The 51,848-nt window shown below is 73.9% G+C and carries 50 protein-coding genes; 28 read left to right on the top strand and 22 right to left on the bottom strand.

The window, feature by feature from the left end:
- The first annotated feature begins 156 nt into the window (after positions 1-156).
- Genes ACFQ8Y_RS04580 through ACFQ8Y_RS04605 form a run of 6 tightly spaced genes read left to right on the top strand, consistent with a single transcriptional unit; the run spans position 157 to position 6,716 of the window.
- On the top strand, positions 157-1,089 hold the full coding sequence (locus ACFQ8Y_RS04580; RefSeq protein ID WP_430551635.1) for a carbohydrate ABC transporter permease: 933 nt from the start codon (positions 157-159) through the stop codon (positions 1,087-1,089).
- Positions 1,089-2,018 (top strand): carbohydrate ABC transporter permease, encoded by a 930-nt coding sequence (locus tag ACFQ8Y_RS04585; RefSeq protein WP_430584731.1) that lies wholly within the window; start codon positions 1,089-1,091, stop codon positions 2,016-2,018. The genes ACFQ8Y_RS04580 and ACFQ8Y_RS04585 overlap by 1 nt, the downstream gene beginning before the upstream one ends.
- 7 nt (positions 2,019-2,025) lie before the next feature.
- The gene (locus ACFQ8Y_RS04590; RefSeq protein WP_430584732.1) at positions 2,026-4,011 is read left to right on the top strand and encodes a hypothetical protein; all 1,986 of its coding nucleotides are present in this window, start codon (positions 2,026-2,028) and stop codon (positions 4,009-4,011) included.
- A complete protein-coding gene (locus ACFQ8Y_RS04595) occupies positions 4,008-4,832 on the top strand; it encodes a ribonuclease activity regulator RraA (RefSeq protein WP_430584733.1) in 825 nt (274 codons plus the stop codon). The genes ACFQ8Y_RS04590 and ACFQ8Y_RS04595 overlap by 4 nt, the downstream gene beginning before the upstream one ends.
- Positions 4,802-5,845 carry an aldo/keto reductase gene (locus ACFQ8Y_RS04600; RefSeq protein WP_430562756.1) on the top strand — a complete coding sequence of 348 codons (1,044 nt, stop codon included), beginning with the start codon at positions 4,802-4,804 and terminating at the stop codon, positions 5,843-5,845. The genes ACFQ8Y_RS04595 and ACFQ8Y_RS04600 overlap by 31 nt, the downstream gene beginning before the upstream one ends.
- Positions 5,832-6,716: an amidohydrolase family protein gene (locus ACFQ8Y_RS04605; protein ID WP_430584734.1), complete on the top strand. Its 885-nt coding sequence runs from the start codon at positions 5,832-5,834 to the stop codon at positions 6,714-6,716. Before ACFQ8Y_RS04600 ends, ACFQ8Y_RS04605 begins: the two co-directional genes overlap by 14 nt.
- A gap of 7 nt (positions 6,717-6,723) precedes the next feature.
- Here ACFQ8Y_RS04605 and ACFQ8Y_RS04610 read toward each other — a convergent pair whose 3' ends face one another.
- Together ACFQ8Y_RS04610 and ACFQ8Y_RS04615 are read right to left on the bottom strand one after the other, a co-directional pair.
- Positions 6,724-7,140, bottom strand: coding sequence for a VOC family protein (locus tag ACFQ8Y_RS04610; RefSeq protein ID WP_430562754.1), 417 nt, complete (start codon positions 7,138-7,140; stop codon positions 6,724-6,726).
- Positions 7,141-7,262: 122 nt separating this feature from the next.
- Positions 7,263-7,964: a helix-turn-helix transcriptional regulator gene (locus ACFQ8Y_RS04615; RefSeq protein ID WP_430584735.1), complete on the bottom strand. Its 702-nt coding sequence runs from the start codon at positions 7,962-7,964 to the stop codon at positions 7,263-7,265.
- Positions 7,965-8,070: 106 nt separating this feature from the next.
- On the opposite strand from ACFQ8Y_RS04615, the gene ACFQ8Y_RS04620 reads away from it, so the two are divergent.
- Positions 8,071-8,622: a GNAT family N-acetyltransferase gene (locus ACFQ8Y_RS04620; RefSeq protein WP_430562752.1), complete on the top strand. Its 552-nt coding sequence runs from the start codon at positions 8,071-8,073 to the stop codon at positions 8,620-8,622.
- On the top strand, positions 8,619-9,182 hold the full coding sequence (locus ACFQ8Y_RS04625; RefSeq protein ID WP_430584736.1) for a GrpB family protein: 564 nt from the start codon (positions 8,619-8,621) through the stop codon (positions 9,180-9,182). The genes ACFQ8Y_RS04620 and ACFQ8Y_RS04625 overlap by 4 nt, the downstream gene beginning before the upstream one ends.
- On the opposite strand, the gene ACFQ8Y_RS04630 is transcribed toward ACFQ8Y_RS04625, so the two are convergent.
- Entirely contained in the window at positions 9,179-9,883 is a 705-nt protein-coding gene (locus tag ACFQ8Y_RS04630; RefSeq protein ID WP_430584737.1) for a GntR family transcriptional regulator, read from the bottom strand. The two genes, ACFQ8Y_RS04625 and ACFQ8Y_RS04630, sit on opposite strands and share 4 nt — an antisense overlap.
- Complete coding sequence (locus ACFQ8Y_RS04635; RefSeq protein ID WP_430584738.1) at positions 9,880-10,536, bottom strand: SGNH/GDSL hydrolase family protein; 657 nt, start codon at positions 10,534-10,536, stop codon at positions 9,880-9,882. The genes ACFQ8Y_RS04630 and ACFQ8Y_RS04635 overlap by 4 nt, the downstream gene beginning before the upstream one ends.
- Before the next feature lie 172 nt (positions 10,537-10,708).
- Between ACFQ8Y_RS04635 and ACFQ8Y_RS04640 the strand changes: the two genes are divergently transcribed.
- Positions 10,709-14,524, top strand: a complete 3,816-nt coding sequence (locus ACFQ8Y_RS04640) for an Ig-like domain-containing protein (RefSeq protein WP_430584739.1) — start codon at positions 10,709-10,711, stop codon at positions 14,522-14,524.
- Between the two features lie 74 nt (positions 14,525-14,598).
- On the opposite strand, the gene ACFQ8Y_RS04645 is transcribed toward ACFQ8Y_RS04640, so the two are convergent.
- Both ACFQ8Y_RS04645 and ACFQ8Y_RS04650 read right to left on the bottom strand, forming a co-directional pair.
- On the bottom strand, positions 14,599-15,714 hold the full coding sequence (locus ACFQ8Y_RS04645; RefSeq protein ID WP_430584740.1) for a Gfo/Idh/MocA family protein: 1,116 nt from the start codon (positions 15,712-15,714) through the stop codon (positions 14,599-14,601).
- Positions 15,699-16,400, bottom strand: a complete 702-nt coding sequence (locus tag ACFQ8Y_RS04650; RefSeq protein ID WP_430584741.1) for a ThuA domain-containing protein — start codon at positions 16,398-16,400, stop codon at positions 15,699-15,701. The genes ACFQ8Y_RS04645 and ACFQ8Y_RS04650 overlap by 16 nt, the downstream gene beginning before the upstream one ends.
- A gap of 170 nt (positions 16,401-16,570) precedes the next feature.
- Here ACFQ8Y_RS04650 and ACFQ8Y_RS04655 point away from each other — a divergent pair, with 170 nt between their 5' ends.
- The gene (locus ACFQ8Y_RS04655) at positions 16,571-17,893 is read left to right on the top strand and encodes an enolase C-terminal domain-like protein (protein WP_430584742.1); all 1,323 of its coding nucleotides are present in this window, start codon (positions 16,571-16,573) and stop codon (positions 17,891-17,893) included.
- Positions 17,894-17,995: 102 nt separating this feature from the next.
- Positions 17,996-18,622 carry a superoxide dismutase gene (locus tag ACFQ8Y_RS04660; RefSeq protein WP_430562800.1) on the top strand — a complete coding sequence of 209 codons (627 nt, stop codon included), beginning with the start codon at positions 17,996-17,998 and terminating at the stop codon, positions 18,620-18,622.
- 69 nt (positions 18,623-18,691) lie between these two features.
- Here ACFQ8Y_RS04660 and ACFQ8Y_RS04665 read toward each other — a convergent pair whose 3' ends face one another.
- Positions 18,692-19,057 (bottom strand): DUF4440 domain-containing protein, encoded by a 366-nt coding sequence (locus ACFQ8Y_RS04665; RefSeq protein ID WP_430584743.1) that lies wholly within the window; start codon positions 19,055-19,057, stop codon positions 18,692-18,694.
- Positions 19,058-19,160: 103 nt separating this feature from the next.
- Here ACFQ8Y_RS04665 and ACFQ8Y_RS04670 point away from each other — a divergent pair, with 103 nt between their 5' ends.
- Together ACFQ8Y_RS04670 and ACFQ8Y_RS04675 are read left to right on the top strand one after the other, a co-directional pair.
- Positions 19,161-19,859 (top strand): FadR/GntR family transcriptional regulator, encoded by a 699-nt coding sequence (locus ACFQ8Y_RS04670; RefSeq protein ID WP_430562739.1) that lies wholly within the window; start codon positions 19,161-19,163, stop codon positions 19,857-19,859.
- Positions 19,860-19,959: 100 nt separating this feature from the next.
- Positions 19,960-20,307 carry an STAS domain-containing protein gene (locus ACFQ8Y_RS04675; RefSeq protein WP_430551606.1) on the top strand — a complete coding sequence of 116 codons (348 nt, stop codon included), beginning with the start codon at positions 19,960-19,962 and terminating at the stop codon, positions 20,305-20,307.
- Here ACFQ8Y_RS04675 and ACFQ8Y_RS04680 read toward each other — a convergent pair.
- The 5 genes from ACFQ8Y_RS04680 to ACFQ8Y_RS04700 form a co-directional block, all read right to left on the bottom strand.
- A complete protein-coding gene (locus ACFQ8Y_RS04680; RefSeq protein ID WP_430551605.1) occupies positions 20,276-20,725 on the bottom strand; it encodes an RbsD/FucU domain-containing protein in 450 nt (149 codons plus the stop codon). The genes ACFQ8Y_RS04675 and ACFQ8Y_RS04680 overlap by 32 nt on opposite strands.
- Positions 20,726-20,729: 4 nt before the next feature.
- A complete protein-coding gene (locus tag ACFQ8Y_RS04685) occupies positions 20,730-21,596 on the bottom strand; it encodes a fumarylacetoacetate hydrolase family protein (RefSeq protein ID WP_430551604.1) in 867 nt (288 codons plus the stop codon).
- Positions 21,597-21,696: 100 nt separating this feature from the next.
- The gene (locus ACFQ8Y_RS04690) at positions 21,697-22,701 is read right to left on the bottom strand and encodes an aldo/keto reductase (RefSeq protein WP_430562737.1); all 1,005 of its coding nucleotides are present in this window, start codon (positions 22,699-22,701) and stop codon (positions 21,697-21,699) included.
- On the bottom strand, positions 22,698-23,480 hold the full coding sequence (locus ACFQ8Y_RS04695) for an SDR family NAD(P)-dependent oxidoreductase (protein WP_430562736.1): 783 nt from the start codon (positions 23,478-23,480) through the stop codon (positions 22,698-22,700). The genes ACFQ8Y_RS04690 and ACFQ8Y_RS04695 overlap by 4 nt, the downstream gene beginning before the upstream one ends.
- Positions 23,477-24,388, bottom strand: a complete 912-nt coding sequence (locus ACFQ8Y_RS04700) for an amidohydrolase family protein (RefSeq protein WP_430584744.1) — start codon at positions 24,386-24,388, stop codon at positions 23,477-23,479. Before ACFQ8Y_RS04700 ends, ACFQ8Y_RS04695 begins: the two co-directional genes overlap by 4 nt.
- Before the next feature lie 175 nt (positions 24,389-24,563).
- Between ACFQ8Y_RS04700 and ACFQ8Y_RS04705 the strand changes: the two genes are divergently transcribed.
- On the top strand, positions 24,564-25,880 hold the full coding sequence (locus ACFQ8Y_RS04705) for an alpha-L-fucosidase (RefSeq protein WP_430584745.1): 1,317 nt from the start codon (positions 24,564-24,566) through the stop codon (positions 25,878-25,880).
- 3 nt (positions 25,881-25,883) lie between these two features.
- On the opposite strand, the gene ACFQ8Y_RS04710 is transcribed toward ACFQ8Y_RS04705, so the two are convergent.
- Both ACFQ8Y_RS04710 and ACFQ8Y_RS04715 read right to left on the bottom strand, forming a co-directional pair.
- Positions 25,884-26,387 (bottom strand): SRPBCC domain-containing protein, encoded by a 504-nt coding sequence (locus tag ACFQ8Y_RS04710; protein WP_430584746.1) that lies wholly within the window; start codon positions 26,385-26,387, stop codon positions 25,884-25,886.
- A complete protein-coding gene (locus ACFQ8Y_RS04715) occupies positions 26,365-26,691 on the bottom strand; it encodes an ArsR/SmtB family transcription factor (RefSeq protein ID WP_430584747.1) in 327 nt (108 codons plus the stop codon). Before ACFQ8Y_RS04715 ends, ACFQ8Y_RS04710 begins: the two co-directional genes overlap by 23 nt.
- A gap of 242 nt (positions 26,692-26,933) precedes the next feature.
- Here ACFQ8Y_RS04715 and ACFQ8Y_RS04720 point away from each other — a divergent pair, with 242 nt between their 5' ends.
- On the top strand, positions 26,934-28,598 hold the full coding sequence (locus ACFQ8Y_RS04720) for a thiamine pyrophosphate-binding protein (protein ID WP_430584748.1): 1,665 nt from the start codon (positions 26,934-26,936) through the stop codon (positions 28,596-28,598).
- A 28-nt stretch (positions 28,599-28,626) separates the two neighbouring features.
- Here the strand turns inward: ACFQ8Y_RS04720 and ACFQ8Y_RS04725 are convergent, their stop codons facing one another.
- The 3 genes from ACFQ8Y_RS04725 to ACFQ8Y_RS04735 all read right to left on the bottom strand — a co-directional run bounded on the left by ACFQ8Y_RS04725 (position 28,627) and on the right by ACFQ8Y_RS04735 (position 31,885).
- The gene (locus tag ACFQ8Y_RS04725; protein WP_430551596.1) at positions 28,627-29,193 is read right to left on the bottom strand and encodes a dihydrofolate reductase family protein; all 567 of its coding nucleotides are present in this window, start codon (positions 29,191-29,193) and stop codon (positions 28,627-28,629) included.
- 163 nt (positions 29,194-29,356) lie between these two features.
- Positions 29,357-29,953, bottom strand: coding sequence for a gamma carbonic anhydrase family protein (locus tag ACFQ8Y_RS04730; RefSeq protein ID WP_430562729.1), 597 nt, complete (start codon positions 29,951-29,953; stop codon positions 29,357-29,359).
- A gap of 39 nt (positions 29,954-29,992) precedes the next feature.
- Positions 29,993-31,885: an FAD-dependent monooxygenase gene (locus ACFQ8Y_RS04735; protein ID WP_430584749.1), complete on the bottom strand. Its 1,893-nt coding sequence runs from the start codon at positions 31,883-31,885 to the stop codon at positions 29,993-29,995.
- 130 nt (positions 31,886-32,015) lie between these two features.
- Here ACFQ8Y_RS04735 and ACFQ8Y_RS04740 point away from each other — a divergent pair, with 130 nt between their 5' ends.
- Together ACFQ8Y_RS04740 and ACFQ8Y_RS04745 are read left to right on the top strand one after the other, a co-directional pair.
- Entirely contained in the window at positions 32,016-32,720 is a 705-nt protein-coding gene (locus tag ACFQ8Y_RS04740) for an IclR family transcriptional regulator (RefSeq protein ID WP_430584750.1), read from the top strand.
- Between the two features lie 103 nt (positions 32,721-32,823).
- Positions 32,824-33,693, top strand: a complete 870-nt coding sequence (locus ACFQ8Y_RS04745; RefSeq protein ID WP_430584751.1) for a peptidoglycan-binding protein — start codon at positions 32,824-32,826, stop codon at positions 33,691-33,693.
- A gap of 19 nt (positions 33,694-33,712) precedes the next feature.
- On the opposite strand, the gene ACFQ8Y_RS04750 is transcribed toward ACFQ8Y_RS04745, so the two are convergent.
- On the bottom strand, positions 33,713-35,095 hold the full coding sequence (locus ACFQ8Y_RS04750; protein WP_430584752.1) for an MFS transporter: 1,383 nt from the start codon (positions 35,093-35,095) through the stop codon (positions 33,713-33,715).
- A gap of 73 nt (positions 35,096-35,168) precedes the next feature.
- On the opposite strand from ACFQ8Y_RS04750, the gene ACFQ8Y_RS04755 reads away from it, so the two are divergent.
- From ACFQ8Y_RS04755 to ACFQ8Y_RS04785, 7 genes are read left to right on the top strand one after another with little or no spacing between them, the layout of a single operon-like run.
- The gene (locus ACFQ8Y_RS04755) at positions 35,169-36,668 is read left to right on the top strand and encodes a fumarylacetoacetate hydrolase family protein (protein ID WP_430584753.1); all 1,500 of its coding nucleotides are present in this window, start codon (positions 35,169-35,171) and stop codon (positions 36,666-36,668) included.
- Positions 36,665-37,378: a GntR family transcriptional regulator gene (locus tag ACFQ8Y_RS04760; protein WP_430551589.1), complete on the top strand. Its 714-nt coding sequence runs from the start codon at positions 36,665-36,667 to the stop codon at positions 37,376-37,378. The genes ACFQ8Y_RS04755 and ACFQ8Y_RS04760 overlap by 4 nt, the downstream gene beginning before the upstream one ends.
- On the top strand, positions 37,375-38,895 hold the full coding sequence (gene hpaE, locus ACFQ8Y_RS04765; protein ID WP_430584754.1) for a 5-carboxymethyl-2-hydroxymuconate semialdehyde dehydrogenase: 1,521 nt from the start codon (positions 37,375-37,377) through the stop codon (positions 38,893-38,895). The genes ACFQ8Y_RS04760 and hpaE overlap by 4 nt, the downstream gene beginning before the upstream one ends.
- Positions 38,896-38,920: 25 nt before the next feature.
- On the top strand, positions 38,921-40,075 hold the full coding sequence (hpaD, locus tag ACFQ8Y_RS04770) for a 3,4-dihydroxyphenylacetate 2,3-dioxygenase (RefSeq protein WP_430584755.1): 1,155 nt from the start codon (positions 38,921-38,923) through the stop codon (positions 40,073-40,075).
- Complete coding sequence (gene hpaH, locus ACFQ8Y_RS04775; protein WP_430551586.1) at positions 40,072-40,881, top strand: 2-oxo-hept-4-ene-1,7-dioate hydratase; 810 nt, start codon at positions 40,072-40,074, stop codon at positions 40,879-40,881. Before hpaD ends, hpaH begins: the two co-directional genes overlap by 4 nt.
- Positions 40,866-41,705 carry an aldolase/citrate lyase family protein gene (locus ACFQ8Y_RS04780; protein ID WP_430551585.1) on the top strand — a complete coding sequence of 280 codons (840 nt, stop codon included), beginning with the start codon at positions 40,866-40,868 and terminating at the stop codon, positions 41,703-41,705. Before hpaH ends, ACFQ8Y_RS04780 begins: the two co-directional genes overlap by 16 nt.
- The gene (locus tag ACFQ8Y_RS04785; protein WP_430551584.1) at positions 41,702-43,204 is read left to right on the top strand and encodes an NAD-dependent succinate-semialdehyde dehydrogenase; all 1,503 of its coding nucleotides are present in this window, start codon (positions 41,702-41,704) and stop codon (positions 43,202-43,204) included. The genes ACFQ8Y_RS04780 and ACFQ8Y_RS04785 overlap by 4 nt, the downstream gene beginning before the upstream one ends.
- Positions 43,205-43,371: 167 nt before the next feature.
- On the opposite strand, the gene ACFQ8Y_RS04790 is transcribed toward ACFQ8Y_RS04785, so the two are convergent.
- From ACFQ8Y_RS04790 to ACFQ8Y_RS04805, 4 genes are all read right to left on the bottom strand, one after another.
- The gene (locus ACFQ8Y_RS04790) at positions 43,372-44,823 is read right to left on the bottom strand and encodes a dihydrolipoamide acetyltransferase family protein (protein ID WP_430584756.1); all 1,452 of its coding nucleotides are present in this window, start codon (positions 44,821-44,823) and stop codon (positions 43,372-43,374) included.
- 29 nt (positions 44,824-44,852) lie between these two features.
- Positions 44,853-45,866: an alpha-ketoacid dehydrogenase subunit beta gene (locus ACFQ8Y_RS04795; protein ID WP_430584757.1), complete on the bottom strand. Its 1,014-nt coding sequence runs from the start codon at positions 45,864-45,866 to the stop codon at positions 44,853-44,855.
- Positions 45,863-47,020 (bottom strand): pyruvate dehydrogenase (acetyl-transferring) E1 component subunit alpha, encoded by a 1,158-nt coding sequence (gene pdhA / locus ACFQ8Y_RS04800; protein WP_430584849.1) that lies wholly within the window; start codon positions 47,018-47,020, stop codon positions 45,863-45,865. The genes ACFQ8Y_RS04795 and pdhA overlap by 4 nt, the downstream gene beginning before the upstream one ends.
- 256 nt (positions 47,021-47,276) lie before the next feature.
- On the bottom strand, positions 47,277-47,543 hold the full coding sequence (locus ACFQ8Y_RS04805) for a hypothetical protein (RefSeq protein ID WP_430551581.1): 267 nt from the start codon (positions 47,541-47,543) through the stop codon (positions 47,277-47,279).
- Positions 47,544-47,652: 109 nt separating this feature from the next.
- Between ACFQ8Y_RS04805 and ACFQ8Y_RS04810 the strand changes: the two genes are divergently transcribed.
- From ACFQ8Y_RS04810 to ACFQ8Y_RS04825, 4 genes are all read left to right on the top strand, one after another.
- Positions 47,653-48,051: a RidA family protein gene (locus ACFQ8Y_RS04810; RefSeq protein ID WP_430551580.1), complete on the top strand. Its 399-nt coding sequence runs from the start codon at positions 47,653-47,655 to the stop codon at positions 48,049-48,051.
- Between the two features lie 66 nt (positions 48,052-48,117).
- Positions 48,118-48,339 carry a hypothetical protein gene (locus tag ACFQ8Y_RS04815; RefSeq protein WP_430584758.1) on the top strand — a complete coding sequence of 74 codons (222 nt, stop codon included), beginning with the start codon at positions 48,118-48,120 and terminating at the stop codon, positions 48,337-48,339.
- Positions 48,340-48,403: 64 nt separating this feature from the next.
- Positions 48,404-50,695 (top strand): alpha-galactosidase, encoded by a 2,292-nt coding sequence (locus tag ACFQ8Y_RS04820; protein WP_430584759.1) that lies wholly within the window; start codon positions 48,404-48,406, stop codon positions 50,693-50,695.
- 25 nt (positions 50,696-50,720) lie between these two features.
- Positions 50,721-51,719 (top strand): hydroxyacid dehydrogenase, encoded by a 999-nt coding sequence (locus ACFQ8Y_RS04825; RefSeq protein WP_430584760.1) that lies wholly within the window; start codon positions 50,721-50,723, stop codon positions 51,717-51,719.
- The last annotated feature ends 129 nt before the right edge of the window (positions 51,720-51,848 follow it).

Genomic DNA, 51,848 nt, shown 5'->3' on the forward strand with positions numbered 1-51,848 from the left:
GCTGCCCCTCTTGGGGGCCCCCCCCCCCTACAGGGCCGACCCCGCTTTGGCGGGTGGGTGCGCCCCGCCCATGGGGGCCCGCGCCCCGCCCCCCCCCCGCCGGGGCGGGGCGCCCCCCCCGCCCCCGGGCCCGCACCACCCATGGAAGGCCCTGCGATGGCAACCCTCACCGCGACGCGCACGGTCCCGCCCGTGCGTCGACGCCCCGCGGCGCGCGTGTGGCGCGACCGCCTGCCCGGCATCGTCATGGGCGGCCCCGCCGTCCTCGTCTTCCTGGCGATGTTCATCGTGCCGATGGTCCTGGCGTTCGTGCTGAGCCTGACCGACTGGAACGGCTACAGCCTGAACTTCACGTTCATCGGCTTCGAGAACTACGCGGAGGCCTTCCGCAACCCCCGCACCGTGGACGCGGCGGTCTTCACCGCGGTCGTCGCGTTCTGCGGCACGGTCCTGTGCAACGGCGTCGGGCTGTTCATCGCCGCGCTGATCGCCGGCAACGGCCGCGCGAACACGCTGCTGCGCACGATCTTCTTCTACCCGTACATCATCAGCGCGCTGATCATCGGGTTCCTGTGGTCGGCGATGCTCTCCCCCGAGGGCGCGGTGAACGGCCTGCTGGGGCACCTCGGCGTCGGGCCGGTGCCGTTCCTCACCGAGGTCGCGTTCGCGAAGGCGAGCGTGATCCTCACGATCGTGTGGTCGCACTTCGGCTTCAACATGATCCTGTTCCTCGCGGGCATCAAGTCCGTGCCCACCGAGTACTACGAGGCCGCCACCGTGGACGGCGCCTCCAAGTGGCAGCAGTTCCGCAACGTGACGCTGCCGCTCATCGCCCCCGTGTTCACCGTGAACCTCGTGCTCACGCTGGTGGGGCTGCTCAAGGTCTACGACATCGTGCTGGCGCTGACCGACGGCGGCCCCGCCGGGTCCACCCAGACGATCGTGTACCAGATCCTGCGGGACTCGTTCGCGAACTCGGAGCTCGGCTTCGGCGCGGCGCAGTCCGTGGTCCTGCTGCTCGTCACCGCCGTGCTGGGCCTCGCGGTCACGTTCGCCCGGCGCGGCGCGGAGAAGAAGGTGGCCGACTGATGGCGACGACGACGCACCCGACGACCCCCGTGAGCCCGCCGTCGGCCCCGGCGCCGAGCGCGCCGCGCCCGACGTCGCGGTCCCGACGCCGGCCCGCCCCGGGCGCGGGCACGATCCTCAAGTGGGTGGTGCTGGGCCTCGGCGCGCTGGTGATGCTCGTGCCGCTGTACATCATGGTGATCAACGCCTTCAAGCCGCAGGACGCGATCATCGCCTCGCCGCTGGCGATCACCCCGGACACGTTCAGCCTGGAGTACCTGCAGGCCGCGCTCACCAGCGAGAAGTTCAACGTGGTGAAGGCCTACGGCATCACGCTGCTGTTCGTGGCGCTGGTGAACCTGTGCGGCATCGCGCTCGCCGCGCCCGTCGCGTACGTCATCGCGCGCGGCCGGTCGAAGTGGCACCTGGGCCTGCTGCTGCTCTTCGTGTCCGGCCTGTTCATCCCGGGCCAGGTGACGCTGATCCCCGTCGTCTTCGTGCTGCGGGTGCTCGGGCTCATCAACACGATCCCGGGCTTCATCCTGTTCGAGACGGCGGCGACGCTGCCCGTGACGATCTTCCTGTTCGCCGCCTACCTGCGCACCGTGCCGCGCGACATCGACGAGGCGGCCGCGCTGGACGGGGCTGGCAAGATCCGGGCGTTCTGGTCGTGCATCTTCCCGATCATGAAGCCGGTCGTCGCGACGATCGTCGTGCTGAACTCCATCAGCGTCTGGAACGACTTCGTCAGCCCGCAGATCATCCTGGGCCCGAGCTCCGGCATCTACACCGTGACGACGGGCGTGTACGCGGCGGTGGGCGAGTTCTCCACCGACTACACGACCGTCTTCCCGACCCTGCTGCTGGCGGTGAGCCCGGCGATCCTGTTCTTCGTCCTCATGCAGCGGCACATCATCGGCGGCCTGGTCGCCGGCGCGACGAAGGGCTGAGGCCGACATGAGCGAGACGACCGACCCCCGCGTCCCCACGACGCCGCTGCACGAGGTCCCCGCCTGGGCCGTGCTCGAGCGCCGCCTGTTCGACGCGACGGAGGAGGCCTGGCGCCTGTTCTCCGCGCGGTACACCGGGCCCGACGGCCGCATCCTGCACGCGGGCGGCTTCGAGCACCGCGACGGCGTGGACGACCTGTACGAGCCGTTCTTCAACTGGCCCGCGTTCTACGCCCTGGGCGGCAGCGACGAGGTGCTCGCCGCCGCGAAGCACCACTTCGAGGGCGTGACGGCGCAGCTCACCGAGGGCGGCATGCTCACCGGCGAGTACGAGAACGGGTACGACTGGTTCCACCAGGGCGAGTCGCTGCTGTTCTTCTACGGCCTGTGCGCCGCCGACCCGGGCGACGACCGCTTCGCCGAGCGCGCCCGCCGGTTCGCCGCCCTGTACACGGACCCGGCGCACGGCAACTACGACCCGGCCCGCAACATCGTCACCGCGCCGCACAACGGCGCGCGGGGCCCGCTGCCCGGGCTGGGCACCGAGTGGCTCACGTACCCGGCGTCGCTGGACTACATGGAGGCGTACGGCCTGCCGCTGCACGGGCTGCCGGAGATCACGCGGTGGTCCGACCTGGAGGACCCGGCGCACGCCCGGCTCATGGGCGACGAGCTCCAGCGCCGGGCGGCGGGTGACACCGCGGTCAACCTCGCCGCGACGTCCCTCGTGGTCAACCGCTGGCTGTACGACGGCGACGCCGCGTCCGCCGCGTGGGTGGCGCGGTACGTCGACGGCTGGCGCGAGCGCGCCGCCGCGGCGGGCGGCCTCATGCCGGACAACGTCGCGCCCGACGGCGTCGTCGGCGGCCTGCACGACGGCGCCTGGTACGGCGGCCACTACGGCTGGACCTGGCCGCACGGCCTGCACTCGGTCGGCATGAGCACGCTGATCGGCGCGATCAACGCGTCGTTCGTCTCGGGGGCCTCCGGGGCACGCGACGACGGGCCGCTCGACCTCGTGCGCACCATGCTCGACACGGCGCTGGACCACGCGATCACCGCGCCCGTCACCGAGACCCCGTTCAGCCTGCGCGGCAGCTGGCTGGAGCGGCTGGGCCCGCACGCCGCCGAGCCGGCCACGCTCGTGCCGTACCGGTTCGGCGCCGACGGCTGGTTCGACTTCGGCCCGCTCCAGCTCGACCTGCCCACCTGGCTGTGGTGGTGGACGCGCGACGACGCCGACCGCAAGCGCCTGGACCGGGTGCTCGACGGCATCCCCGGCTCCGACGAGGTCCGACCGTTCCGCGACAAGGTGGAGGCCGGGCACGAGGGGCCGTGGCTCGCGTTCCTCGACGGTTCGCTGCCGGACTATCCGGAGCGCGCGCTGTCGATGGCACTGGGCCAGCTCGCCCGCCGCGTCGCCGTGATGGACGCCGAGCCCGTGGACCCCGAGACCGTGCACCTGCACTTCTGGCAGCGCGCCAACCCGGTCGTCACGGAGGTGCTCGGGCAGCTGATCACCGGCACCCCGCAGACGCTGTACAACGGCGGGCTGCCGTTCGCCGCCGTGGCCTACACCGACGCCGACCGCGGCCGCCCCGGCCTGCCGCCGGACGTCGCGGCGCTCGTCTCCGGCCTCGACCGCGACGCGGACGGCACGGGCCGCGTCGAGCTCAGCCTCGTCAACCTGTCCCCCACGCACGCCCGGCGCGTGCGCGTGCGGCCGTCGCGGTTCGGCGAGGAGCGCCTGACGGGCGTCGTCACGCGCGGCGAGGACGGCGGCGTCTGGCCCGGCCCGTCCACGGCGTCGGCCGGCCGCGCCGGCATGCGGACCGCCGCGACCCTCCCGCTGGACGCGCCCGACCTGCTCGTCGAGCTGCCGCCGTCGCACCGCGCCGACGTCGTGCTGCTCACCGCACCCGCCGGCAGCGCGCCGCGTCACCAGCAGCCGCGCCACCAGCACCGCCTGCACCACGAAGGAGCCCGACCATGACCGAAGCCCTCGCGCCCGTCGACACCGTGCCCACCGACCCCGGCGCCGGCCTCGTGCGGCCCGAGATCACGCTGCCCGTGCGCGGCGGGTCCTACGAGCGCGCGGACGTCGAGACGCTGGAGCGGCTCGGCCAGGTCTCGTCCGCGACGGCCTGCGCGAAGCTGCACGGCCTCGGCATCCGGCACTCGTTCGTCGAGGGCCCGCGCCCGCTCAGGCCCGGGTACCGCGTCGTGGGCTCCGCGCTCACGCTGCAGTTCATGCCGCAGCGCGAGGACCTGGCCGCCGGCGACGAGCAGGAGTACGTGGAGCGGCACACGGCCCTGTGGCACGTGCTCGAGGCCGTGCAGCCCGGCGACGTGCTCGTGATCCAGGCGTACGGCAGCCGGTTCTCGGGCTGTGTGGGCGACATCCTCGCGCGCTACTTCCAGCGCAAGGGCGGCGCCGGCATGGTCGTCGACGGCCGCATCCGCGACTCGGGCAAGATCGCCGACCTCTGCCTGCCCGTGTGGTCGACCGGCGTCACGCCGCACTACGCCTCGCAGTCGGAGCTGTTCCCCTGGGCCTACGACGTGCCCGTCGCCGTCGGCGGCGTGCTGTGCATGCCGGGCGACCTCGTCGTCGCGGACGACGACGGCCCCGTCATCGTCCCGCGCGCGATGGCGGACCAGGTGGTCGAGTCCGCGCAGGACCACGAGGAGTGGGAGGTCTTCAGCCGGCGTCGCCTCGACGAGGGCGCCCGCCTGAGCGACTACTACCCCCTGACCCCCGACACCCGAGGGGAGTTCGAGGCATGGCGTTCCGCGCAGGGCTCCGCCCGCTGACCTCGACGGGTGCGGCCGACGCCGCCGGGGACGTCGCGGCGACGCTCGCCGCGTCGTCCTTCGGCCTCGGCTGCGCGCCGATCGGCAACCTCTTCACGCCGGTCGCCGAGGCCGACGCCGAGGCGACCGTCGGCCGCGCGCTCGAGCGCGGCCTCCGCTTCTTCGACACGGCGCCGCACTACGGCGAGGGCGTCAGCGAGCTGCGGCTCGGGCACGCCCTGGCCGGCGTCGACCGGGACTCCGTCGTCATCGCCACCAAGGTGGGTCGCGTGATCGTCGACGCCGACGGCGCGCCCGTCCCGTCGGGCGGCACCGGCGGCCCGGGCGGCACGACGGTCGGCGACCTCGGCCGCGACGGCGTGCTGCGGTCGCTGGAGGGCAGCCTCGCGCGGCTCGGCACCGACCGCGTCGACCTGCTGTACCTGCACGACCCGGCCGACGTGGACGAGGCGCTGCGTGGTGCCCTGCCCGCGATGCTCGACCTGCGCGACCAGGGCGTCGTGCGGGCCGTGGGGGTCGGGATGGGGCGGAACGCGCCCGTGGCGCGGCTGGTCCGCGAGGCCGCCGGCGCGCTGGACGTCGTCATGCCCGCCGGGCGGGTGACCCTGCTCGACCGCACCGCCCTGGACGACCTGCTCCCGGCCGCCCGCGAGCGCGGGGTCGGCGTCGTCGCGGCGGGGGTCTACAACTCCGGGGTGCTCGCCGACCCGGTGGCGGCGCCGTTCTTCGACTACCACCCGGCGTCGCCGGAGCAGGTGGACCAGGCGCTGCGGATGGCCGCCGCGTGCCACCGCGAGGGGGTCGACCTGCCCACCGCCGCCGTCCGCTGGCCGCTGCTCGTCCCCGGCGTCGAGGCCGTCGTCGTGGGCGCGCGCACCCCCGCGGAGGTGGACGTCTTCGCCGACGCCGCCGACGCCGTCGTCCCCGACCGCCTGTGGACGGAGCTCGACGCGATCGCGAGCTCTGCCGAACAGGCGGTTGACACCGTTATCGGGTCGCATGGCACCGCATAACGGTGTCAACCGCCTGTTCGGCGAGAGCGTGAACGGGGTCGTGGACGCGCACGTGCACCTGTGGGACACGGCCGCGTCGCGGATCTCGTGGTTCCGGGACGACCTGGATCTGCCCGCCGGCGTCGGCCCGGAGGACCTGGCCCGCGCCGTCGCGACGTCGCCGGTACCCGTCCGGGCCGCCGTCGCCGTGCAGGCCGCGGACACCGAGGGCGAGGCACGCTGGCTCGCGCGGCAGTCGGCGGGGCACGGGCCGCTGCCCGGCCCGGTCGTGCTGCAGTACGACGCCCGCCCCGACGACCCCGGCGCTTGGGCCGGCATGGCGCAGCCGCTGCTCGACGACGGCGTCCCCGTCGCAGGGATCCGGCTCGCCGTCCCGGGCGGCGCGGCGGACCTGTCCGACGTCGCCGGGATGGACGCGCTGTGCGAAGGCCTCGCGGCGTCGGGCCGCGTGCTCGAGACGCTGGTGCGCCCGGACCAGCTCCCGGCCGTCGCCGCGCTGGCCGGGCGGCACCCGCACCTCGACCTCGTCGTCTGCCACCTCGGCCTCGGTACGGGCGACCCCGACGCGTCGTGGCGCGACGCCCTCGCCGCCGTCGCCGTCCGCCCCCGCGCGCACGCCAAGCTGTCTGGCGTCCACACCACGGCTCCCGACGACGCCGGGCGCACGACCGCCGCCGCCCGGGTCGCCGTCGACCTGCTCGGCCCCGGGCGGCTGCTGTTCGGCAGCGACTGGCCGATGTCCGCACGGGTCGCCCCGTACGCGCAGATCGTCGAGCGCACCGCCGCCGCCCTCCCCCCGCTCGACGACGCCGCGGCGACGGCGGTCTGGTCCGGGACGGCGGCGCGCCTCTACGGCGTCGCCGCGGGGTGAGCGACGCCTACGCGAACCGCGCCAGCGCCTCCGCGGTCACCGGGGCGAAGCAGTTCACCAGCGTCCCGTCCGGGTCCCGCACCAGCAGCGACCGGTTGCCCCACGGCATGGTGGTCGGCGGGGTGACGACCTCGACCGTGTCGTCGAGCCCGGCGTGCACCGCGTCCACGTCCTCGACGCGGAACTCCACGATGGCGGTGCGGTTGCTGGCGGGTGCCGCCGAGCCCGGCCCGAACAGGCGAACGGTGGCGGTGCTGCCGATGGCGAGGGTGCCGTGCGGGGTGCGCAGCTCGGCGAACTCCGGCGACGGGCGGTCAGCGACGACGCCGGTGAGCCGCTCGTAGAAGGCGGTCAGCCGCTCGACGTCGTCGGTGATGAGGCGGACGGAGACGAGGCTGGTGGCGAGGCTGCTGGCGTGGGTCATGGTGGTGGTCCTCCCGGTCGGGGTGCGGTCAGCGCCGCAGGCTCCCCGCGGCTCCGACCAGCCTGCGCCGGCTCCGCGACACCCCGACGTCGGTGTTTTCGGGGCGCCTCCCCTCGGCACCGTCAGCCCAGGAGCGTGAGCGTCCGCAGGTCCCCGTCCGGCACCTGGATGTCCTCGGGCCGGACGACGCGCCGGGGCGCGCGCTCGGCGGTGGCCGTGACGCGGTCGACCCGGTCGAGGCGGAAGGCCCGGATCCCGTCGCGCAGCCGGCACCACGCCAGCAGGTACCACCCGGTGGACGACCCGACGAACCCGAGCGGCTCGACGTCGCGCGTGGTCGCGGCGTCCTCCCGGTCCGTGTACCGCAACCGCAGGACCCGACGCGCGGAGATCGCGTCCGCGAGGACGCCGGGGATCGCGGGTCCGTCGGCCGGCGTGCCGAGCAGGTGCACGCGGGATGCGAGGTCGTGCGCGGCGGCCGCGTCGTCGTCGCGCATGGCCGCGAGGATCTTGCGCAGCGCGGTCGACCCGCCGGCGGCGAACGGCGTCCCGGCCAGGCCACCGAGGGCGACCGCGACGGCCACCGCCTCGTCGGGGCTGAAGTTCACCGGCGGTAGCGTCCGGGAGCGGTCGAGGCAGTAGCCGCCGGTCCTCCCCGGCTCGGCCCAGACGGGCACCCCGGCCTGCTGCAGCGCGGTGATGTCCCGCTCCACGGTGCGCCGGCTCACCTCGAACCGGGCCGCCAACCACGACGCGCTCCGCGGGCGGGGAGCGACCGCCCGCAGCTCCTCGACGATCGCGTACAGCCGGTCGGTCCGGTTCACGCGACGACCCTACGCGCGCGCCGCCCGCCGCCTCGCCCGCCGTCGACGCCGTGGGAGGATCGCGACGGTGCCGGCGCCGCGCCGGCCGTGACGCACGGGAGGAACGATGTTCGCGAGGTCGCTGGGCGACGACGGCGCGGAGCTGCGTCCGCTGGAGCCGTGGCACGCGGAGGAGCTGCTGGCGACGATCGACCGCGGCCGCGAGTTCGTCGGTCGGTTCGTCGGCCTGGCGGACCGCATCACGGACCTCGCCTCGAGCCGGTCGTTCCTCGAGTCGTACGCGCAGAAGGCGGCCACCGACACCGGGCGCCTCTACGGCATCTGGCTGGACGGCACCCTGGTGGGCGGCGTCCTGTTCCGCACGATGGACGTGGCGCAGGGCACGGCCGAGGCCGGGTGCTGGCTGGAGCCGGCGGCCGCGGGCCGGGGCCTCGTGACGCGGGCGTCGCGCGTCATCATCGACTGGGCGGTCCGCGAGCGCGGCATCCACCGGGTGGAGTGGTGGGCGGCGTCGGGCAACGCGCCGAGCATCGCCGTCGCCCGCCGGCTGGGGATGCGCCGCGACGGCGTGCTGCGCGAGCACCACGAGCACCGGGGCGTGCGGCAGGACATCGAGGTCTGGTCGGTGCTCGCGCCGGAGTGGGAGGCACAGGCATGAGCGGCGGCCCGCACGACGACGTCGAGCTGATCGGCGGGGTCGAGAAGCGCGAGATCGTGCTCGTGGAGCCGGACCCGGCCTGGCCGGCGCGGTTCGAGCGGGAGCGCGCCCGCATCCTCGGCGCCCTGGGCCCGGTCGCGGTGCGGGTGGACCACGTGGGGTCGACGTCGGTGCCCGGGCTCGCTGCCAAGCCGATCGTCGACATCGACGTCAGCGTGCCCGACGTCGAGGACGAGGGCGCCTACCTGCCCGCGCTGCTCGCGGCCGGCTACGAGCTGCGCGTGCGGGAGCCCGGCCACCGCCTGGTCCGCACGCCCGAGCGCGACGTGCACGTCCACGTGTGCGCCGCCGGCAGCGACTGGGAGCGGAACCACCTGCTGTTCCGCGACCGGCTCCGGCACGACGCCGACGACCACGCCGCCTACGCCGCGCTCAAGCGCGAGCTCGCGGCCCGCGACTGGCCGAGCATGAACGACTACGCCGACGCCAAGGGCGGGCTGATCGCCGAGATCACCGCCCGGGCGGAGGCGTGGGCCGCCGCCACGGGCTGGACGACCTAGCCCTCAGCCGTCCGCGCCGTCGCGCCGTCGTCGCCCGCGCCGGTCTCCTGGTCCAGCAGCGTGCCCGCCGCGTGCGCCTCGAAGAGCGTGGACGCGGCCTCGGCGTCGCCGTCGTCGAGGACGTCGAGCAGGCTGCGGTGCCAGTCGGCCACCTGGTGCCAGTCGCCCGTGAACTCGGGGTCGCCGAGCAGGTGCATCGACCGCAGGCTGGGCTCGATGATGTCCCACATGCGCGGCAGGTAGGTGTTGCCGCTGGCCTCGATGACGGCGCGGTGGAAGCCGAAGTCGAGCTCGCGGAACGCGGGCAGGTCGGCGGCGTCGACGGCGCCGTGCATCTCGTCGATGACCTTCTCCAGGCTGGAGCGGGTCTCGGCCGCGAGCTGCCCGCACGCGAGCCGGCCGGCGAGCGCCTCGAGGGCGACGCGCGCCTGCTTGGCCTGCTGCGCCTCCTCGTCGGAGTACTGCGCCACGAAGTTGCCCTGGTGGCGCACGTGCGTCACCAGGCCCTCGTGGGCGAGGCGCTTGAGCGCGTCGCGCACGGGCGCCTGGCTGACCTGGAGGCGGCGGGCGAGCTGCGACTCGACGAGCTGCTCCCCCGGTTCGAGCTGGGACGTCTTGATCATCGACTTCACGAGGTCGTAGATCTGGTCCGACAGCAGCCCGCGCTCCAGGCCGCTGATCGAGCTGAGCGCGTCCGTCATCCCTGCAGCCTCACGTCGTTCCTCGGGTCGTTATCGACAATCGTTTGTGCGTCGTCAGCGTACGCCGCCAGCCACGCGTCCGCGATCATCCGGGACGCTGGCGGCGTCGGGTGCACGCCGTCCGGGGCGAGGGCCGCGGCACCGGCGTCCCGGGCGGCGCGGGTCAGCAGGGAGTGCAGCGGCACCAGCGCGGCCCCGGTCTCGGCGGCCAGGCGCGCGACGACGTCCCGCTTGCCGTCGAGGTCCTCGAACCAGCCCTCCTGCTCGTCGCGCACGGGGAGCAGGAACGGCTCGACCAGCACGAGCCGCGGGCTGCCCGGCACGCGCGCGAGCAGCCGCCGGTAGGTGGCCTCGAACGCCTCGGCGCTCGTCGCGTCGTCGGAGTCGAAGCGGCGCCAGGTGTCGTTGACCCCCACGTACACGGTGAGGACGTCGGGCGCCGTCGGCGCGACGTCGCGCTCCCACCGCTCCTCGAGGTCGGCGGCGCGGTTGCCGCCGATGCCGAGGTTGAGCACGACGGCGTCGGGCAGGTCCGCCGCGACGAGGGAGACGTAGCCGTCGCCGAGCGACGCCTCGTCCGCGCGGTCGCGGCCCGCATCGGTGATGGAGTCCCCGACGAACACGAGGCGTCCGGGGGCTGCACTGCTGGTCATGAGCTCTCCTTCGAGTGGCGGACGGGTCCGACCGTAGCGGGTCGGGGCCACCGTCGCCGCATTGTCAGCGATTATCGATTAATGTAACCTGCCGGTGCTTGACGATCCGGGCGCGCCGCACCCGCGTCGCCCCGAGAACCCCGTGACCACACGAGAGGTCGGAGCACTCGCAATGAAGCGACCACTGTCAGCTCTGCTGCTGACGTCCCTGCTCGTCGCAGGGACGCAGACGGCAGCACATGCCGAACCGCCCCCGCAGTCCGCCCCGCAGGCCAAGGCCGGCACCGTCCTCTACGTCTCCCCCGACGGCCGGGACGGCGCGAAGGGCACGCAGAAGCGCCCCCTCGCCACGCTCGAGGGTGCCCGTGACGCGATCCGCGAGCTGCCGAAGGGACAGCGCAAGAAGGGCGTCACCGTGTACCTCCGCGAGGGCACGTACGAGCGCTCGGAGTCCTTCCTCCTCGGTGAGGAGGATTCCGGGACCGCGGACGCCCCCATCACCTACCGCTCCTACCCCGGCGAGCGCGCCACGATCTCGGGCGGCAAGGAGCTGCCCTACGACGGCTTCTCCCCCGTGACCGACGAGGCCGTGCTCGACCGGATCATCGAGACGTCCGCGCACGACGACGTCCTGCAGATCGACCTGCGCGACCTCGGCATCGACGACTACGGCCAGCTCAGCCGGCACGGCTACTGGAAGGCCAACGACGTCTCGACGACGCCGCCCATGGAGCTGTACGTGGACGGCGAGGACATGACCCTCGCCCGCTGGCCCAACGCCGGCGCGGCGAAGGACACCGTCCAGATGAACAAGATCGTCGACCCCGGCCCCACCAAGGACGACGCCGACCTGCAGGAGCGCGGCGGCACGTTCAGCTACTCCTACGACCGCCCGCAGTACTGGGGCGAGGCGGAGGACGTCTGGATGGACGGCATCTTCGGCCAGAGCTGGGAGTGGTCGTACAACAAGGTCGAGTCGATCGACACGGACGCCCGGACCATCACGCTGCGGTACGGCGAGATGTCGGGGCTCATGAAGACCTGGTACCCGGACTTCCACTTCGCGCAGAACCTGCTCGAGGAGCTCGACGCGCCGGGCGAGTACTACATCGACCGCGAGACCGGGATGCTCTACCTGGTGCCGAACGCGTCGTTCCTGGCCGAGCGCGGGGCGCCCGTCGTCACGACGCTGGACGAGCCGATGATCCGGACCGACGGGGCGTCGTACGTGACGTTCGACGACCTGGTGCTCGAGTACGGGCGGGCGCTGGGCGTCGTCGTCCTCGGCGGCAGCCACGTGACGGTCTCGAACAGCGACGTGCAGAACTTCGCCGACGGCGGCGTCTCCATCAACTCGCCGGGGCGGTACACGTACGACGGCATCCCGGTGAACCGGGGCGGTCGTGACCACGCCGTCGTCTCCAGCGACATCCGCCACGTGGGCGGGGTCGGCGTCGTGCTGACCGGCGGGGACAAGACGACCCTGGAGCCCGGCCGCAACCGCGTCGAGGACTCGCACATCCACGACTTCGCCTACTACCACAAGGCGTACAACCCGGGCGTCATGTTCGACGGCGTCGGGAACGTCGCACGCGGCAACGAGATCAACGACGCGCCGCACCCGGGCGTCATCGTGCACGGCAACGACCACCTGTTCGAGCAGAACGAGGTGTACGACGTCTGCAAGACGTTCCAGGACCTCGGCGCGATCTACATGAACTCGGGCGAGACGCCGCAGCAGCGCGGGCACGTGTTCCGGCAGAACTACTTCCACGACGTCGGCCTCACCAAGCACGGCGTCGAGGGCATCTACGCCGACAACTTCACGTGGGACCTGGAGATCAGCCAGAACGTCTTCGTGGACATGGGCAACGACGCGATCAAGTCCGGCTCGGCCGACCACATCGACGCCACGAACAACGTGTTCGTCGACACCACCGTGCCGTACGACAACTACACGCAGTGGATGGGCGACGGCGAGGGCAACACCGTCGACCGCGTCTACATGCCGAAGTGGGAGAAGGTGTTCGCCGACAACAAGGACTTCGTCGGCACGCCGTACCTGGAGAAGTACCCCGAGCTGGGCCACTTCTTCGAGGACAACCACTACTTCCCGAACAACTCCACGTTCGCGAAGAACGTCGTGTGGAACCCGGACCGCGCGCGCAACCCCGACGTCAACGCCGAAGGCGCGCTCGACACGAAGAACCTCCTCAACTACGGGACCGGCGACGACGCCAACTGGGTGACGGACGCCGACCCGGGGTTCGTCGACGCGGCGAACGGCGACTTCACGCTGCGCGAGGACGCCGCCGTCTTCGACCAGATCCCCGGGTTCGAGGCGATCCCGTTCGGTGAGATCGGCACGGACGGTCACGTCGGCCAGTCGCAGACGCCGGACACCGTGGCCCTGGAGTCGCTGGTGCTGCCGGCGGACCAGCTGGCCGTGACGCTCGGCGACGAGGTGTCGGTGGCCGCCCAGGCGGTGCCATGGAACGCCACCCGGCAGGCCGTCACGTACACCTCGAGCGACCCCGAGGTCGCGACCGTCAGCGCCGCGGGGATCCTCACCGCCGTCGCGCCCGGCGAGGTGACCGTGACCGCGGAGGCGAAGGCCGACGCGGGCGTCCGCGACGAGATGACCGTGACCGTGGCGGCCGGCGACGGCGTGCTCCACTCGACGGACTTCGAGACGGGCGGCAACGGCTGGGCCACCGACCCGAACCGCGCGATCGTCGACGACGGCACGGGCGACCACGTCTACCGGATCAAGAACGGCGCCAACTCCCAGCTCGACCGCTCCTTCTCGGAGTACGCGCTCGACTTCACCGTGACGACGCCCGCCGAGGTGCCCGAGGGCGGGCAGATGCTCGTCTACGACCGCACCGGCAGCACGCCGGGCGGGTACGTCCGCTACCGCCACGCGGCGGCCGGCTCGACGTGGACGATCTTCGACTCCGCGTGGGGCACCGTGAAGGAGGTGACGCTCCCCGCGGGCGAGGGGCTGAAGGCGTCCACGCAGTACGACGTGCGCGTCGTGGTGACGGCGGGCGGCGTGCGCGTGCTGCTCGACGGCGACGAGGTCGTCGCGGGGGCCAACCCGGCGCCCGCCGGCGCCGGCAAGGTCGGCTTCTACGTGCAGGGCTTCACGTCGCTCGACTTCGACGACGTGCGGTTCTCGCTCGTGGGCGTCGACCCGGACGGCCTGACCCTGGCGCCGTCCGAGGCGACGATCGAGCCGGGCGAGACCCACCCGATCGCGCCGTCGTTCACCCCCGCGGACGCCACGCGCACCGGCCTGGGGTGGACGTCGAGCGACGAGTCCGTCGCGACCGTCGACGCGAAGGGCGTGGTCCGCGGCGTCGCCGCCGGCACGGCCACGATCACGGCGACGTCCACCGTGGTGCCCGGCCTCGCGGCGTCGTCCACCGTGACGGTGCGGGCGGCGGAGCACCCGGTGACGTCGCTCGGCGCCGAGATCCTCGACCCCGCCGCCTGGGCGCCGGGCGAGGGGGTCACGGTGGCCGACGGCGCGGCCCACCTGGCGCCGCGCGGCGCGTGGAGCTTCAAGCCGAAGCAGTTCGGCGACGAGCTGCTCCGGTTCGACACGTCCGTCGGCGCCTTCAACGGCGGCTGGTTCGGGTTCTCCGTGCGGTCCAAGACCGCCGGCGACCCCGTGTGGACGAACAGCAGCTCGGGCTACCTCGTGGTCATCAAGGAGGACGTCATCGAGATGCAGAAGTGGAGCCCCGCCGTCTTCATGGTCGACACGTTCCCCAACACGGTGATCGAGCCGGGCTCCACCCACGAGGTGACGTTCGGCGCCGTCGACGTGGAGGGTGGCACCCGCGTGGTGCTGCGCGTGGACGGCGAGCCCGTGTGGAGCTATCTCGACGACGCGGCCGACAACCCGCTGGCCACCGACGGGTACTTCACCGTCTACCGGCAGGGCCCCGCGGGCGAGATGAGCATCTCCCCCACGAGCTGACCTGGAAGCATTCGAGCACGGGATCCGTCCCGCCATCCACGTGGATGGCGGGACGGATCCCGTGCTCGATGGGTTCAGCCGCGCCAGACGGACGACGGCGTGAGGGGGACCAGCGGCGGCACGGCCGGCGCGGTGGTCATCTGCACGCGGGCGCCGGACCCGGCGGAGTCGAGCAGTCCCGTCATGACCTCCATGACGTGCAGCCCGACGTCGCCGCCGGCGCGCGGCGCACCCGACGCGTCGTCCAGCCCGGCCGCCCCGACCATCTCCAGCAGGCCGATCCCGCGGCCGGCGCCCACGAAGCCGGCGCTCGGGGGCAGCACCTCCCACTCCGTGCCGCCGAGCGACCGCAGCTCGACGTCGCCGTCGAACCGGTTGGGGTCGGGCACCACGAGCGAGCCGGCGGTGCCGTGCACCTCGATCGGCCGCGCGTGCGAGCCGACGGCGTCGAAGCTCACCGTCACGGTCGACAGCGCGCCGCTCGCGTGGCCGAGCACGCCGGTGACGTGCGTCGCCACCTCGACCGGCACGCGCTCCCCCGCCCGCGGGCCGGAGCCGATGGTGCGCTCGTCCCGGGACCGCGAGGCCGCGCCCTGCACCCACGCGACCGGTCCCAGGATCTGCACCAGGCTCGTGAGGTAGTACGGGCCCATGTCGAGCAGCGGCCCGCCGCCCGGTGCGTAGTAGAAGTCCGGGTTCGGGTGCCAGAGCTCGTGCCCCGGGGACACCCATGTGGCGACGGCGGCCGTCGGCGCGCCGATCCGGCCGTCCGCGACGGCGGCTCGGGCGGTCTGCACGCCGGTGCCGAGCACGGTGTCCGGGGCGCAGCCCACGCGGGTGCCCGCGGCCGACGCCGCGGCCATCACCTCGCGCGACGCCGCCAGGTCCACCGCGAGCGGCTTCTCGCCGTAGCGGTCGACGCCGGCCGCCGCGCACGCCTTCGCGACGTGCGCGTGCACGCCGGGCGTCGTGAGGTCCAGGACGACCGACACGTCGGGGTCCGCGACCAGCGCGTCCAGGTCCGCGGCCACCCGCGCCCCGGGCAGCTCCGCCGCGACGGCCTCCGCCCGCGACCGGTCCAGGTCCGTCACCGCCGCGACCCGCGCGCGCGGGTGCCCGGCCAGCGTGTCCAGGTACTGGCGCGAGATGACGCCCAGCCCGACGATGCCGATCCCTACCGGCTCGCCCACAGCAGTCCCCTCTCGACGATGGTGCGGACGCTCGGGTTCTCGAGCACGTCCACGGAATGGCCCGGCGTCGCGACGAACACGCGCCCCGCGCCCCACTGCCGCGTCCAGACCGCCGGCGAGGTCACCGGGCGGTGCCACGGGTGCCAGTCGGGCGCCGGGTGCGTGGTGGTGGCGAGGACGTCGATGAGGTCGTCGTGCAGCACCCAGTACTGCTCGGTCTCCAGCTCGACGTCGTCCAGCCCCGCGGTGATCGGGTGCTCGCGGCCCAGGTCGGTGAGCTCGACCGTGTGCCGCAGGAAGTTGTCGGAACCGTCGCCCACCCGCAGGTGCGGCTCCTTGCCCGGGTGCGTGGCGAACTGTCCGCCCACCAGCTGCAGGTAGTCCGAGCTGGCCCGGTAGGAGTCGGCGATGCCGCCGTGCCACCCCGCCAGGCCGGTGCCCGCCTCGACGGCCGCGCGCAGCCCCTGCAGGGCGGGGCCGCTGATCTGCGACATCGTCACGCACTGCAGCACCAGGTCGGTCGCTGCCATCGTGTCGGCGTCGGCGTACACCTCGTTGTCCGTCTCGACCCGCACCTCGAACCCCTGCTCGCGCAGGAAGGGCAGGAACAGATCCGTCGCAGCCTCCGGGGAGTGCCCGTCCCAGCCGCCGCGCACGACGAGTGCTCGTCTCGTCCGCTCCGTCATCGCTCTCCATTCGTCGTCGGTGACTTCTCGTGAGCGCACCGAGCCTATGCCGCATTCCTCGGATCTCTCACCCTTGATCGGGAGAGACTTCTTGTCGGTCGTGGCGCCTCGCCGCTACGGTAGGGGGCAGTCATCTGATGTTTCAGCCCTGTCGCCACGAAGAGGTGCGCATGCCCACCATCACCGACGTCGAGATCACCGACGTCCGCTTCCCCACCTCCCGCACGGCCGACGGCTCGGACGCGATGAACGCGGACGCCGACTACTCGGCCGTCTACGTCGTCCTGCGCACCGACGGCACCGACGCCGCGGGCGAGCCGCTGGCGGGTCACGGCCTGACCTTCACCATCGGGCGCGGCACGGACGTCGTCGCCCTGGCGGCCCGGCACCAGGCGGACCGGCTCGTCGGGCGCGACGTGGACGACGTCGTCGGCGACCTGGGCGCCACGTACCGCAACCTCACCGGCGACAGCCAGCTGCGCTGGCTCGGGCCGGAGAAGGGCGTGGTGCACCTGTCGCTGGCCGCCGTGCTCAACGCTGCCTGGGACCTCGCCGGGCGCCGCGCCGGCAAGCCCGTGTGGCGGCTGCTCGCGGACATGACGCCCGAGCAGCTCGTCGACGTCGCCGACCTGCGCTACCTCTCCGACGCCCTCACCCGCGACGAGGCGCTGGAGATCCTGCGCGCCGCCGAGCCCGGCAAGGCCGAGCGCATCGCGCACCTGGAGCGCCGCGGCTACCCCGCGTACACGACGTCCGCCGGCTGGCTCGGGTACGACGACGCGAAGCTGCGCCGCCTCACCCGGGAGGCCGTGGACGCCGGCTACCGGCACGTGAAGCTGAAGGTCGGGGCGCGCCTCGAGGACGACGTCCGCCGGCTCGGCATCGCGCGCGAGGAGCTCGGGCCGGACCTCACGCTGATGATCGACGCGAACCAGGTGTGGGACGTGCCCGAGGCCATCGAGTGGGTCCGCGCGCTCCAGCGGTTCGACCCGCTGTGGATCGAGGAGCCCACGTCGCCCGACGACGTCCTCGGCCACGCCGCCGTGCGCGAGGGCGTCGCCCCCGTCCGCGTCGCGACGGGCGAGCACTGCCACAACCGCGTGATGTTCAAGCAGCTCTTCCAGGCCGGCGCGACCGACTACTGCCAGCTCGACACCGGGCGCCTCGCCAGCATCAACGAGATCGTCGCCGTGCTGCTGCTCGCCGCGAAGTTCGGCGTCCCCGTCTGCCCCCACGCCGGCGGCGTCGGCCTGTGCGAGATGGTCCAGCACGTGTCGGTGCTCGACTACGTCGCCGTCTCCGGGTCGCTCGACGGGCGGATCACCGAGTTCGTCGACCACCTGCACGAGCACTTCACCGACCCGTGCCTGGTGCGGGACTTCGGCGAGGGCGTGTCGTACGTCGTGCCGACCGCCCCCGGCTACTCCACGCAGATGCGCCCGGAGTCCGTGGCGGAGTTCCGCTTCGCCGGCGGCGCTGCGTGGACGTCGTGACCGTGGTGACCTGGGACACGTTGCCCGGAACACGTTGACCTCAACAAGGGTTCAGGTCGTAGCGTGACCAGCAACGACATCCGCGACGACGAAGGGGACGAGATGCCCGTCTACACCCTGCCCGACCTGCCCTACGACTACAGCGCCCTCGAGCCGCACATCAGCGGCAAGATCATGGAGCTGCACCACGACAAGCACCACGCCGCCTACGTCACCGGCGCCAACACCGCCCTGGACAAGCTCGCCGAGGCCCGCGAGTCCGGCGACAACGCCGCGGTGAACCTGCACGAGAAGAACCTCGCGTTCAACCTCGGCGGCCACACCAACCACACCGTCTTCTGGAACAACCTCTCCCCCGAGGGCGGCGGCCAGCCCGAGGGCGAGCTCGCCGAGGCCGTCAAGGACGCCTTCGGCTCGTTCTCGACGTTCCAGGCCCAGTTCGCCGCCGTCGCCACCGGCATCCAGGGCTCCGGCTGGGCCGTGCTCGGCTGGGACTCCATCGGCCAGCGCCTCGCGATCTTCCAGCTCTTCGACCAGCAGGCCAACGTCCCCGTCGGCATCACCCCCCTGTTCATGCTGGACATGTGGGAGCACGCCTTCTACCTCGACTACCTCAACGTCAAGGCCGACTACGTCAAGGCCGTCTGGAACATCGCCAACTGGCAGGACGTCGCCGCACGCCTCCAGCGCGCCCGCACCCAGACCGCCGGGCTCATCGTCCCCGCCTGACGGCTGCACCCGAGCGTGTGAGCGGGCGTGCGGCCCTGTCTCCCGGCGGAGGCAGGGCCGCACGTCCGCTCACAGCGCTGTCTGCTGGTAGAGGGCCAGGCGCGGCTCGCCGTCGACGACGACGTACGTGCTGGCCATGAGCGCGACGAACGGCGGGTCGTCGCCGCGCACGGCCCGCGCGCGGTAGACGAGCGCGGCGGCGCCGCCGTCGAGGCCGACGCGGCGCACGTCGCGCAGGTCGTAGGAGTCCCACGGCGGCGCGCCGTCGAGCGACGCGACGACGGCGTCGCGGTCGAGCACCGAGCCGTCCACGAGCACCATGAGCGCCGCGGGCGTCATGAGGTCGCCGTAGAACGCGCCCCCGGCGCTCCGGCACAGCGCGTCCCACCCCTGTCGCTCCAGGTCGAGCAGCCGGTCCTGCGTGAGGTCCACCATCGCGCCAGGCTACGGACCACGGCGGGGCCACGCAGGAGGCACACCCCCGGATTCATCGGAGGAATCGGTGCAGCCGGGCGCGAACTGGGCCATAATCCACGACATGTCCCGCACCGATGAGGTCGTCGACGGCGTCCGCCGCATGATCACCGGCGGGGAGCTCGGCCCCGGCGACCGGCTCCCCGTGGAGAAGGACCTCGCCGATCGGCTGGGCGTCTCCCGCGGCTCCCTGCGCGAGGGGGTGCGCGCCCTCACCGTGCTCGGCGTCCTCGACACCCGCCAGGGTGACGGCACGTACGTCACCAGCCTCGACCCCGCCCGGCTCATGTCGTCGCTGCAGTTCGTCGTGGACCTGCACGGCGACACCAGCGCCCGCCCGTTCCACGCCGTCCGCCGCGTGCTCGAGACGGAGGCCGCCGGCCTGGCCGCGCACCGCATCACGCCCGAGGCGCTGGAGGAGGCCCGCGCCGTCCTCGACCGGGCGGCGCGCACCCTCGCTCAGGACGACGTCGACCACCCCGCCTTCATCGAGGCCGACACCGCGTTCCACCGGATCGTCGCCGACCAGGGCGGCAACCCCGTGATCACCGCCCTCGTCGAGGCGATCGCCGGCCGCACCGCGCGCGAACGACTCTGGCGAGGCCTGCACGAGGAGGGCGCCGAGGCCCGCACCCAGCGCGACCACGAGGCCGTCTGGCGCGCCCTGGCCGCCGGCGACGCCGAGGCCGCGCGCGTGCGCATGGCCGCGCACCTCCTCGACGTCGAGGAGACCCTGCCCGGCCCGGAGGCCACCGAGGACTGACCCCGCGGGACAGGGGCCCCGGCGGCCGCACCTAGACTGGACGTCGCCTGCGATCAAGCCACCGGTCACCAGCAGGCGACGCGCGTGAGAGGAACGGAACATGGCCGCCCACGGTGGCATCAATCTGAGCGACGACGGACTTCGGTGGGAGATGTGGGGCGAGATCGACGTCGCCGTCGCCCACGAGGTCTACGCCACGCTGGAGGCTGCGGGCGAGGGTCGCAAGACCCTCGACATGCGCAGGGTGACGTTCATCGACTCGTCCGGCGTGCGCCTCGTGGTCCTCGCGTGCGAGAACGGTCCGCACCCGCGGGTGGTCGGTGCTCCGCAGCTGGTCCGCGACATCTTCGAGATGATGAGCTTCGACATGCTGGTCGACTTCGTCGACGCCGACCCGGCGGAGCCCCTCGACGACGCTACGCGGACGGGGACCGGACCCCGATCGTGAGAAGCAGGTTGGCGTAGACGCGCTGGTCGCCGGTGGCGACCAGCAGGGCGACGTCGTCGGACCGCGCGGCGTCGTAGAACGCGAAGCGGTCCAGCTCGTCCCAGCCGACGTCGGCCCCGAGCATCGCCCGGTAGCCGGTGTGCGCGGGGATCTCCTCCCCCGCGGCGACGACGTCGCCCGCCACGCCGCCGGGCACCATGACGGCGGCGGACTCGACGGGCACGGCGTCGAGCAGCACCTCGAGCACCTGGTCCACGGTCAGCAGGCCCGGCCGCAGGTTGAGGTGGACGCGCGCCGCGCCGGGGCGGGCGCCCGTGGAGTGCGGGTAGTTCGCGTCGGCGAGCAGCACCCGCGACCCGTGCCCCGCCGCGGCGAGCGCCGCGACGAGGCCCGGGTGCAACAGCTCGTAGCGCAGCACGACGTCAGACCCGCGCCGGGACCTGGGCGTCGGCGAAGGCGTGCCGCTGCCGGCCGACGCCGTCGATCTCGACCTCGACGACGTCGCCGTCGGCCAGGTACGGGAACCGGCCGGACAGCGCGACGCCCTCGGGGGTGCCGGTGCAGATCAGGTCGCCCGGCTCGAGGGTCATGTACTGCGACAGGTGGTGCACGATCTCGGCGACGCCGAAGATCATGTCCGTCGTCGACGAGTCCTGCCGGGGCTCGCCGTTGACGAACGAGCGCAGCCGCAGGTCGGCGGTGTCCACCTCGTCGGCGGGCACCAGCGCCGGGCCGGTCGGCAGGAACGCCGGGCCGCACTTGCCCTTCGACCACTGGCCGAGCGAGTCGTCGAGCTGCCAGGCCCGCTCGCTCACGTCGTCCACCACGGTGTACCCGGCGACGTGCTCGAGCGCCGCGTCGGCCGACGGCAGGTAGCTCGCCTGCTTCCCGACGACGATCGCGAGCTCGACCTCCCAGTCGACCTTGTCCGAGCCGGGCGGGATCGGCACCGTGTCGTCGGGGCCGACCACCGTGTTGGGGTGCTTGAAGAAGATGATCGGCAGGCGCGGCGGCTCGGCGCCGGACTCCCGCGCGTGGGCGGCGTAGTTCTGGCCCACGCAGACGACGGCGGTGGGTCGCGCGATCGGCGCCCCGACGCGCAGGGCGTCCGCGCCGTCGAGCACGGGCAGCTCGCCGGCGGCGAGGGCGGCGCGCGTGCGCGCGATGCCGTCGGCGGCGAGGAAGCCGCCGTCGACGTCGGCGGTCAGCGGCCGCAGGTCGTAGGTGGCGCCGTCGTTGCTGACGGCGGGGATCTCCTGGCCCACCGGGCCCAGGCGGAGCAGCTGCATCGATGTCCTCTGTTCTCTCTGGGGGGCGCCTCGATCATGCGCCGGTGTCGCGTCCCGGTCACATCCGTCCCGCCATGCGGGCGGCGGTGCGGACGGAGCGTCACGCGAAGGCGTCGGGGTGGGCCTCGGGGGCGAGCAGCCCCTGGCCCACCAGGTCGGTCCACAGGTCGGTGGGGACGACGGCGGCGTGCCGGTCCACGGCCTGCCGCACCTGGTCGGCGGTGCGCAGCCCGACGACGGTGCTCGCCACGGCCGGGTGCGTGCGCACGTAGGCGAGCGCGGCCTCCGGCAGCGTCGCTCCGTGGTCGGCACACACCTGCGCGATGCGACGGGTGCGGTCGAGCAGCGCGGCCGGGGCGGGCGCGTAGTCGTAGGTCGCGTCGTCGGGCACGACGTCGCGGGCCAGCAGCCCGGAGTTGTAGACGCCGGCGACGACGACGGCCGCGCCGCGCTCGACGGCCGCCGGCAGCAGGTCCGCCAGGGCGGGCTGCTCCAGCAGCGTGAACCGGCCGGCGCACATCACGACGTCCACGTCGGCCTCGGCGACGAACCGCGCGAGCATCGCCGACTGGTTCATCCCCGCCCCGATCGCGCGGACGACGCCCTGCTCGCGCAGCTCCACCAGCGCGGGGACCGCCTCGGCGAACGCCTGCTCCTCGTGGTCGTCCGGGTCGTGCAGGTACACGACGTCGACCCGGTCGAGCCCGGTGCGCTCCAGGCTGGCCTCGAGCGACCGCAGGATCCCGTCGCGGGAGAAGTCCCAGACCCGCCGCGTGGCGGCGGGCACGTCGAACATGTCCGGGTCCTTCTGGTGCGCCGTCTCCGGGGAGGGCACCAGCAGGCGCCCCGCCTTCGTCGACACGACGTACTCGTCCCGCGGCCGGCCGGCCAGGCTCGCCCCGAGGCGCCGCTCCGACAGCCCGAGCCCGTAGTGCGGCGCCGTGTCGAAGTACCGCACGCCGGCCTCCCACGCGACGTCGAACGCCGCCCGGGTCTCCTCGTCCGTCGTCTGCCGGTAGAGGTTGCCGGCCTGTGCCGCGCCGTAGCCGAGGCCGGTCAGCCGGACCCCCGTCTCCCGGACCTCCCGGGAGGGCATCGCGGTCATGCCTGCTCCGGCGGGCGCACCCGCAGCTCGTGCATGCCGCCGTCGACGGCGAGCGCGGTGCCGGTGGTGGCGGTCGCGAGCGGGCTCGCGAGGTAGCAGACGGCGTGCGCCACGGCCTCCGGGCTCACCAGCTTCCCGGTGGGCTGGCGCGCCGCGAGCGCGGCGCGCTCGGCGGCGGGGTCGGGGGCGGAGTCGAGCAGGCGGCCCACCCACGGGGTGTCCACGGTGCCGGGGTTCACGCAGGTGACGCGGATGCCCTCGCGCACGTGGTCGGCGGCCATCGCGAGGGTCAGCGCCTGCACGGCGCCCTTGCTCGCGGAGTACAGGGCGCGCTGCGGCAGCCCTGACCACGACGCGATCGACGCGGTGTTCACGACGGCCGCGTGCTCCGACGCCCGCAGGTGCGGCAGCGCCGCCCGGGTCACGCGCACGATCCCGAGCACGTTGACGTCGAGCACCCGCAGCCACTCGGCGTCGTCGTTGTCCGCGACCGTGCCCTGCGCGCCGATGCCCGCGTTGTTCACGACGACGTCGATGCCGCCCATCTCCGCCGCCGCGCCCTCCACGGCCGCGCGCACGGCCGGGTCGTCGGTGACGTCGGCGACCTGGGAGCCCGCGCCGTCGGGCACGCCGTCACGCGTGCGGTCGATCGCGACGACCTGCGCACCGCGCGCGAGCAGCGCGCGCACGACGGACGCGCCGATGCCCGACGCGCCGCCGGTCACGATCGCGCGGATGCCGGCGAACTCCGGCGGGTTCTCGAGGGGGGCGGTGCTCACGGGTGCTCCTTCGTGCGGGTGGTGGTGACGTGCTCGACCGCGAGGCCGTAGGTGGCGACGGCGGTGCGGCCGCGCAGGGCAGCGCGCTCGTCGGGGGCGAGGCCGGACAGCAGCTCGTCGGCGGTGGAGAGCCAGCGCCCGTAGCCCGACGCGAGCAGGCAGACCGGCCAGTCGCTGCCGAGCAGGAGGCGGTCGGGGCCGAAGACGTCGAGCGCGTGGTCGGCGGCGGGGCGCAGGTCCGCGGTGGTCCACGAGTCCCAGCGCGCCTCGGTGACCAGCCCGGACAGCTTCGCGACGACGTTCGGGCGGGCCGCGAGCGCCGCCAGGTCGCGGCGCCAGGCGCTCAGGTCGCCCGCGCCGGGGTTGCCGGCACCGAGGGGCGGCTTGGCCAGGTGGTCGAGCACGAACCGGGTGTCAGGGAGCGCCGCGGCGAGGCGGGCGCACGACGCGAGCTGGTCCGCGCGGACCACGAGGTCGAACGGCAGGCCCGCGGCGCCGACGGCGGCGATGCCGGCGTGCACGTCGGGACGGTCCAGGTAGTCGGGGTCGGCCTCGGCCTGCACCATCGTGCGGATCCCCACGAGCCGGTCGCCGCCCGGCCCGTCGCGCAGCGCGGCGAGGCGGTCCTCGAGCGCCGGGTCGAACAGGTCGGCCCAGCCGACGACCCCCGCGATGCGTGCCGCGCGCCCCTCGGGCGAGGCGGCGACGTCGAGCAGGTCCTCGGTCTCGGCCCACGTGCTCACGCTCTGCACGACGACGGTGGCGTCGACGCCGTGGGCGGCGGCGGGCAGGTCGGCCGGGGTGAAGTCGGCGTCGATGGCGGCCATGGTCGCGGGGTCGATCCAGCCCTGCGGGTGCCGCGCGCGGACCCACAGGTGGTGGTGCGCGTCGACGACGACGTCGGACATCCGGACTCCCTCGGCCTGCAGACTGATTCATCCAATGTATAGGCGTCCAGACCGCTTGCGCCAGCCCCGGCATCGGCGAGTATCCTCGGATCGCACCGCACAGACGTCATATCTCTGCGCGCGCTGTTCGACCGGCTCCGAGCCGGACCCGCCCGCTCGACGAGGAGTGATCCGCATGACCACGGCCGCCCCGCCCCTGCGCCCCGAGCAGGCGTGGTTCACCGAGGCCCGCTTCGGCCTCTTCGTGCACTTCGGCCTCTACTCCGCGGCCGCCCGACACGAGTGGGTGATGAGCTTCGAGCGCATGACCGTCGAGCAGTACGCACGCTACGCCGAGGTGTTCGACCCGGACCTGTTCGACGCGCGCGCCCTCGTCCGCGCCGCCAAGGACGCCGGCATGAAGTACGTGGTGCTGACCACCAAGCACCACGACGGCTTCGCCCTGTGGGACTCCGCGGTCAGCGACTACAGCATCGCCCGCACCCGCGGGCGCGACCTCGTGGCGGAGCTGGCCGAGGCCGTGCGCGCCGAGGGGCTGCGGCTCGGGCTGTACCACTCGCTCCTCGACTGGCACCACCCCGACTACACCGTCGACGCCGACCACCCGCGCCGCGACGACCCCGACGCCCACGCGCTCAACGAGGGCCGCGACATGGCCCGCTACCGCGAGTACCTGCACGCCCAGGTGCGCGAGCTGCTCACCGGCTACGGCCCGGTCGACTACGTCTTCTTCGACTTCACCGACACCCGCGACCGGCGCGGCTGGCCGGGCAAGCGCCCCGAGGACTGGGACGCCGAGGGCCTGCTCGCCATGGTCCGCGAGCTCCAGCCGCAGGCGGTGGTGAACGACCGCCTCGGCATCCCCGGCGACCTCGTCACGCCCGAGCAGTACCAGCCCGCCGAGCCGATGCGCGACGACGGCGGCGAGCTCGTCGTCTGGGAGGCCTGCCAGACCCTCAACGGCAGCTGGGGCTACGACCGCGACAACACGAAGTTCAAGGACCCGGACCTGCTGGTGCGCATGCTCGTGGACACCGTGTCCAAGGGCGGCAACCTGCTGCTGAACGTCGGCCCGGACGGGCGCGGCGCGATCCCCCCGCGCGACGCCGCCACCCTCGCCGCGCTCGGTGCGTGGACGCGGCTGCACGGCCGGTCGATCACGGGTGCCGGCCCCGCCGACCCCGAGCTGGCCGCCGCCGTCGCGCCGGGGCTGCCGCCCGGCGCCGTGCTCACGCAGCGCGACGACCGCCTGTACCTGCACCTGTTCGCGTGGCCCTTCGGTCACGTCCACCTGCGCGACCTCGCCGACCGGGTGGGCTACGCCCAGCTGCTGCACGACGGCTCCGAGCTGCGCACCAGCCGCACCGACCCGGACCAGAAGGCGTTCAACACGATCCCCGGCGGGCAGCCGCCCGGCACCCTGACGCTGCACCTGCCCACCGCGCGGCCGGACGTCGCCGTGCCGGTGGTCGAGCTGTTCCTCGACCGGTAGCCGTCAGGCGCCCGCGGCCTCCGCCAGGCGTCGCACGTCGACGGCCCAGCCGTCGGCGCCGCCGACGGCGTCCCGCATCCCCTCCCATCCGCCGCCGTGGCGTTCGAGGTGGCGGTGCTCGAGGACGACGCGGGTGCGTCCGTCGTCGAGCGCCGTGAACGCGACGTGCACCTCGCTGCACCGTGCGGGGTCGGTCTCGACCTCCCAGCGCGGGGACACGTCCCACGTGAAGGCGAACCGCGCCGGCCGCTCGACGACGAGCACGCGGCCGATCGTGCAGCGGTTCCCCGCGGCGTCGACCTCGGTGATCGAGCCGCCGGGCCGGAGCTCGACGTCCATGGCGACGGTGCCGTCGAGCAGGTGGTGGGCGGCGTCCCACCAGGTCGACGTCCGACGCGTGAACACGTCGAAGACGTGCTCCACCGGGGCCGCGACGTCCACGGCGACGGAGACCGGGGAGGCCTCGGTGCCGGATCGGGTCGGGTCAGGTCGGGTCGGCGTGGTCATGGGAGGTCTCCTCTGCGACGGAGGCGAGCGTGGCGAGCGAGCGCCGCCAGAACAGCTCCAGGTACTCGCGGAGCATCGCGAGCCCCGCGGGGTCGGCGCGGTAGACGCGGCGTGTGCCGACGGCCTCGTCGGCGACCAGCCGGGCGTCCTTGAGCACGCGCAGGTGCTGCGAGACGGCCGGGCGGCTCACGGGCAGCCCGGCGGCCAGCTCCCCGACCGACGACGGCCGCGCCGCGACGCGCTCGAAGATCTCGCGCCGCGTGGGGTCCGCCAGCGCGGCGAACCCGGATACGTCAGTAGCCACTTACGGTAAGTTACGCCTGACGGTGGGCGCCCACAAGACCCCGGCAGAGATCGCGCCGGTCCCGTGGATATACTCGCGGCGTCGAGGCGGACCTGCGCCGCCTTGCGCTCGAAAAAGGGGCGCACGGCAGCCCGGTCACCGGCAGTCACCGCTGCACGGCCAGCACGTCGGACCCGACGTCGGGACCGCACGGGACACATACGGACGCACGCCACATCCGTCACTGTTCCCTGGAGGCCCCCGTGCCCACCGTGTCCGCCCACGTCGCCCGCACCCTCGCCCAGCACGTCGACCACGTCTTCGGCGTGATGGGCAACGGCAACGCCTGGTTCCTCGACGACGTCGAGCGCACCACCCCCGCCCGGTTCACCGCCGTCCGCCACGAGGCCGGCGGCGTCGTCGCCGCCGACGCCTACTTCCGCGCGTCCGGCCGCATCGCCGCCGCGACCGTCACGTACGGCGCGGGCTTCACCAACACCCTCACCGCGCTGGCCGAGGCGGCGCAGGCCCGCGTGCCGCTCGTCCTGCTCGCGGGCGACGAGCCGACGTCGGGACCGCGCCCGTGGGACGTGGACCAGATCGCGCTGGCCGCCGCCGTCGGCGCGCGCACCTATACCGTCGGGCGCGCGGACGCCGCCGCGACCACCGTCATCGCGGTCGAGCACTCGCTCACCTACCGGGTGCCCGTCGTGCTGGCCATCCCCTACGACGTCGCCGCGCTCGAGGCGGGCCCGGTCCCCGACGCGCCCGAGCCCGCCCTCCCCGGCCCGCTCGCACCCGCCGGCCCGTTCGACGCCGCCGCGATCACCGACCTCGCGCACGCCCTCGCCGAGGCCGAGCGCCCGCTGCTCCTCGCGGGCCGCGGCGCCTGGCTCGCCGGCGCGGGCGAGGCCCTGGGCGAGCTCGCCGCCGCGACCGGGGCCCTGACCGCCACGACGGCGCTGGGCCGCGGCGTCTTCCCCGACGCGCGGTACGACCTCGGCGTCGCCGGCGGGTTCGGCGCCGACGGCGCGATGGCCCTGGTCCGCGAGGCGGACGTCGCCGTCGTCGTGGGCGCGTCGCTCAACCAGTTCACGATGCGGTTCGGCGAGCTCTTCTCCCCCGGCACCCGCGTGGTCCAGGTCGACACGGCGCAGGCCGCCACGCACCGCCACGTGGGCTCGTTCGTCCGCGGGGACGCCGCGCTCGTGACCCGCGCGCTGCTCGACGAGCTGCGCGCCCTCGACGCCGCCCCGTCGGGCTGGCGCGACTCCGTGGGCGTCGCCGCCGCCCGCACCTACGACACCGGGCCCGCGGACGGCCTCGCCGCCGACGGGCGGCTCGACCCCCGCGGCGTCGCGAGCCGCGTCGGCGCGCTGCTCCCCGCCGACCGGGTGGTCGTCTCCGACGGCGGCCACTTCATCGGCTGGGCCAACATGTACTGGTCCGTGGCGTCGCCCGACCGGATGATGATGGTCGGCACCGCCTTCCAGTCCATCGGGCTCGGCTTCCCCAGCGTCGCGGGCGCCGCCGCCGCCCAGCCGGACGCCACCGTCGTGCTCACCACCGGCGACGGCGGCGGGCTCATGGCCCTGGCCGACCTCGAGACCGCGGTGCGCACCGCCGGCGGCCGCGGCGTCGCGGTCGTGTGGAACGACGCCGTCTACGGCGCCGAGGTGCACGTCTACGGCCGCCAGGGCCTCGCCGAGGAGCCCATGCGCATCCCCGAGACCGACTTCGCCGCGCTGGCCGCCGCCGTCGGCGCGGAGGGCGTCGTCGTGCGCCGGCTCGCCGACCTCGACCGCCTCGGCACCTGGGCGCTCGAGCCCGTCGACCAGCGCCGGTTCCTCATGCTCGACTGCCGCGTGTCGCCCACCGTCGTCGCGCCGTACCAGGAGGAGATCCTGCGGGTGAACCGCACCCGCTGAGAGGGCACCGGCACCGCCGGCGAGCGTCTCAGCCCACGCCGGGCGGGCCGTCCAGCACGGTCGGCGCGTACTCGAGGAGCTGCAGCCGACCGTCGAGGGTGCGGCTGTCGAGCAGCTCCAGCCGGACGTCGGGCCAGCCGTCGTACAGGCGGTCGTGGCCGGTGGTGCCGTTGACGACGGGGAACACCACGACGCGGACGCGGTCGACGAGTCCCGCGACGAGCAGCGAGCGGGCGAGGCCGGGACTGCCGATCGTCCGCAGGGGGACGTCGTCCTGCTTCATGGCGCGCACCGCCTCGACGGCGTCGCCGGCGACCAGCGTCGTGTTCGCCCACCCCAGCGGCTCGGTGAGGGTGCCGGAGAACACGACCTTCGGGCGCGCGGTGACCTCGGCCAGCTCCTCCTCGCCGGTCTCGGCGAAGCTCGCGAACAGCCGGTAGGTCGTGGCGCCCAGCAGCGTCGTGTACTCCTGCCGGCCGTCCTCCTCGAGGAACGCGAAGTAGTCCGGACCGCCCATCCCCCACAGGCCGGGCCACCCGTCGGCGGACCCGAATCCGTCGAGGGAGGTGATGTAGTCGATCATCAGGTCTGCCATCGCGGGGCCTCCTCGGCCGCTGGGCGCTTCCTGGGTCGCCCACCAGTATCGGCACGACGCCGCGTCGTCGCGCGTGCGGACGTGTCTCGCCCGGCGGCACGACCCTGTCGTCCTGCCGTGCCGGCGGCCCGGGATCAGGCGGTCGCGGGGTGGTTCCGGTGCGTCACTCCGGCAGCACCTCGTCGTCGCGGTGCGCGCCGTAGAACTCGGACTGGCGCCGCATCGTCTCGCGCATCGGCGTGTCCCGCGCCGTCCCGTAGACCGTCCCCGGGAAGTCGAGCTCGCGCTGCACGGCCCAGATCTCGTCGTGGCTCCCGGGCGGCAGGATCCGGGCCGGGTCGCCCACGGCGACCCAGCCGATCGGGACGAGCGCACCGGGCGGGAGCACGGTGTTGACCTGCACCACCCCGTGGATGCGCACCTCGGCGCCGGCCCCGATCCGGCTGCCGGGGAACAGCGCCGCCCCGGTCGCGACGAACGCCTCGTCCTCGACCGTGCTGCCGTTCACGTGGGCGTGCGGACCCACCAGCACGGCGTCCCCCAGCCGCGCGTCGTGGCCGCGGCGGCCGCGCACGAGCGCCTGCTCCATCACCACGGTGTCGCGGCCGACGACGACGGCGCCGTCCTCCGCGGTCAGGACGGCGCCGTGCAGCACCCGCGCGCCGGCGGCGACGTGCACGTCGCCGATCAGCACCGCCGTCGGCGCGACGTACGCCGACGGGTCGACGGTGGGCGTGGCACCACGATGGCGGACGAGCATGGCTCGGACGGTACCAACCGGCGCAAGGCCGGCTGGTCGTCAACGGCCCACGAACACCCCGGCGAAGAACTCGGCCAGCTCGTCGGTGGCGTCGAGGGGCAGCACGTGCGCCACGTACTGGTCGGGGCGCACGACGACGACCACGCCGTCGCGGGACAGCCCGCGCTCCGCGAAGATGTCGTCCGCGGTCCACACGGTGGGCCCGGCGGCGTACACCTTCTCCCAGTCCGTGAGGCCCAGCGGGCCGGTCCGCGGGAGGAACACGCCGGGCACGGCGGCGAGGTCGACGTCCTGGAAGCCCTGCTGGTAGACGACCTTCACGTCGAGGACGGCGTCGACGTCAGCCCCCTCGGGCGTGAACCGGGAGACGGGTGACTCGGAGGACGCCATCCAGGCCGCCCACGCGGCCAGCGCGGAGCCCTCGCCCGGCGCGGCCGCGTCGGCGAACGCGTAGACCCGCCACCGGCCGTCGGCCTTGGCGTGGTGGCCGAGGTGCACGGCGTTGCCGTCGCACACCCGCGTCACCTCGGCGGACTTGAACCGCTTGCCGAGCGGGAACCCGGTGGCCAGCTCCTGCCGGGCGCCGCCGGCCACGATCGACGACGGCCCGTACTGCGTCATGAAGCCGGAGGGGAACTCCGACGTCGCGAGGTAGTGGTGGGCCAGCTCCTGCGGGTCGGAGATCTCCTCGGGCTTGCGGGCCATGAGGCTCGACCACTCCCGGTCGAAGTCGATGAGCTGCTGCGCGACGGGCTGCCGCTCGGCCGAGTAGGTGGCGAGGAGCGACTCGGGGCTGAGGCCGGTGAGCACGGACCCGAGCTTCCAGCCCAGGTTGAACCCGTCCTGCATCGACACGTTCATCCCCTGCCCGGCCTTGGCGCTGTGGGTGTGGCAGGCGTCGCCGGTGAGGAAGACGCGCGGGATGCGGTGCTCCTCGCCGTCGGGCACGTCGTCGAACTTGTCCGTGACACGGTGGCCGACCTCGTACACGCTGTGCCAGGCCACCTCCTTCACGTCGAGGGCGTAGGGCGTGAGGATCTCGTTGGCGCGACGGACGATCTCCTCGACCGGCGTGCTGCGCACCCGGTGGTGGTCGTCCGCGGCGACCTCGCCGAGGTCCACGTACACGCGGCAGAGGTATCCGCCCTCGCGCGGGATGAGCAGGATGTTCCCGGCCTCCGAGTTGATCGCGCACTTGGTGCGCCAGTCGGGGAAGTCCGTGTTGACGAGCACGTCCATCACGCCCCAGGCGTGCGCCGCGAACTCGCCGACGTGCTTGCGGCCGATCGCCTCGCGCACCGCGCTGCGGGCGCCGTCGCAGCCGGCGACGTACCTGGCGCGGACGGTCCGCTCCTCCCCCGCGCGCTCGCCGCCCACGTGCCGGACGCGCACCTCGACGGGGTACTCGTCGCCGTCGTGCACGGTGAGGCCGACGAACTCGACGCCGTAGTCGGGCACGATGCGGGCGGGGCCCAGCGCGGCGGCCTCGGCGAAGTAGTCGAGCACGCGCGCCTGGTTGACGATGAGGTGCGGGTACTCGCTGATCTTGAGGCCGTAGTCCTCGGTGCGCGAGGTGCGCACGATGTTCCGGGGGTTCTCCGGGTCCGGGCCCCAGAAGTTCATCCAGCCGATGTTGTAGGCCTCGGCGACGATCCGCTCCGCGAAGCCGAACGCGTCGAACGTCTCGACGCTGCGCGGCTGGATGCCGTCGGCCTGACCGAGCACCAGCCGCCCCTCGCGCTTCTCGATGAGGCGGGTCGTGACGCCGGGGTACCGCGACATCTGCGCGGCGAGCAGCATGCCCGCCGGCCCCGACCCGACGACGAGGACGTCGACCTCGTCGGGCAGCTCGTCGGGCCGGTCCACGCCCGTGCCGGCGGGCGGCAGCACCCGCGGGTCGCCGGAGACGTAACCGTGGTGGTGGAACTGCACGAGCTCTCCTCATCGTCGTCGATGCGCCGCTCGACCTCCGTGTCGGGCGTGGCGTTCGCTGCGTTCGTGTTCTATATTCGAACACGACGTTCTACTATTGAATGCAGCGTAGCCCACCGGAAGGACGACGATGCCCGACGCAGGCCCCCCGCCGTCGCAGACCCTCAGCCGCGGCATCCGCATCCTGGAGGTCCTCGCCGACGCCCGCGCGCCCCTGACCATCGACGACGTCGCCGCGACGCTCGGCGTGCACCGCTCGATCGCGTACCGGCTGCTGCGCACCCTGGAGCACCACGGGCTCGTGGTCCGCGACGCGAACGGGGGCGTCGCGCTCGGCGCGCGGATGGCCGCCCTGGCCGCGGGCGTCGCCCACGACCTGCAGGCCGAGGCGCTGCCCGAGCTCACCGCCGTCGCGAACGAGCTGGGGATGACGTGCTTCCTCGCCGTCCTCGACCACGACGAGTGCGTGACGCTCGTCAGCGTCGAGCCGCGGCACGCCGTCGCCCCGGTGGCGCAGCGCCCGGGCACCCGGCACCCGGTCACGGTGGGCGCGCCCGGCAAGGCGATCCTCACGCTGCTCCCGCCCGCGCAGTGGCCCGCGGGTGCCTCCGAGGCGCTGCACGCCACGGTCGCGCAGGCCGCGGAGCGCGGGTTCGCCACCAGCCACGACGAGGTGATCCCCAGCCTGGAGTCGGTCGCGGTGCCGCTGGCGCTGCGCGGTCGCGGGCCCGCCGCCGTCGCCGTCGTGCACGTCGCCAGCCCGCTCGACCACGCGCAGATCGCCGCCCGCCTCTCCGCCTCGGCGAGCGCCGTGCGGGAGGCCCTCGGCGGCTGAGGGGACACGGTCGCCTGGCAGAACCGTCGATGCGCATGCATGGTGGCCCAGGGCGACCAGGTGCATCGGAGCCCTTCGTCGTCACGCCGAGGAGCGAGGTGCCATGAGCTCACGACCGACCGTCCCCGCCCGCGCCCACCGCGCCGACAGGCCGCACAGACGCCTCGCGGCCGCCGGCGTCTGCGCCGTCCTGCTCGCCCCGCTCGGCGCGACGCCCGTGGTCGCCACACCCCAGGCGCCCGAGCGCTCGGGCGCGGCCGCGCGCCCCGCCGAGGGCCCTCTGGCCCTGGGGATCGGGCGCCAGAAGAGCTCGTCCACGATGCTCCGGCACTACCTGAGCTGGGCTCGGGCCTACGGGTTCCGGGTCTCCGAGCACCCGTCGTACGGCGGCGTGACCCGCGGGGCGCACTCCAAGAACTCCTGGCACTACGACGGCCTGGCGGCGGACCTCAACTACGGCCCCGCCGGGGCGCCCTCCTCGGAGCGCACCCGGGCGCGGACCGCGATCAAGGTGGCGGACTCGATGGGCCTCGGCGTGATCTACGCGCGGGACGGGACGGTCGGGTCGGCCGCCAGCCACCGCAACCACGTGCACGTCGACGTCGGCACGACGTCGAACTACGGCCGGGGCACCGTGCTCGCGCCGGCGGGCTCACGCACGACGCAGCGACTGCAGCAGGTGGCCCACTTCCCCCTGGCCCAGCGCGACAACCTGTGGGGCCCGAGCACCGACCAGCGCCTGCAGGCGATCCGCGCCGCCTCCCGCATGCACGGGACGAAGTTCCCCTACGGCGTGAAGACGGCGCAGCGCGCGGTGGGCGTCACCGCGGATGGCAAGTGGGGCCCGAAGTCCCGCGCCGCGCACGACAAGGCGGTCGCCGCCCTGCAGCGGGTGGTGGGAGTGTCCGCCACCGGCACCTGGGGCCCGGCCACCGAGAGCAAGTACCTCAGCGTGCGCAAGAAGCTGCGGTGACCGGGCCCCTCCGCCGTCGTCAGGCCCGCGAGACCCCGTAGATCGGGCTGGCCGCCTGCTCGTCCTCGTGCTCGGGGCCGAGCGGGATGCCGGTGCGGTCGCGCAGCAGCAGCGTGGCGGCGAACGCCACCACCATGACGCCCGCGATGTAGAACGCGACGGACGTCGCCGTCCCGGTGGTCTGCACGAGCCAGGCCGCGATGGTCGGGGCGAACGCGCCGCCCAGGATCGCACCGATCGCGTAGGTGATGGACACGCCGGAGTACCGGATCGACGCCGGGAACAGCTCCGCGAAGTAGGCCGCCTGCTGGCCGTACGTGAACCCGTTGCCGATCGCGAAGAGCGACACGCCGAGGAACAGCAGCCACGGGTTGCCGGTGTTCACCAGCGGGAAGAGCAGGAACACGGTGGCGAGGAACGCCACCCACCCGATGATGTAGGTGTTCCGGCGCCCGATCCGGTCGGAGACCGCGCCGGCGGCGAAGGTGCACACGAGCCAGACGACGGACGCGCCGGCCACGGCGAGCAGCACCGGCGTGCGGTCCATGCCGACCAGCCCGCCGTCGGCGACCGGCGTCGTCGCGTAGTTCTGCAGGTAGCCGCCGGTGGTCATGTAGCCCGCGGCGTTGTTGCCCGCGAACGTGAGGGCGGCGAGCAGCACCAGCAGCCAGTGCCTGCGGAACAGGGTGAGGATCGGCGTCTTCGCCGCCGCCTTCTTCTCGGCGATCTCGAGGAAGACCGGGCTCTCCTCGACCGACCGCCGCACGACGATCCCCACCACGATGAGCACCACGCTCAGCAGGAACGGGATGCGCCACCCCCACTGGACGAACGCGTCGCCGGGCGAGATCACGCCGGTCATGAGGGCGAGCACGCCGGAGGCCAGCAGCAGGCCGATGGGCACGCCGATCTGCGGGAACGCGCCCATGCGGCCGCGGCGGCCGTCGGGAGCGTGCTCGACGGCCATGAGGACGGCCCCGCCCCACTCGCCGCCGGTCGACAGGCCCTGGAGGATGCGCAGCAGCACGAGCAGCGCGGGGGCCGCGATCCCGATCGTGTCGTAGGTCGGCAGCACGCCGATGAGCGTCGTGGCCCCGCCCATGAGGATGAGGGTGACGACGAGCATCGCCTTGCGGCCGATCCGGTCGCCGAAGTGGCCGGCGAGGAAGGCGCCGAGCGGGCGGAACAGGAAGCTGATCCCCACCGTCGCGAACGACAGCAGGGTCGCCGCGCCCGGGCCGGCGGGCTCGAAGAACAGCGTGCCGAACACCAGGCCTGCCGCGCTGGCGTAGAGGAAGAAGTCGTACCACTCGATGGTGGTGCCGATGACGGTCGCGAAGGCGACCCGTCGGAGCTCGCGACGTTCGGTGTCGCTGGGGGTGGCTGCGATGCCGGTGGTCATGTCCGGAAGACCTCTCTGTCAGTCCGCGGGGGGTGGTGCAGTTCGCGAGATCGTATATCATCCGAGATACGACATGACAGCCTCGACCGACAGTGGGGTGCCCGTGGTCACCGACGACCAGCCCAAGCCCGGCAAGATCATCGCCGTCCACCTGAACTACCCGTCCCGCGCAGCGCAGCGGGGCCGGACGCCGCACCAGCCGTCCTACTTCCTCAAGCCCGGCTCGTCGCTCGCCGCGACGGGCGGCACGATCGAGCGCCCGCTGGGCACCGAGCTCCTCGCCTTCGAGGGCGAGGTCGCGATCCGCATCGGCACCGCCGCGCGCTGGGTCTCCCCCGCCGACGGCTGGTCGCACGTCGACGCCGTCACCGCGGCGAACGACTTCGGCCTCTACGACCTCCGCGCCGCCGACAAGGGCTCCAACCTGCGCAACAAGGGCGGCGACGGCTACACGCCGCTCGGCCCGCGCTGGATCCCCGCGTCGGCCGTCGACCCCGCGGGCCTGCGGGTGCGCACCTGGGTGGACGGCGAGCTCGTCCAGGACGACTCCACCGGCACGCTCCTGTTCGACTTCGGCCGCCTCGTCGCGGACCTGTCCCAGCACCTCACGCTCGAGCCCGGCGACGTGATCCTCACCGGCACCCCGGCGGGCTCGTCCGTCGTCGGCCCCGGGCAGGTCGTCGAGGTCGAGGTGGACGCCCCGGAGGCACCCGGCGCCAGCGCCTCGGAGACACTGTCCAGCGGCCGCCTCGTCACCACCGTCACCGCCGGGACGCACGCGTTCGGCGACTTCGGCTCGACGCCGGCCGTGGACGAGACGCAGCGCGCCGAGGCCTGGGGCACCCCCGCGCCGGAGCCCGAGCCCGCCTTCGTCCTCACGGACGCCCACCGCGAGCGGTTCGCGGGCGTCGCGGTCGCGACGCTGTCGGCGGCGCTGCGCAAGCGCGGCTACACCGACGTCTTCGTCGAGGGCGTGCACGGCAACCACCCGGGCGACCGGTTCGTCGGCACCGCCCGCACGCTGCGGCTCATCCCGTTCCGCCCCGACCTCTTCGCCTCCCACGGCGGAGGCTTCAACGCGCAGAAGCGCGCGTTCGACGCCGTCGGGCCGGGCGAGGTGATCGTCGTCGAGGCGCGTGGCGAGCGCGGCACCGGCACCGTGGGCGACGTGCTCGCCCTGCGCGCCCACGTGCGCGGCGCGGCCGCGATCGTCACGGACGGCGGGGTGCGCGACGCCGACGCCGTGGCCGAGATCGGCATCCCCGTCTTCTCCCAGGGCCCGCACCCGTCCGTCCTCGGCCGCAAGCACGTGCCGTGGGAGACCGACGTGACCGTCGCCTGCGGCGGCGCCTCGGTGCAGCCGGGCGACGTCGTCGTGGGCGACGGGGACGGCGTCCTCGTCATCCCGCCCGCGCTCGTCGAGGAGGTGCTCGCCGAGTCCGAGGCCCAGGAGGCCGCCGACGCGTGGGTCGCGCGGCAGGTCGCGGCCGGCGCCCCCGTCGACGGGCTGTTCCCCATGAACGCCGCGTGGCGGGCACGGTACGAGCGCGAGACCGCCGGGAGTGCCGGATGACCGTCCCGACGACGTCGACCGCCGTGAGCAAGTCCCAGCGCGCGTACGCGTACCTGCGCGAGCGGATCGAGGACGGGCGCTTCGTGCCCGGCTACCGGCTGGTGCTGGCACAGCTCGCGGGCGAGCTCGACATGTCCGTGGTGCCGGTGCGCGAGGCGATCCGCCGCCTGGAGGCCGAGGGGCTCGTGACGTTCGAGCGCAACGTCGGCGCCCAGGTCGCCCTCATCAAGGAGACCGAGTACCAGCACACGATGGAGACGCTCGCGCTGGTCGAGGGCTTCGCCACCGCGCTGTCGGCGCCGCACCTGTCCGCCGCGCAGCTCGACGCCGCGCGCGCGGTCAACGAGCGGATGCGCGAGTGCCTCGCCGACTTCGACCCGCACCGGTTCACGGAGCTCAACCTCGAGTTCCACGCCGTCCTGTTCGAGCCGTGCCCCAACCCGCACGTGCTCGACCTCGTGCACCGCGGCTGGCGGCGCATGACCGTGCTGCGCGACTCGTCGTTCTCGTTCGTCCCCGGCCGCGCCCGGGAGTCCGTCGCCGAGCACGACCGGATCCTCGACCTCGTCGTGCGGCTCCAGGCCGGCGACGCCACCCCGGAAGAGGTCGAGCTCGCCGCCCGCCGCCACCGCACCACCACCCTCGACGCCGTGCTCGCCCGCCAGGCGTCCCACCATCTGTCCCACAAGGCCACGGAGGTCCAGCGATGACCAGCCATGCACCGGATGCCCACACCAGGAACGGGCACCGCCCCGCCGACCTGCCCACCGCGATCCGGCACTACATCGACGGCCGCTTCGTCGACTCCGTCGACGGCGCCACCTTCGACGTGCTGGACCCGGTCTCGAACGAGACCTACCTCCGGGCCGCCGCGGGCAAGCGGGCCGACGTCGACGCCGCCGTCGCCGCCGCCCGCCGCGCGTTCACCGAGGGGCCGTGGCCGACGATGCTCCCCCGGGAGCGCTCGCGGGTGCTGCACCGGATCGCCGACCTCGTGGAGTCGCGCGACGCCCGCCTCGCGGAGCTGGAGTCCTTCGACTCCGGCCTGCCGATCACGCAGGCCCTCGGCCAGGCGCGCCGCGCCGCCGAGAACTTCCGCTTCTTCGCGGACCTGGTCGTGGCGCAGGCCGACGACACCTACAAGGTGCCCGGCCGCCAGATCAACTACGTCAACCGCAAGCCGATCGGCGTCGCCGGGCTCATCACCCCGTGGAACACGCCGTTCATGCTCGAGTCGTGGAAGCTCGCCCCCGCGCTCGCCACCGGCAACACCGTGGTGCTCAAGCCGGCCGAGTTCACGCCGCTGTCCGCGTCGCTGTGGGCCGGGATCTTCGAGGAGGCCGGGCTGCCCCAGGGCGTGTTCAACCTCGTCAACGGCCTGGGCGAGGAGGCCGGCGACGCGCTGGTCAAGCACCCCGACGTGCCGCTCATCTCCTTCACCGGCGAGAGCAGCACGGGCCAGCTGATCTTCGGCAACGCCGCCCCGTACCTCAAGGGCCTGTCGATGGAGCTCGGCGGCAAGTCCCCCGCCATCGTCTTCGCCGACGCCGACCTCGACGCCGCGATCGACGCGACGATCTTCGGCGTCTTCTCCCTCAACGGCGAGCGCTGCACGGCCGGCTCCCGCATCCTCGTGGAGCGCGCCGTCTACGACGAGTTCGTCGAGCGGTACGCCGCCCAGGCGAAGCGCGTGCGCGTCGGGTACCCGCACGAGAAGGACACCGAGGTGGGCGCGCTCGTGCACCCCGAGCACTTCGACAAGGTCATGAGCTACGTCGAGCTGGGCAGGACCGAGGGCCGGCTCGTCGCCGGCGGCGGGCGCCCCGAGGGCTTCGAGACGGGCAACTTCGTGGCCCCCACGGTCTTCGCGGACGTGAAGCCCGACGCCCGGATCTTCCAGGAGGAGATCTTCGGGCCCGTCGTCGCGATCACGCCCTTCGACACGGAGGCCGAGGCGCTCGAGCTCGCCAACGGCGTGAAGTACGGGCTCGCGGCGTACATCTGGACCAACGACCTCAAGCGGGCCCACAACTTCTCCCAGGCCGTCGAGGCCGGGATGGTCTGGCTGAACTCGAACAACGTGCGCGACCTGCGCACCCCGTTCGGCGGCGTCAAGGCGTCCGGCCTCGGCCACGAGGGCGGGTACCGCTCCATCGACTTCTACACCGACCAGCAGGCCGTGCACATCACGCTCGGCAAGGTCCACAACCCCACGTTCGGCAAGTGAACCGCCCTCCCCTTAGGACGCTGCAATGACGCACCTCAACGACCGCACCCTCACCTCCTCCGGCTTCTACGTGAGCCAGGAGGCGCCGATCCACTCGGACCACCCGATCGCCACGCCGTCCAGCCCCGCGCCCGACATCCTGCGCTGCGCGTACATGGAGCTCGTCGTCACGGACCTCGCGGCCTCCCGCGTGTTCTACGTCGACGTGCTGGGCCTGTACGTCACGGAGGAGGACGAGCAGAGCATCTACCTGCGCTCCACCGAGGAGTTCATCCACCACAACCTGGTGCTGCGCCAGGGCGAGGTGGCCGCCGTCGCCGCCTTCTCCTACCGCGTGCGCACGCCGGAGGACCTCGACAAGGCCGTCGCCTTCTACACCGAGCTCGGCTGCGAGGTGCGGCGCGAGCCGGGCGGCTTCACGAAGGGCATCGGCGAGTCGGTGCGCGTCGTCGACCCGCTCGGCTTCCCGTACGAGTTCTTCTACGCCACGGAGCACGTCGAGCGGCTGTCGTGGCGCTACGACCTGCACACCCCCGGCGAGCTGGTGCGGCTGGACCACTTCAACCAGGTCACCCCGGACGTGCCGCGGGCCGTGAAGTTCATGCAGGACCTGGGCTTCCGCGTCACGGAGGACATCCAGGACGACGCCGGGACGGTCTACGCGGCGTGGATGCGCCGCAAGCCCACCGTGCACGACACCGCCATGACCGGCGGCGACGGCCCGCGCATGCACCACGTGGCGTTCGCGACGCACGAGAAGCACAACATCCTCGCGATCTGCGACAAGCTCGGCGCGCTGCGGCGCTCCGACGCCATCGAGCGCGGTCCGGGCCGGCACGGCGTCTCGAACGCGTTCTACCTGTACCTGCGCGACCCCGACGGGCACCGCGTCGAGATCTACACGCAGGACTACTACACCGGCGACCCGGACAACCCCGTCGTCACCTGGGACGTGCACGACAACCAGCGCCGCGACTGGTGGGGCAACCCCGTCGTGCCGAGCTGGTACACCGAGGCGTCCCTCGTGCTGGACCTCGACGGCAACCCGCAGCCCGTCGTCGCCCGCACCGACGACTCCGAGATGGAGGTGACCGTCGGCGCCGACGGGTTCTCCTACACCCGCCGGAACGACGCCGACGGCGGCGGCGTGCAGGGGTTCAAGCTGGGAGCCACCCTGTGACGGGGGCCGACGGCGAGCGCACCCTCGACGACGACGCCGTCGTCGCCGTCGCCGACGAGCTCGCCGAGGCCGACCGCACCCGCACCCCCGTGCCGCTGCTCACCGCGCGGCACGAGGGGATGACGGTCGCGGACGCGTACGCCGTGCAGCGCACGTGGCGCGAGCGCGGGGAGGCGCGCGGCCGCCGCGTCGTCGGGCACAAGATCGGCCTGACGTCGAAGGCCATGCAGGCCGCGACCGGCATCACCGAGCCGGACTACGGCGTGATCTTCGACGACATGGTGCTGGAGTCGGGCAGCGTCGTGGAGCACGCCCGGTACTCGAACGTGCGGGTCGAGGTGGAGCTGGCGTTCGTGCTCGCGTCGCCGCTCGAGGGCCCCGGGACCACCGTCACCGACGTGCTGCGCGCCACCGACCGCGTCGTGCCAGCCCTGGAGATCCTCGACGCGCGCGTCGAGATGCCGGGACGCACCATCGTCGACACCATCAGCGACAACGCCGCCATGGGTGCCATGGTGGTGGGCGGGCGGCCCGTGCGGGTCGACGACGTCGACCTGCGCTGGGTGTCCGCCCTGCTGTACCGCAACGAGACCATCGAGGAGACGGGCGTCGCCGCGGGCGTGCTGGGGCACCCCGCCGCGGGCGTCGCCTGGCTCGCGAACAAGCTGGCGGCGCACGGCGACTCGCTCGCCGCCGGCGAGACCGTCCTGGCCGGGTCGTTCACCCGCCCCACGTGGGTGCACCCCGGCGACACCGTGCACGCCGACTACGGGACCCTGGGGGCCGTGACATGCCGCTTCGTCTGACCGACGGACCGACCACCGACCGCTCGCTCGCCGCGATGCTCGCCGAGGCCGCGGACGAGGGACGCCCCCTCGTCGGTGCCTGGTCCTCGATGGGCAGCCCCGTCGCCGCGGAGCTCCTCGCCGGCAGCGGGCTCGACGTCGTGCTCGTCGACGGCGAGCACGGGCCCAACGACCTCAGAGACGTCCTCGCGCAGCTCCAGGCCACCGCCGCGTACCCGGTCGCGACGCTGGTGCGCGTCCCGTCCGGCGACCCGGTGGGCCTCAAGCGGGTGCTCGACCTCGGCGCCACGAACGTCCTGGTGCCCATGGTCGACTCCGCCGCCGAGGCCGAGGCCGCCGTCCGCGCCGTCCGGTACCCGCCGGCCGGCGTGCGCGGCGTCGGCAGCGCGCTCGCCCGCTCGTCGCGCTGGGCCCGGGTGCCCGGCTACCTCGGTGGCGCGGACGACGGCATCACCCTCGTCGTCCAGCTCGAGACGCGCGCCGCGATCGACGACGCCGCCGCCATCGCCGGCACGGACGGCGTCGGCGCCGTCCTCGTCGGCCCCGCCGACCTCGCCGCGTCGCTCGGCCACCTGGGCCGGCAGGACCACCCCGAGGTCGTGGACGCGGTGCTCGGCGCGATCGCCGCCTGCCGCGCCGCCGGCACCCCCGTGGGCGTCAACGCCTTCGACCCGGCCATGGCCGACCGCTACCTCGACGCCGGGGCGGCCTACGTCGTCGTCGGCGCCGACGTCACCCTGATCGCGCGCGGGTCCGAGCAGCTCGCCGCGCGCGTCGCCTCCCGCACCACGACCCCGCAGCCGAAGGACGGTGGAACCCGATGACGACGACCACTCCGACATCTCCGACCAGCTCGACCAGCCCGCGCGAGCGCGCGGCCGAGCTCCTCACCAGCACCCCGACGGGCCTGCTGGTCGGCGGCACGTGGCGCGACGCGTCCGACGGCGGCACGTTCGCCGTCGAGAACCCGGCCACCGGGGAGACCCTGACCCACGTCGCCTCCGCGACGGGTGACGACGCCCGGGCCGCGATGGACGCCGCCGCGGCGGCGCAGGCGTCGTGGGGCGCGACGCCGGCGCGGGAGCGGGCCGAGATCCTGCGCCGCGGGTTCGCCCTCGTGCAGGAGCGGCGCGAGGACCTCGCGCTGCTCATGACGCTCGAGATGGGCAAGCCGCTCGCGGAGGCGCGCGGCGAGGTCACGTACGGCGGCGAGTTCCTGCGCTGGTTCGCCGAGCAGGCCACCCACGACGACAGCCGCTACGCCCGCACCCCCGAGGGCTCGCTGCGGATGCTCGTGCAGCGCCGGCCCGTGGGCCCGTGCCTGCTCATCACGCCGTGGAACTTCCCGCTCGCGATGGCCACCCGGAAGGTGGCGCCCGCCGTCGCCGCCGGCTGCACGATGGTGCTCAAGCCGGCCCGCCTCACCCCGCTGACGTCGCTCCTGTTCGCGCAGCTCATGGTCGAGGCCGGGCTGCCCGACGGCGTGCTCAACGTGGTGCCGTCGGCCTCCGCGTCGGCCGTGAGCGAGCCGGTGATGGCCGACCCGCGGCTGCGGAAGGTGTCGTTCACCGGCTCCACGCCGGTGGGGCAGGCGCTGCTGCGCTCCGCCACCGAGAACGTGCTGCGCACGTCGATGGAGCTCGGCGGCAACGCCCCGCTCGTCGTCTTCGAGGACGCCGACCTGGACGCCGCGGTCGACGGCGCCATGGCCGCCAAGCTGCGCAACGGCGGCGAGGCCTGCACCGCCGCCAACCGGTTCTACGTGCACGAGTCCGTGGCCGACGAGTTCGTCTCCCGCCTCGCCGAGCGCTTCCGCGCCGTCGTCGTCGGGAACGGCCTGGACGACGGCACCACGCTGGGCCCGCTCGTCGAGGCGAAGGCCGTGGACTCCGTCGCGGCGCTGGTGGACGACGCCGTCGCGCGCGGCGCGCAGGTCGTCGTCGGCGGAGAGCGCCCCGACGGCCCCGGCCACTTCTACCCCGCGACGCTGCTGCGCGACGTCCCCGCGGACGCCCGCTGCATGACGGAGGAGATCTTCGGCCCCGTCGCCCCGGTCGCGACGTTCGCCACCGAGGACGAGGCGGCGGAGCTCGCCAACTCCACCGAGTACGGGCTGGCGTCGTACGTGTTCACCGGGGACGTGCGCCGCGGGCTCGCGTTCGCCGAGCGGCTCGAGTTCGGTCTGCTGGGCCTCAACGCCGGCGTCATCTCCAACGCGGCCGCACCGTTCGGCGGCATGAAGCAGTCCGGCACCGGCCGCGAGGGCGGCTTCGAGGGCATCGCCGAGTACCAGGAGACGCAGTACGTCGGCATGCCGCTCTGACCGCGAGGTAGTACGGGCTCCGGCGAGGTAGTCCGGATCCCCGCGAGGTAGTCCGGATCCCCGCGAGGTAGTCCGGATCCCCGCGAGGTAGTTCGAGGCCCGGCGAGGTAGTCGACTACCTCGCCGGGCCTCGAACTACCTCGGCATCTTCGGAACTACCTCGCGGGTCAGCCCCAGACGAGTCCGCGCGCCGGGTCCTCGAGCACCTTCGCGACGTCGGCCAGGTAGCGGGCGGCGAGTTCGCCGTCGACCAGGCGGTGGTCGACGGACAGCGCGAGCTGCGTGACCCAGCGCGCCTTGATCTTGCCCTTGTGCACCCACGGCTGCCGGCGGATCGCGCCGAACGCGAGGATGCCCGCCTCGCCGGGGTTGAGGATCGGCGTGCCCGTGTCGGTGCCGAAGATGCCGACGTTGGTGATGGTGATCGACCCGTCCGCCATGTCCGCGGGCTGCGTGCGGCCCGCGCGCGCGGTGGACGTGAGGGTCGCGATCGCCTTCGCCAGGCCGAGCAGGTCGAGCGTGTGCGCGTCCTTGATGTTCGGCACGACGAGCCCGCGCGGCGTCGCGGCGGCGATCCCCAGGTTCACGTAGTGCTTGTAGACGATCTCCTGCGCGGCCTCGTCCCAGCTCGCGTTGATCTGCGGGTGCCGGTTGACCGCCAGCAGCATCGCCTTGGCGGCGACGAGCAGCGGCGTCACGCGCACGTCCGCGAAGTCCCGGTCCTCCTTGAGGCGGGCGACCAGCTTCATCGTCTTCGTGACGTCGATCGTCTGGAACACCGTGACGTGCGGGGCCGTGAACGCGCTGGCCACCATCGCCTCGGCCGTGCGCTTGCGCACCGACTTCACCGGCACGCGCGTCTGGCGGCCGTCCTGGCTGACCGTGCCCGACGCGAGCCACGGCTGGTCGTCGTCGGGGTACGTGGCGAGGGCCTTCGGCGCCGCACCCTCGGCGTGCGCGACGACGTCCTCCCGCGTGACGATCCCGCCCGGGCCCGTGGGGTGCACGGAGGCGAGGTCGACGCCGAGGTCCTTCGCCAGCTTGCGCACCGGCGGCTTGGCGAGCACGCGGGTGGTCGACGAACCGGGCGTCGCCGGCACGCTCGCCATCGGCTTCTCGATCGTCGGGGCGGCCGGGGCGGGGGCCGGTGCGTCGACGTCGAGGCGAGCGCTCGAGGTCGAGGTCCCGGACATCGACGTCGGGCGCTTCGCCTCGACCTCGGCGGCCGGGGCCGCGGCGCGCCGCCGTCGTCGGCCACCGCCCGCGCCCTCCCCGGTGCCGTACCCGACCAGCACGGAGCCCGAGCCCTCGCCCGACGTCTCCTCGGCGGCCGCGGCGGGCGCGTCCGACGTGCCGCCCGACGGCGCTCCGGCGGGGGCGTCGGTGGTGATCTCGATGATCGCGGTGCCGACGTCGACGGTGGTGCCCTCCTCGGCGAGGAGCGCCGTGACGGTACCGGCCCACGGCGACGGCAGCTCGACGAGCGACTTGGCGCTCTCGATCTCCACGATCACCTGGTTCACGGCGACGGTGTCGCCGACGGCGACGCGCCACTCGACGATCTCGGCCTCCGTGAGGCCCTCTCCCACGTCGGGCAGCGGGAAGCGCTGGGTCGTCATCGTTCTCCTCAGCTCGCTCTCGGTCGCTCTCAGTGGGCCAGCACGCGGTCGACGGCGTCGACGACGCGGTCGATGCTCGGCAGGTACTCGTGCTCGAGCTTCGCGACGGGGTACGGCGCGTGGAAGCCGCCCACGCGCAGGACGGGCGCCTCGAGCGAGTAGAAGCACTCCTCGCTGACGCGGGCCGCGACCTCGGCGCCGGAGCCGAGGAACGTCGGCGCCTCGTGGACGACGACGCAGCGGCCGGTCCGCTTCACGGACGCGACGACCGCGGTGACGTCGAGGGGCGAGATCGCGCGCAGGTCGACCACCTCGGCGCTGGTGCCCTCGGCCGCCAGCGTGTCGGCGGCCTTGAGCGCCGTCGCGACCGTCGGCCCGTAGGCGACGAGCGTGACGTCGGTGCCCTGCCGGGCGACGCGCGCCCGGTTGAGCACGTCGGCGCCGCCGGCCGCGGCCACCGTCGGGTAGGCGCCGGGCGTGACCTCGCCCTTGGACCAGTAGCGGCCCTTCGGCTCGAAGAACAGCACCGGGTCCGGCGACGCGACCGCGGCGCGGATCATGTCGTAGGCGTCCTGCGGCGTGGACGGCGAGACGACGCGCAGGCCCGGCGTGTGCGCGAACAGCGCCTCCGGGCTCTCCGAGTGGTGCTCCACCGCGCCGATGCCGCCGCCGTAGGGGATGCGGATGACGACGGGCACCTGGAGGCGCCCGCGCGACCGGTAGTGCATCTTCGCGAGCTGGGTCGTGATCTGGTCGTACGCCGGGAAGACGAACCCGTCGAACTGGATCTCGCACACCGGCCGGTAGCCGCGCAGCGCCATGCCGATCGCGGTGCCGACGATGCCGGACTCCGCGAGCGGGGTGTCGACCACGCGGTCCTCGCCGAAGTCCTTCTGCAGTCCGTCGGTGACGCGGAAGACGCCGCCGTTGCGCCCGACGTCCTCGCCCATGACGAGGACCTTCGGGTCCGACTCGAGCGCGGAGCGCAGGCCTTCCGTGATGGCCCGCGCGAACGTCAGGGTCTGCGGGGTTGCTGAGGTCATCGGGCCGCCCCCGTCGTCTCGTCCGTCTCGTTCTCGTACTGCTCGAACCACGCCCGCTCGGTCTGCACCTGGGCGTGCTCGGTGGCGTACACGTGCTCGAACATCGCGCTGGTGGGCGGGGCGCCCAGCTCGCGCACCTCGGTGCGCAGCCGCTCGCCCAGGGCGTCGGCCTCGCGCTCGATGCCGGCGGCCCAGCCGTCGTCCCAGCCGCCCTCGGCGCGCAGCAGCGCGGCGAGACGGTCGATCGGGTCGCGGCGGGCCCAGTGGTCCTCCTCGGCGCGGGCGCGGTAGCGGCTCGGGTCGTCGGAGGTGGTGTGGGCGCCCATGCGGTAGGTGTAGGCCTCGACGAACGTCGGGCCGCCGCCGGTGCGGGCGCGCTCGAGCGCCTCCGCCGTCACCGCGTAGCAGGCGAGGACGTCGTTGCCGTCCACCCGGACGCTGGGGATGCCGAAGCCCTCGCCGCGCTGGTACAGCGGGGCGCGCGACTGGCGCGACGTCGGCTCCGAGATGGCCCACTGGTTGTTCTGGAGGAAGAACACGACGGGCGCGTTGTTCACCGCCGCGAACACGAGCGCCTCGCTGACGTCGCCCTGGCTGGTGGCGCCGTCGCCGAAGTAGGTGACGACGGCGGCGTCGCGCGCGGCGTCGCCGGTGCCGACCGCGCCGTCGCGCTGCACGCCCATCGCGTAGCCGGTCGCGTGCAGCACGTGGGAGCCGATGACGAGGGTGTACAGGTGCACGTTGTGCTCGTTCGGGTCCCAGCCGCCGTGGTCCTCGCCGCGGTACAGGCGGAGGCGGTCGACCGGGTCGACGCCGCGCGTCTGGAGCACGCCGTGCTCGCGGTAGGAGGGGAACACGTAGTCCTGCGGCGACAGGGCGGAGGCCGACCCGACCTGGGCGGCCTCCTGGCCACGGCCCTGCGCGTACAGCGCGAGCTCGCCCTGCCGCTGCAGGGCCGTGGCCTCGTCGTCGAACCGTCGCGTCAGCACCATGTCGCGGTACAGGGCGCGCAGGTCCTCGGAGGTGAGGTGGTCGACACGCGAGCGGTAGGTCGCGTTGTCGGGTTCGACGACACGCTCGCCGGTGGGCGAGACGAGCTGGACCAGGGGTTCGACGTCAGCGGGCGCGACGTCGGCGGACCCGTCGACAGGCATCTTGTCGGGCTCGCCGGTGGTGGGCTGCGGCACGCGGTCTCCTTCGCTGACGGCCCCTGGGTGGGGCTGGGCTGCTCCGGCACGGAGGAGGTCCCGGCCCACCACGACGGTGACCACCGGAACCTACGCCTTCGTAGCCTACGCCAGCGTAGGTTGCCGTCCAGGGGGCAGACCCCCCGGCGGCGGTGCCAATGTCCCCCCGGTCATTTTGGAGGAATCCTCCAAGCGCGAGGGCGGTCGACGCTGGCCGCGCTGGTCAGCGCGGGTACCCCTGACCGGCCCGCAGCGCGTCCCGCTCGCGCAGCACGGGCCACCGCGAGAAGGCGAACACCAGGAACATCACCACGTTGAGGACCGGCACGATGCCGACCAGCACCCACCAGCCCGAGTAGCCGGCCTTCTGGATGATCCGGATGTACGCGATCAGGAAGATCACGGCGACCGCGAGGTAGACGATGATCGCGGCGGTGCCGAACAACCATCCGTAGTCGTCGGCGAGCTGGTCGTAGTCCACGGTGTCCATGGCGGGGAGTCTTCCGCCGCGGCGCGGCACCGCAACCGGAGCCGGGGCCGGGCGGCATGTCGGTGGCCGGCGGGATGCTCGGGGGACACCTCGATGAAGGGACCCGCCCATGAACGCGCAGTCGACGCCGACGCCCGTCAACCCGCCGCAGCTGCACCAGAACCCCGCGTTCGCGTGGGGCATGGTCCTGCCCGCCGGGCGCACGCTCTACGTCGGCGGGCAGAACGGCACGGACCCCGACGGCGCCCTCGTGGAGGGCGGCCTCGGCCCGCAGACCGAGCAGGCCCTGCGCAACGTGCTCGCCGTCCTCGAGGAGGCCGGCACGGACGCGGAGCACGTGGCGAAGCTGACGATCTACCTCGACCCGTCGGTGGACCCGAACGACGGCTTCGCCGCCTCGCAGAAGGTCTGGCAGGCGCGCACCGCCGTCACCGTCCTCGCCGTCGCCCCCGCACGGCCGGGCGCACTCGTCGAGGTCGAGGCCGTCGCGACCATCCCCGAGGGCTGACGCGCCCGCAGACGGCGCCCTAGGCTGACGGCCGTGCGCAGACACCGCGGTCGCGGGATCCTCCGGGTGGTAGCCGTGCTGGCGCTGTTCCTTGCCGTCGCCGACGGCTTTCGTTGGGGGAACCGCTGGTACGTCTCGACGATGTTCGAGGACTCCTCGCCCGAGTACGCCCTCGAGATCATCGCCAAGGCCCACGACGCGCTGGTGCACGGGCTGATCTGGCTCGTCGTCGCAGCCCTGGCCGCCGCCGTCGGGTGGCGGCTCCGGGTGGTGCGGCGGCCGGCGTGACCAGGTTCGACCGGATCGCGGGCGCACGCGTGATCCACGCCACCCCGCATGGCACGCTCGTGCGGTGACCGTCACCTCCGGCCGCGCCGACGCCGCCGACACCACCGCCCGCGGCCCCGCCGTCGACACCCTCGTCCACCTGCGCGCGGACGGCGTCAGCGTCCTGGTCGACGCCCGCGGCGGCGAGCTGCCCGCCGTCGTGCACTGGGGCGACGACCTCGGCCCGCTGACCGTCGACGACGCGGCCGCCGTCGTCGTCGCCGCGGCCGCCCCGCTCGTGAACAGCGGGCCGGACGAGCCGACGCGGCTCACCCTCGTGCCGGAGCCCCGCACGGGTTGGCTCGGCCGTCCGGGTCTCGTGGGCGAGCGCGACGGCGACGGGTGGTCGCCGCGCTTCACGACCACGGTCGCGACGCTCTGCGGCGGTCCGCTCGCCGGCGGCCTCACGGAGGCCGGCGCCGGGGCCCTGCGCGTCGAGGCGACGGACCCGGTCGCGGAGCTCACGCTCGTCCTCGACGTCGAGCTCACCGTGGACGGCGTGCTGCGGGTCAGGGCCGCGCTCCGCAACGACGGCGGCCCGTACCGGCTGCACGAGCTCGCCGTCGTCCTGCCCGTGCCGCCGCGGGCGCGCGAGGTCCTCGACCTCACGGGCCGGTGGGGCAAGGAGCGGGTGCCGCAGCGGCACGACCTCACGGTGGGCACGCACCTGCGCGAGGGCCGCCGCGGCCGCACGGGCTTCGACGCCGCCACCCTGCTGACCGCGGGGGTCCCGGGCTTCGGCTTCGGCCACGGCGAGGTGTGGGGCGTGCACGTGGCCTGGTCGGGGAACCACCGGCACTGGGCCGAGCGCCTCCCCACGGGCGAGCAGGTGCTGGGCGGGAGCGAGCTGCTGCTGCCCGGCGAGGTGACGCTCGCCGCGGGCGAGGAGTACGAGACGCCGTGGGTGTACGGCGTGCACGGCCACGGCCTGGACGCGCAGGCCGCGCGCCTGCACCGGATGCTCCGCCGCCGCACGGCGCACCCGCACGGCCCACGACCGGTGACCCTCAACGTGTGGGAGGCCGTCTACTTCGACCACGACCTGGCGCGTCTCACCGCGCTGGCAGACGCCGCGGCCGAGCTCGGTGTCGAGCGGTACGTGCTCGACGACGGCTGGTTCCGCGGCCGCCGGGACGACACCCGCGGGCTGGGCGACTGGGTGGTCGACGACGAGGTCTGGCCCGACGGCCTGGACCCGATCGCCGACCACGTGCACGGCCTCGGCATGCAGTTCGGGCTGTGGTTCGAGCCCGAGATGGTCAACCTCGACTCGGACCTGGCGCGGGCGCACCCCGAGTGGGTCATGGGTGCCGGCGGCCGGGTGCCGGTGCCGTCGCGGCACCAGCACGTGCTCGACCTGTCGAACCCCGACGCCGCCGCGTACGTGCTCGAGCGGATGAGCGCCGTCATCGGCGCCCACGGCGTGGACTACGTGAAGTGGGACCACAACCGCGACCTCGTCGACCCGGGCTCCGGGCTGGACGGGCGCCCCGTCGTGCACGCCCAGACGCTCGCCGCCTACGGGATCATGGCCGAGCTGCGGCGGCGGCACCCCGGGCTGGAGATCGAGTCGTGCTCGTCCGGCGGCGGACGGGTGGACCTCGGCGTCGCCGAGCACACCCAGCGCGTGTGGGTGTCGGACTGCACCGACCCGCTGGACCGCCAGCAGATGCAGCCCTGGACGGCGCAGCTGCTGCCGCTGGAGTACCTGGGCGCGCACGTGGCCGCGGACGTCAGCCACCAGACCCACCGCGCGCACTCGCTCGCCTTCCGCGCGGCGACCGCCCTGTTCGGCCACTTCGGGATCGAGTGGGACCTCACGCGCTCGACGCCCGAGCAGCTCGCCGACCTGGCCGGCTGGGTCGAGCTGTACAAGGCCGAGCGCGGCCTGCTGCACACGGGCACGCTCGTGCGCCAGGACGCGCCCGACGCCGACTCCCCGCAGGTGTGGGGCGTCGTCGCGACCGACCGGTCCCGCGCCCTGTTCCAGGTCGCGACCCTGACCCGGCCCGCCACCGCGCCGCCCGGTCGGCTGACCCTGCGCGGCCTGGACCCCGAGCGCCGGTACCGCGTCGCCCCTCTGTCGCTGAGCAGTGAGGCGTTCGGCGCCTGGAACGTGCCGCCGTGGTTCGCGCTGCCGTCCGCCGACGGCGCGCTCGCCTCCGACGGCATCACGCCGCTGCCGCGGCCGGCCCGGCCCGGCGACGTGCCCCGCGGCACGGTGCTCACCGGGCGCGCGCTCGCGGTCGCCGGCCTGCAGGCGCCGGAGGCCGCACCCGGCACGTCGCTCGTGCTGCGGGTGGAGGCCGTCGGCTGACGGCCCTCCCGGCTAAGGTCAGACCATGCCGACGCCGCCTGCCGCCCCTGCCACGACGATCCTCACCGCCGTCGGCGAGGAGTGGGCGGGCTCCGTGCTCGACCCCGCGGTGCGCGACCGGCTGGCCGCCCACGGCCCGGTCGTCGACCTCGGGGCCGCCGACGACGCCGCGCTCGCCGCCGCGCGCGTGCTCGTCACGGGGTGGGGCGCCGCGGAGCTGGACGCCGCGCTGCTCGACCGGCTGCCGCGCCTGGAGCTCGTGGCGCACGCGGCCGGCTCGGTGCGCGGCATGGTCACGCCGGAGGTGTGGGCACGCGGGGTCCGGGTCACGTCGGCGGCGCACGCCAACGCGCGCGCCGTCGCGGACTTCACCGTGTCGATGGTGCACCTGGCGGTGAAGAACGCGCTGCGGCTCGGCCTCACGGCCGCCCGGGAGCACTCGATGCCGGGGCGCGACGGGATCCGCGGCCTCGACGGCGCCACGGTCGGCCTGGTCGGGTTCGGGCTCATCGCGCGCCTCGTCGCCGAGGCCCTGCGCCCGCTCGACGTGCGCGTGCTGGTGCACGACCCGTACTACGACGCCGACGACGCGCGCCGGGCGGGCGTGGAACCGGTCGGCCTGCCCGAGCTGCTCGCGGCGAGCGACGTCGTCTCCGTGCACGCCCCGCTCACGGACGGCACGCGCGGCATGCTGGGCGCCGACGAGCTCGGCCTGCTCGCGCCGTCCGCCACCCTGGTCAACACCGCGCGCGGCGGGCTCGTCGACCACGACGAGCTGGCCCGCATGCTCGCGGACCGGCCGGACCTGTTCGCCGTCCTCGACGTCACCGAGCCCGAGCCGCTGCCGGCGGGGCACCCGCTGCTCGGCCTGGGCAACGTCTTCCTCACCCCGCACGTCGCCGGCTCGCTGGGCACCGAGGAGGCCCGGCTGGGCCACGCCGCCGCGGACGAGGTCGACCGGTGGGCCGCCGGCGAGCCGTTGCGGCACGAGGCACGGCCCGAGCAGCTGCCCTTCACCGCCTGAGCGCACCCTCAGCGCCCCGCCCGGAGGCCGCCGAGCCCCCCCCCCCCCCCCCGCGGGCGGGGGGCGGGGGGGGGGAGGGGTGTGTTTTTTTTTTGTTTTTTTTGTTGTAGGGGGGGCGGGCGGTTTAAA

Origin of the sequence: Isoptericola sp. NPDC056605 (genome assembly GCF_042792795.1) — a bacterium.
In the GTDB taxonomy this organism is placed as follows: domain Bacteria; phylum Actinomycetota; class Actinomycetes; order Actinomycetales; family Cellulomonadaceae; genus Isoptericola.

Coding starts and splice junctions, on each gene's coding strand:
- ACFQ8Y_RS04580 (WP_430551635.1), top strand. CDS start 157: ATGGCAACCCTCACCGCGACGCGCACGGTCCCGCCCGTGCGTCGACGC.
- ACFQ8Y_RS04585 (WP_430584731.1), top strand. CDS start 1,089: ATGGCGACGACGACGCACCCGACGACCCCCGTGAGCCCGCCGTCGGCC.
- ACFQ8Y_RS04590 (WP_430584732.1), top strand. CDS start 2,026: ATGAGCGAGACGACCGACCCCCGCGTCCCCACGACGCCGCTGCACGAG.
- ACFQ8Y_RS04595 (WP_430584733.1), top strand. CDS start 4,008: ATGACCGAAGCCCTCGCGCCCGTCGACACCGTGCCCACCGACCCCGGC.
- ACFQ8Y_RS04600 (WP_430562756.1), top strand. CDS start 4,802: ATGGCGTTCCGCGCAGGGCTCCGCCCGCTGACCTCGACGGGTGCGGCC.
- ACFQ8Y_RS04605 (WP_430584734.1), top strand. CDS start 5,832: ATGGCACCGCATAACGGTGTCAACCGCCTGTTCGGCGAGAGCGTGAAC.
- ACFQ8Y_RS04610 (WP_430562754.1), bottom strand. CDS start 7,140: ATGACCCACGCCAGCAGCCTCGCCACCAGCCTCGTCTCCGTCCGCCTC.
- ACFQ8Y_RS04620 (WP_430562752.1), top strand. CDS start 8,071: ATGTTCGCGAGGTCGCTGGGCGACGACGGCGCGGAGCTGCGTCCGCTG.
- ACFQ8Y_RS04625 (WP_430584736.1), top strand. CDS start 8,619: ATGAGCGGCGGCCCGCACGACGACGTCGAGCTGATCGGCGGGGTCGAG.
- ACFQ8Y_RS04630 (WP_430584737.1), bottom strand. CDS start 9,883: ATGACGGACGCGCTCAGCTCGATCAGCGGCCTGGAGCGCGGGCTGCTG.
- ACFQ8Y_RS04635 (WP_430584738.1), bottom strand. CDS start 10,536: ATGACCAGCAGTGCAGCCCCCGGACGCCTCGTGTTCGTCGGGGACTCC.
- ACFQ8Y_RS04640 (WP_430584739.1), top strand. CDS start 10,709: ATGAAGCGACCACTGTCAGCTCTGCTGCTGACGTCCCTGCTCGTCGCA.
- ACFQ8Y_RS04650 (WP_430584741.1), bottom strand. CDS start 16,400: ATGACGGAGCGGACGAGACGAGCACTCGTCGTGCGCGGCGGCTGGGAC.
- ACFQ8Y_RS04655 (WP_430584742.1), top strand. CDS start 16,571: ATGCCCACCATCACCGACGTCGAGATCACCGACGTCCGCTTCCCCACC.
- ACFQ8Y_RS04660 (WP_430562800.1), top strand. CDS start 17,996: ATGCCCGTCTACACCCTGCCCGACCTGCCCTACGACTACAGCGCCCTC.
- ACFQ8Y_RS04665 (WP_430584743.1), bottom strand. CDS start 19,057: ATGGTGGACCTCACGCAGGACCGGCTGCTCGACCTGGAGCGACAGGGG.
- ACFQ8Y_RS04670 (WP_430562739.1), top strand. CDS start 19,161: ATGTCCCGCACCGATGAGGTCGTCGACGGCGTCCGCCGCATGATCACC.
- ACFQ8Y_RS04675 (WP_430551606.1), top strand. CDS start 19,960: ATGGCCGCCCACGGTGGCATCAATCTGAGCGACGACGGACTTCGGTGG.
- ACFQ8Y_RS04685 (WP_430551604.1), bottom strand. CDS start 21,596: ATGCAGCTGCTCCGCCTGGGCCCGGTGGGCCAGGAGATCCCCGCCGTC.
- ACFQ8Y_RS04690 (WP_430562737.1), bottom strand. CDS start 22,701: ATGACCGCGATGCCCTCCCGGGAGGTCCGGGAGACGGGGGTCCGGCTG.
- ACFQ8Y_RS04700 (WP_430584744.1), bottom strand. CDS start 24,388: ATGTCCGACGTCGTCGTCGACGCGCACCACCACCTGTGGGTCCGCGCG.
- ACFQ8Y_RS04705 (WP_430584745.1), top strand. CDS start 24,564: ATGACCACGGCCGCCCCGCCCCTGCGCCCCGAGCAGGCGTGGTTCACC.
- ACFQ8Y_RS04710 (WP_430584746.1), bottom strand. CDS start 26,387: ATGACCACGCCGACCCGACCTGACCCGACCCGATCCGGCACCGAGGCC.
- ACFQ8Y_RS04725 (WP_430551596.1), bottom strand. CDS start 29,193: ATGGCAGACCTGATGATCGACTACATCACCTCCCTCGACGGATTCGGG.
- ACFQ8Y_RS04730 (WP_430562729.1), bottom strand. CDS start 29,953: ATGCTCGTCCGCCATCGTGGTGCCACGCCCACCGTCGACCCGTCGGCG.
- ACFQ8Y_RS04740 (WP_430584750.1), top strand. CDS start 32,016: ATGCCCGACGCAGGCCCCCCGCCGTCGCAGACCCTCAGCCGCGGCATC.
- ACFQ8Y_RS04745 (WP_430584751.1), top strand. CDS start 32,824: ATGAGCTCACGACCGACCGTCCCCGCCCGCGCCCACCGCGCCGACAGG.
- ACFQ8Y_RS04750 (WP_430584752.1), bottom strand. CDS start 35,095: ATGACCACCGGCATCGCAGCCACCCCCAGCGACACCGAACGTCGCGAG.
- ACFQ8Y_RS04755 (WP_430584753.1), top strand. CDS start 35,169: ATGACAGCCTCGACCGACAGTGGGGTGCCCGTGGTCACCGACGACCAG.
- ACFQ8Y_RS04760 (WP_430551589.1), top strand. CDS start 36,665: ATGACCGTCCCGACGACGTCGACCGCCGTGAGCAAGTCCCAGCGCGCG.
- hpaE (WP_430584754.1), top strand. CDS start 37,375: ATGACCAGCCATGCACCGGATGCCCACACCAGGAACGGGCACCGCCCC.
- hpaD (WP_430584755.1), top strand. CDS start 38,921: ATGACGCACCTCAACGACCGCACCCTCACCTCCTCCGGCTTCTACGTG.
- ACFQ8Y_RS04780 (WP_430551585.1), top strand. CDS start 40,866: ATGCCGCTTCGTCTGACCGACGGACCGACCACCGACCGCTCGCTCGCC.
- ACFQ8Y_RS04785 (WP_430551584.1), top strand. CDS start 41,702: ATGACGACGACCACTCCGACATCTCCGACCAGCTCGACCAGCCCGCGC.
- ACFQ8Y_RS04790 (WP_430584756.1), bottom strand. CDS start 44,823: ATGACGACCCAGCGCTTCCCGCTGCCCGACGTGGGAGAGGGCCTCACG.
- ACFQ8Y_RS04795 (WP_430584757.1), bottom strand. CDS start 45,866: ATGACCTCAGCAACCCCGCAGACCCTGACGTTCGCGCGGGCCATCACG.
- pdhA (WP_430584849.1), bottom strand. CDS start 47,020: ATGCCTGTCGACGGGTCCGCCGACGTCGCGCCCGCTGACGTCGAACCC.
- ACFQ8Y_RS04805 (WP_430551581.1), bottom strand. CDS start 47,543: ATGGACACCGTGGACTACGACCAGCTCGCCGACGACTACGGATGGTTG.
- ACFQ8Y_RS04810 (WP_430551580.1), top strand. CDS start 47,653: ATGAACGCGCAGTCGACGCCGACGCCCGTCAACCCGCCGCAGCTGCAC.
- ACFQ8Y_RS04825 (WP_430584760.1), top strand. CDS start 50,721: ATGCCGACGCCGCCTGCCGCCCCTGCCACGACGATCCTCACCGCCGTC.